The sequence below is a fragment of the Rahnella sp. CG8 genome, assembly GCF_023701875.1.
GTDB lineage: Bacteria > Pseudomonadota > Gammaproteobacteria > Enterobacterales > Enterobacteriaceae > Rahnella > Rahnella aceris.
In genome coordinates, this window is record NZ_JABAED010000031.1 from 1 (window position 1) to 50,334 (window position 50,334).

The 50,334-nt window shown below is 49.1% G+C and carries 50 protein-coding genes; 33 read left to right on the plus strand and 17 right to left on the minus strand.

Features of this window, described 5'->3' with window-relative positions; genetic code table 11:
- Nucleotides 1-115: 115 nt before the first annotated feature.
- The 3 genes from prc to msrC all read right to left on the minus strand — a co-directional run bounded on the left by prc (nucleotide 116) and on the right by msrC (nucleotide 3,490).
- Nucleotides 116-2,188 carry a carboxy terminal-processing peptidase gene (gene prc, locus HGO41_RS21640; protein ID WP_013576150.1) on the minus strand — a complete coding sequence of 691 codons (2,073 nt, stop codon included), beginning with the start codon at nucleotides 2,186-2,188 and terminating at the stop codon, nucleotides 116-118.
- A gap of 19 nt (nucleotides 2,189-2,207) precedes the next feature.
- Nucleotides 2,208-2,897 (minus strand): RNA chaperone ProQ, encoded by a 690-nt coding sequence (gene proQ / locus HGO41_RS21645; protein WP_013576151.1) that lies wholly within the window; start codon nucleotides 2,895-2,897, stop codon nucleotides 2,208-2,210.
- A gap of 95 nt (nucleotides 2,898-2,992) precedes the next feature.
- Nucleotides 2,993-3,490 (minus strand): free L-methionine (R)-S-oxide reductase MsrC, encoded by a 498-nt coding sequence (msrC, locus tag HGO41_RS21650; protein WP_013576152.1) that lies wholly within the window; start codon nucleotides 3,488-3,490, stop codon nucleotides 2,993-2,995.
- 257 nt (nucleotides 3,491-3,747) lie between these two features.
- Here msrC and yebS point away from each other — a divergent pair, with 257 nt between their 5' ends.
- The 5 genes from yebS to HGO41_RS21675 all read left to right on the plus strand — a co-directional run bounded on the left by yebS (nucleotide 3,748) and on the right by HGO41_RS21675 (nucleotide 11,729).
- A complete protein-coding gene (yebS, locus tag HGO41_RS21655) occupies nucleotides 3,748-4,995 on the plus strand; it encodes a membrane integrity lipid transport subunit YebS (RefSeq protein WP_153376250.1) in 1,248 nt (415 codons plus the stop codon).
- Nucleotides 4,964-7,594 (plus strand): PqiB family protein, encoded by a 2,631-nt coding sequence (locus tag HGO41_RS21660; protein ID WP_013576154.1) that lies wholly within the window; start codon nucleotides 4,964-4,966, stop codon nucleotides 7,592-7,594. The genes yebS and HGO41_RS21660 overlap by 32 nt, the downstream gene beginning before the upstream one ends.
- A gap of 84 nt (nucleotides 7,595-7,678) precedes the next feature.
- Nucleotides 7,679-9,196 (plus strand): 16S rRNA (cytosine(1407)-C(5))-methyltransferase RsmF, encoded by a 1,518-nt coding sequence (gene rsmF, locus HGO41_RS21665; RefSeq protein ID WP_285427267.1) that lies wholly within the window; start codon nucleotides 7,679-7,681, stop codon nucleotides 9,194-9,196.
- Nucleotides 9,197-9,567: 371 nt separating this feature from the next.
- Complete coding sequence (locus HGO41_RS21670; RefSeq protein ID WP_013576156.1) at nucleotides 9,568-11,289, plus strand: sensor domain-containing diguanylate cyclase; 1,722 nt, start codon at nucleotides 9,568-9,570, stop codon at nucleotides 11,287-11,289.
- Nucleotides 11,290-11,486: 197 nt separating this feature from the next.
- On the plus strand, nucleotides 11,487-11,729 hold the full coding sequence (locus tag HGO41_RS21675; RefSeq protein ID WP_013576157.1) for a YebV family protein: 243 nt from the start codon (nucleotides 11,487-11,489) through the stop codon (nucleotides 11,727-11,729).
- Nucleotides 11,730-11,772: 43 nt separating this feature from the next.
- Here the strand turns inward: HGO41_RS21675 and HGO41_RS21680 are convergent, their stop codons facing one another.
- The 4 genes from HGO41_RS21680 to HGO41_RS21695 form a co-directional block, all read right to left on the minus strand.
- Complete coding sequence (locus HGO41_RS21680) at nucleotides 11,773-12,423, minus strand: hypothetical protein (protein WP_250981397.1); 651 nt, start codon at nucleotides 12,421-12,423, stop codon at nucleotides 11,773-11,775.
- 98 nt (nucleotides 12,424-12,521) lie between these two features.
- Complete coding sequence (locus HGO41_RS21685) at nucleotides 12,522-12,914, minus strand: ASCH domain-containing protein (RefSeq protein WP_013576159.1); 393 nt, start codon at nucleotides 12,912-12,914, stop codon at nucleotides 12,522-12,524.
- A gap of 97 nt (nucleotides 12,915-13,011) precedes the next feature.
- Nucleotides 13,012-15,852, minus strand: coding sequence for a WG repeat-containing protein (locus HGO41_RS21690; RefSeq protein ID WP_250981398.1), 2,841 nt, complete (start codon nucleotides 15,850-15,852; stop codon nucleotides 13,012-13,014).
- A complete protein-coding gene (locus HGO41_RS21695; protein ID WP_250981399.1) occupies nucleotides 15,852-18,614 on the minus strand; it encodes a WG repeat-containing protein in 2,763 nt (920 codons plus the stop codon). The genes HGO41_RS21690 and HGO41_RS21695 overlap by 1 nt, the downstream gene beginning before the upstream one ends.
- Before the next feature lie 516 nt (nucleotides 18,615-19,130).
- Here HGO41_RS21695 and HGO41_RS21700 point away from each other — a divergent pair.
- Complete coding sequence (locus HGO41_RS21700) at nucleotides 19,131-19,388, plus strand: DUF1883 domain-containing protein (RefSeq protein WP_013576162.1); 258 nt, start codon at nucleotides 19,131-19,133, stop codon at nucleotides 19,386-19,388.
- Nucleotides 19,389-19,752: 364 nt separating this feature from the next.
- A complete protein-coding gene (locus HGO41_RS21705) occupies nucleotides 19,753-20,931 on the plus strand; it encodes a M20 aminoacylase family protein (RefSeq protein WP_015690175.1) in 1,179 nt (392 codons plus the stop codon).
- Here HGO41_RS21705 and HGO41_RS21710 read toward each other — a convergent pair.
- Nucleotides 20,928-21,626, minus strand: coding sequence for an extensin-like domain-containing protein (locus tag HGO41_RS21710; RefSeq protein ID WP_250981400.1), 699 nt, complete (start codon nucleotides 21,624-21,626; stop codon nucleotides 20,928-20,930). The two genes, HGO41_RS21705 and HGO41_RS21710, sit on opposite strands and share 4 nt — an antisense overlap.
- Before the next feature lie 342 nt (nucleotides 21,627-21,968).
- A complete protein-coding gene (locus tag HGO41_RS21715; RefSeq protein ID WP_013576165.1) occupies nucleotides 21,969-22,595 on the minus strand; it encodes a zinc-binding dehydrogenase in 627 nt (208 codons plus the stop codon).
- A gap of 599 nt (nucleotides 22,596-23,194) precedes the next feature.
- On the opposite strand from HGO41_RS21715, the gene HGO41_RS25875 reads away from it, so the two are divergent.
- From HGO41_RS25875 to HGO41_RS21730, 3 genes are all read left to right on the plus strand, one after another.
- Complete coding sequence (locus tag HGO41_RS25875) at nucleotides 23,195-24,850, plus strand: methyl-accepting chemotaxis protein (protein ID WP_250981401.1); 1,656 nt, start codon at nucleotides 23,195-23,197, stop codon at nucleotides 24,848-24,850.
- 379 nt (nucleotides 24,851-25,229) lie between these two features.
- On the plus strand, nucleotides 25,230-27,209 hold the full coding sequence (locus HGO41_RS21725) for an alkyl/aryl-sulfatase (protein WP_121020110.1): 1,980 nt from the start codon (nucleotides 25,230-25,232) through the stop codon (nucleotides 27,207-27,209).
- Nucleotides 27,210-27,267: 58 nt separating this feature from the next.
- Nucleotides 27,268-28,056 carry a hypothetical protein gene (locus HGO41_RS21730; RefSeq protein ID WP_131637951.1) on the plus strand — a complete coding sequence of 263 codons (789 nt, stop codon included), beginning with the start codon at nucleotides 27,268-27,270 and terminating at the stop codon, nucleotides 28,054-28,056.
- A 200-nt stretch (nucleotides 28,057-28,256) separates the two neighbouring features.
- Here the strand turns inward: HGO41_RS21730 and HGO41_RS21735 are convergent, their stop codons facing one another.
- Nucleotides 28,257-29,168 carry a cation diffusion facilitator family transporter gene (locus HGO41_RS21735; protein WP_112152160.1) on the minus strand — a complete coding sequence of 304 codons (912 nt, stop codon included), beginning with the start codon at nucleotides 29,166-29,168 and terminating at the stop codon, nucleotides 28,257-28,259.
- Between the two features lie 665 nt (nucleotides 29,169-29,833).
- On the opposite strand from HGO41_RS21735, the gene HGO41_RS21740 reads away from it, so the two are divergent.
- Entirely contained in the window at nucleotides 29,834-29,986 is a 153-nt protein-coding gene (locus HGO41_RS21740) for a tyrosine-type recombinase/integrase (protein ID WP_250981402.1), read from the plus strand.
- A gap of 208 nt (nucleotides 29,987-30,194) precedes the next feature.
- Here the strand turns inward: HGO41_RS21740 and HGO41_RS21745 are convergent, their stop codons facing one another.
- The 4 genes from HGO41_RS21745 to HGO41_RS21760 all read right to left on the minus strand — a co-directional run bounded on the left by HGO41_RS21745 (nucleotide 30,195) and on the right by HGO41_RS21760 (nucleotide 33,315).
- Nucleotides 30,195-30,752: a hypothetical protein gene (locus HGO41_RS21745; RefSeq protein WP_250981403.1), complete on the minus strand. Its 558-nt coding sequence runs from the start codon at nucleotides 30,750-30,752 to the stop codon at nucleotides 30,195-30,197.
- Between the two features lie 69 nt (nucleotides 30,753-30,821).
- Nucleotides 30,822-31,835: a GmrSD restriction endonuclease domain-containing protein gene (locus tag HGO41_RS21750; protein ID WP_250981404.1), complete on the minus strand. Its 1,014-nt coding sequence runs from the start codon at nucleotides 31,833-31,835 to the stop codon at nucleotides 30,822-30,824.
- Nucleotides 31,832-32,398, minus strand: a complete 567-nt coding sequence (locus HGO41_RS21755; protein ID WP_250981405.1) for a hypothetical protein — start codon at nucleotides 32,396-32,398, stop codon at nucleotides 31,832-31,834. Before HGO41_RS21755 ends, HGO41_RS21750 begins: the two co-directional genes overlap by 4 nt.
- Before the next feature lie 50 nt (nucleotides 32,399-32,448).
- Nucleotides 32,449-33,315, minus strand: a complete 867-nt coding sequence (locus HGO41_RS21760) for a phage repressor protein CI (RefSeq protein ID WP_250981406.1) — start codon at nucleotides 33,313-33,315, stop codon at nucleotides 32,449-32,451.
- Between the two features lie 117 nt (nucleotides 33,316-33,432).
- On the opposite strand from HGO41_RS21760, the gene HGO41_RS21765 reads away from it, so the two are divergent.
- From HGO41_RS21765 to HGO41_RS21815, 11 genes are all read left to right on the plus strand, one after another.
- Nucleotides 33,433-33,849, plus strand: a complete 417-nt coding sequence (locus tag HGO41_RS21765; RefSeq protein WP_250981407.1) for a hypothetical protein — start codon at nucleotides 33,433-33,435, stop codon at nucleotides 33,847-33,849.
- A 31-nt stretch (nucleotides 33,850-33,880) separates the two neighbouring features.
- Nucleotides 33,881-34,387, plus strand: a complete 507-nt coding sequence (locus HGO41_RS21770) for a phage regulatory CII family protein (protein ID WP_131694578.1) — start codon at nucleotides 33,881-33,883, stop codon at nucleotides 34,385-34,387.
- Between the two features lie 2 nt (nucleotides 34,388-34,389).
- On the plus strand, nucleotides 34,390-34,560 hold the full coding sequence (locus tag HGO41_RS21775) for a phage filamentation protein Fil family protein (RefSeq protein ID WP_217204708.1): 171 nt from the start codon (nucleotides 34,390-34,392) through the stop codon (nucleotides 34,558-34,560).
- 7 nt (nucleotides 34,561-34,567) lie between these two features.
- The gene (repB, locus tag HGO41_RS21780) at nucleotides 34,568-34,870 is read left to right on the plus strand and encodes a phage replication protein B (RefSeq protein WP_104922600.1); all 303 of its coding nucleotides are present in this window, start codon (nucleotides 34,568-34,570) and stop codon (nucleotides 34,868-34,870) included.
- 65 nt (nucleotides 34,871-34,935) lie between these two features.
- Nucleotides 34,936-35,214, plus strand: coding sequence for a DUF2732 family protein (locus HGO41_RS21785; protein ID WP_250981408.1), 279 nt, complete (start codon nucleotides 34,936-34,938; stop codon nucleotides 35,212-35,214).
- 2 nt (nucleotides 35,215-35,216) lie between these two features.
- Nucleotides 35,217-35,441: a TraR/DksA family transcriptional regulator gene (locus HGO41_RS21790; protein WP_250981409.1), complete on the plus strand. Its 225-nt coding sequence runs from the start codon at nucleotides 35,217-35,219 to the stop codon at nucleotides 35,439-35,441.
- A 79-nt stretch (nucleotides 35,442-35,520) separates the two neighbouring features.
- Entirely contained in the window at nucleotides 35,521-36,258 is a 738-nt protein-coding gene (locus HGO41_RS21795; protein ID WP_250981410.1) for a Dcm methylase, read from the plus strand.
- On the plus strand, nucleotides 36,258-38,507 hold the full coding sequence (locus tag HGO41_RS21800) for a replication endonuclease (protein ID WP_250981428.1): 2,250 nt from the start codon (nucleotides 36,258-36,260) through the stop codon (nucleotides 38,505-38,507). Before HGO41_RS21795 ends, HGO41_RS21800 begins: the two co-directional genes overlap by 1 nt.
- Nucleotides 38,508-38,648: 141 nt before the next feature.
- A complete protein-coding gene (locus HGO41_RS21805) occupies nucleotides 38,649-38,816 on the plus strand; it encodes a hypothetical protein (RefSeq protein ID WP_250981411.1) in 168 nt (55 codons plus the stop codon).
- 396 nt (nucleotides 38,817-39,212) lie between these two features.
- Complete coding sequence (locus HGO41_RS21810) at nucleotides 39,213-40,139, plus strand: HipA domain-containing protein (RefSeq protein WP_250981412.1); 927 nt, start codon at nucleotides 39,213-39,215, stop codon at nucleotides 40,137-40,139.
- The gene (locus tag HGO41_RS21815; RefSeq protein WP_250981413.1) at nucleotides 40,126-40,866 is read left to right on the plus strand and encodes an HIRAN domain-containing protein; all 741 of its coding nucleotides are present in this window, start codon (nucleotides 40,126-40,128) and stop codon (nucleotides 40,864-40,866) included. Before HGO41_RS21810 ends, HGO41_RS21815 begins: the two co-directional genes overlap by 14 nt.
- Before the next feature lie 39 nt (nucleotides 40,867-40,905).
- On the opposite strand, the gene HGO41_RS21820 is transcribed toward HGO41_RS21815, so the two are convergent.
- From HGO41_RS21820 to HGO41_RS25785, 3 genes are read right to left on the minus strand one after another with little or no spacing between them, the layout of a single operon-like run.
- The gene (locus HGO41_RS21820; RefSeq protein ID WP_250981414.1) at nucleotides 40,906-41,928 is read right to left on the minus strand and encodes a phage portal protein; all 1,023 of its coding nucleotides are present in this window, start codon (nucleotides 41,926-41,928) and stop codon (nucleotides 40,906-40,908) included.
- Nucleotides 41,929-43,692: a terminase ATPase subunit family protein gene (locus tag HGO41_RS21825; protein WP_250981415.1), complete on the minus strand. Its 1,764-nt coding sequence runs from the start codon at nucleotides 43,690-43,692 to the stop codon at nucleotides 41,929-41,931. It lies immediately after the preceding gene.
- On the minus strand, nucleotides 43,689-43,811 hold the full coding sequence (locus HGO41_RS25785; RefSeq protein WP_285427268.1) for a hypothetical protein: 123 nt from the start codon (nucleotides 43,809-43,811) through the stop codon (nucleotides 43,689-43,691). The genes HGO41_RS21825 and HGO41_RS25785 overlap by 4 nt, the downstream gene beginning before the upstream one ends.
- 23 nt (nucleotides 43,812-43,834) lie before the next feature.
- Between HGO41_RS25785 and HGO41_RS21830 the strand changes: the two genes are divergently transcribed.
- The 11 genes from HGO41_RS21830 (at nucleotide 43,835) to HGO41_RS21880 (ending at nucleotide 49,431) form a co-directional block, all read left to right on the plus strand.
- On the plus strand, nucleotides 43,835-44,683 hold the full coding sequence (locus HGO41_RS21830) for a GPO family capsid scaffolding protein (RefSeq protein ID WP_250981416.1): 849 nt from the start codon (nucleotides 43,835-43,837) through the stop codon (nucleotides 44,681-44,683).
- Between the two features lie 35 nt (nucleotides 44,684-44,718).
- Entirely contained in the window at nucleotides 44,719-45,858 is a 1,140-nt protein-coding gene (locus tag HGO41_RS21835; protein ID WP_250981417.1) for a phage major capsid protein, P2 family, read from the plus strand.
- A 3-nt stretch (nucleotides 45,859-45,861) separates the two neighbouring features.
- The gene (gpM, locus tag HGO41_RS21840; protein WP_250981418.1) at nucleotides 45,862-46,518 is read left to right on the plus strand and encodes a phage terminase small subunit; all 657 of its coding nucleotides are present in this window, start codon (nucleotides 45,862-45,864) and stop codon (nucleotides 46,516-46,518) included.
- Nucleotides 46,519-46,613: 95 nt separating this feature from the next.
- Nucleotides 46,614-47,084: a head completion/stabilization protein gene (locus HGO41_RS21845; RefSeq protein WP_250981419.1), complete on the plus strand. Its 471-nt coding sequence runs from the start codon at nucleotides 46,614-46,616 to the stop codon at nucleotides 47,082-47,084.
- Complete coding sequence (locus HGO41_RS21850; RefSeq protein WP_250981420.1) at nucleotides 47,084-47,287, plus strand: tail protein X; 204 nt, start codon at nucleotides 47,084-47,086, stop codon at nucleotides 47,285-47,287. The genes HGO41_RS21845 and HGO41_RS21850 overlap by 1 nt, the downstream gene beginning before the upstream one ends.
- Before the next feature lie 5 nt (nucleotides 47,288-47,292).
- Nucleotides 47,293-47,502 carry a phage holin gene (locus HGO41_RS21855; protein WP_250981421.1) on the plus strand — a complete coding sequence of 70 codons (210 nt, stop codon included), beginning with the start codon at nucleotides 47,293-47,295 and terminating at the stop codon, nucleotides 47,500-47,502.
- Nucleotides 47,483-47,992, plus strand: coding sequence for a lysozyme (locus tag HGO41_RS21860; RefSeq protein WP_250981422.1), 510 nt, complete (start codon nucleotides 47,483-47,485; stop codon nucleotides 47,990-47,992). The genes HGO41_RS21855 and HGO41_RS21860 overlap by 20 nt, the downstream gene beginning before the upstream one ends.
- The gene (lysB, locus tag HGO41_RS21865; RefSeq protein ID WP_250981423.1) at nucleotides 47,992-48,417 is read left to right on the plus strand and encodes an Rz-like lysis system protein LysB; all 426 of its coding nucleotides are present in this window, start codon (nucleotides 47,992-47,994) and stop codon (nucleotides 48,415-48,417) included. The genes HGO41_RS21860 and lysB overlap by 1 nt, the downstream gene beginning before the upstream one ends.
- Nucleotides 48,311-48,550 (plus strand): Rz1-like lysis system protein LysC, encoded by a 240-nt coding sequence (gene lysC / locus HGO41_RS21870; protein WP_250981424.1) that lies wholly within the window; start codon nucleotides 48,311-48,313, stop codon nucleotides 48,548-48,550. Before lysB ends, lysC begins: the two co-directional genes overlap by 107 nt.
- A complete protein-coding gene (locus HGO41_RS21875; protein WP_250981425.1) occupies nucleotides 48,513-48,980 on the plus strand; it encodes a phage tail protein in 468 nt (155 codons plus the stop codon). The genes lysC and HGO41_RS21875 overlap by 38 nt, the downstream gene beginning before the upstream one ends.
- Nucleotides 48,973-49,431 (plus strand): phage virion morphogenesis protein, encoded by a 459-nt coding sequence (locus HGO41_RS21880; RefSeq protein ID WP_250981426.1) that lies wholly within the window; start codon nucleotides 48,973-48,975, stop codon nucleotides 49,429-49,431. Before HGO41_RS21875 ends, HGO41_RS21880 begins: the two co-directional genes overlap by 8 nt.
- Nucleotides 49,432-50,334 lie beyond the last annotated feature (903 nt).

Here is a 50,334-nt window from a genome sequence, read left to right on the forward strand (position 1 = left end):
GCATGATGATCCCCTTCAGAAAGAAAAACACCCTGTCAGCGTACCGCTCACAGGGTGGGGGTGACCATCTTATTAAGCGCACCGGAGTGCGCTTTTAGTCAGTCTGTCACAAGAATTATTTTGCCGGGGCCTGATCAACCTGAGACTTTTCCAGCTTACCGAGATCGACAGCAATATGGTCGGCTTCATCAAGGTAAGGATCCGGAGCAACATAATCTTTCGGCAGATCGTCGAGAGATTTCAGCGGCTTCTTGCCTTCACGCTTGAAGCGTTCATTCAGGCGATTAAGACGCAGTGCATCATCCTCTTTATCTTCTTTATCACGCTGGGCGTAATTCAGAGAGGCAATGTTACGTTTGTCTTTCAGCGCCTTGTAACGCGCGATATCTTGCTGGATGTACTGGAACTCAGGATTTTGCGCAATACGGGCTTCATGCATTTTCAGCAATTCAGGCAGGAACGGTTTCATGTCGCCTAATTTGGTGTAGGTTGCCGCATTAATACTATCCCACGGAAGTGCGTTATCTTCGAACTTCTCGCCGGTTTCAATCGATTCAATACCGGTTGGCATCAGGATATCCGGGGTAACCCCTTTACGCTGAGTACTGCCGCCATTGATGCGATAGAACTTCTGGATAGTGTATTGCACAGAACCGAGCGCAGGCCATTCAGGGCGCAGCATCTGGTCGTAAATACGGTTCAGTGAACGATACTGCTGAACCGTACCTTTACCGAAGGTCGGCTCACCGACAATCAACGCACGGCCATAATCCTGCATAGCGGCGGCGAAGATTTCTGATGCCGAAGCACTGAAGCGGTCAACCAGAACCACCAGCGGGCCTTTGTAGTAAACGACGCCATCAGTATCACTGTCCTGACGGATGCGACCATTATTATCGCGTACCTGAACCACCGGACCACTTGGGATAAACAGACCGGACAGCGAAACCGCTTCCGTCAGCGCCCCCCCTCCGTTGGTGCGCAGATCGATAACCAGGCTGTTAACGTTCTGCTTAGCCATTTTCTGCAACTGCACTTTGACGTCATCTGTCAGGCCAACATAGAAGCCAGGAATGTCCATCACAGCGACTTTTTGAGCGCCAACATTTTTGATGGTCATTTTGACGGCGCGATCTTCGAGACGAATCTTCTCGCGGGTCAGCGTAATCACATGGTTCTTGGCATTTTTACCCGCTGGCAAGATCTGCAAACGGACTTTGCTGCCTTTTGGCCCTTTGATTAACGCAACCACATCGTCGAGACGCCATCCGATCACATCAACGATCGGAGTCTGTTTTCCTGCCTGAACCTGACCGACACCCACAATACGGTCACCCACTGCAATGGCTTTACTTTTGGCCGCCGGGCCGCCAGCAACCATCGAATTGATGACTGTATAATCGTCGTCACCTTGCAAGACCGCACCAATACCTTCCAGAGACAGGCTCATTTCAGTATTAAATTGTTCAGTGCTGCGAGGCGATAAATAGTTGGTGTGCGGATCAATTTCGTGCGCGAAGGCATTCATGACCAGTTGGAAGACATCTTCGCTGTTGCTTTGCGTCAGACGCTTCATCGCAAAATGATAACGCTTAGACAATACATCGCGAATTTCCTGATCGTTCTTGCCGGTCAGTTTGAGGTTCAGCTCGTCATATTTGACTTTCGCATCCCACAATTTGTCCAGCTCAGCGCGGTCTTTCGGCCACGGTGATTTACTGCGATCAAGTTCAATGGTGTCGTTGCCCGTAAAATCCATCGGGCGCTCAAGCACTTTTAACGCATAGTCATAACGTTCAAAGCGGCGTTTCTGAGCCAGATTGAATAAGGCATAGGGGGTAGTTAACTGACCGGATTTCAGTTCCTCACCCAAGGTGGCACGTTTATCAGTAAATTGTGCGACATCGGAAGCCATTAATACGTTATGGCCATAATCGAGCATGTTGAGGTAACGGTCGAAGATTTTCGCTGAGAAATCTGCATTAAGGTCGAACTGACGATAATGTGAACGGGTAAAACGAGCAGTCACACGCTCGCTCACCGTTGCATCCTGCGGATCCTGCGTTAAATTAGGAAGTTGAGCGAGAGTCACCGGTGTACTCTCGTTCGCAGCAAAGCTGGTGTTCACCAGCCCGGCTCCTGCCATTAACAGACCCGCAATAACGCTTAATCTGACAAATTTGTTCATGCCTGAGTTGGCCTCCGTATCAGAACTGCAAATGTTCTGCGCGTACAATCATCGCCAGACCCGAAGAGAGTTGAACGCGAACACCGTCTTTGGCAATTTCCAATACGGTTGCATCCATCGCACTCTGACCTGCTCTGACTTTGATTTCCTGGCCAATTTGCAGTTTTGAAATGTCTGTTACTGGCACATGACGCGGTTCACGTTTTTCCTCACGCGGTGGGCGAGGTGTACGGGGTTTGCGATTTTCCTGGCCAGCCACAGCTGCGGGCGCATTTTCACGACGCGGCGCAGGTTTTTTAGCGGCCGGACGTGGACGACGTGGCTCAGCGGTTTCACCGGCTTCACGACGTTTAGCCTGTTGTTCCGCACGTTGTGCCTGAACACGGGCTTTCGCTTCTTCCAACTGTTTACGGGCATGTTCTACGTGCTGTTCTTCAAGAACGCCACATGAATTACCATCAAGATCAACACGTTCTGCACCGACTTTAACGCCGTACAGATAACGCCAGCTTGAGGTATACAGGCGCAGAGCAGAGCGTAACTGAGTTTTGCTCAGATTCTCTTCACCTTGCACGCGCGCGACCAAATCCGCAAAGATACCGATCTTTAATGGGCGTGCTTCGCCTTCGGCGGTAAAACAGAGCGGGAACCGCTCAGCCAAAAAGGCGATGACTTCTTTACTACTGTTCAACTTAGGTTGATTTTCCATGAAATTTCCTGATTACAACGGGTTTGCCAACCGGCGCAGGCATGAACAGGCGTCATTATAATGACGCCATTATTAAATGCCACGTTATCCGACGATCAACTTACGATCAGATTGACATATTTTTCAGCATCGCAGCTTTCGAGATGCTGGCAAAGCCCGCTGACTAACTCTGTCAGCCCCAGTTCATCCGCTTCATCGAAGCGTTGATAAACGGTGCTATCAATGTCTAATACGCCGATCACTGTGCCATTAACGGCCACTGGCAGAACAATTTCGGCATTACTTGCTGCATCACAGGCGATATGCCCGGGGAAGGCATGAACATCGCCCACACGCTGTACAGCATTTTCCGCTACTGCGGTACCGCAGACGCCTTTTCCTACCGGAATACGCACGCAGGCAATTTTACCCTGGAATGGCCCCAGCACGAGTGTTGTGCCGTCCAGCAGATAAAAACCTACCCAGTTGACGCCATCAAGACGTTCAAAAAGTAAGGCACTTGCGTTCGACAGAGTAGCAATAAAATTGTTTTCTCCGGCGATCAACGCGTTCAAATCACGTTTTAATTCCGTGTAGAATGCTTCTTTATTCATGTAGTAACCAATAATGACCTAAGGGCACTGAGCCGTTCTGTTGTGCTTAACCCCTATAAAATAAGCATTAAATGCCCATGTGAACAAGGTTAATCCTGTGTGACATCAAAAAGACTCGCCTACAATAACTGTTTGCCGACCGCATAATACGTTATTTTGTCAAAAAAACCTGGCTGATCTTGGCCTGATGGCCTCGTCTGCCCCCCAACGGGGATGCGTAATTGTAACAACAGGTATTCTTTACTATTCCAGGTACTATGAAAATAAACACAATATCAGTCCAGTTACCGCATGTTCGCTACCAGCGGTGCCATGAATGCGATTACCTTTTCTCGCTTCCGGCGCTGAAACGGACGCAAACTGCACATTGCCCGCGCTGTAACGCCAAAGTGGAAAAAGGCAAAGTTTGCTCCCTTCCCCGGCTGATCACTATGGCCATCAGCATTTTGCTGCTGATGCCTTTCGCTTATACCGAACCACTGATCAGCATCCGTCTGCTTGGCACGCGTATCGACGCCAGCCTGCTTGAAGGCATCTGGCAGATGTCGCGTCAGGGCGATCCGGTCACGGCAAGTATGGTCGCGTTTTGCACCATCGGTGCGCCGCTGACACTCGCTGTTTCAATTCTTTATCTGCATTTTGGCAGCAAGCTGGGGATGAATCTCAAACCTGTATTGCTGATGCTTGACCGCCTGAAAGACTGGGTGATGTTGGATATTTATTTGATTGGCATGGCGGTCGCCAGCATCAAGGTCAAAGAATATGCGGATATCAATGCCGGAGTTGCACTGGCCGCGTATCTGATGATGACTGTGATGGTCACAATGACGATGATTAATCTTAATATTGAGCAGCTGTGGGAGGAGTTTTATCCGCAGCGCAGGCCAAAGGGCGTACCGTCTTCACTGCGTTTGTGCATCGCCTGTAAATTTACCGGATTACCGGATGAACGCGGGCGCTGTCCACGCTGTCATGTTCCCATGCAACAACGCTACAAACACAGTCTGCAAAAAACCTGGGCGGCGTTGATTGCGGCCATGATGTTTTTAATCCCGGCCAATTTGCTGCCGATTTCCATCATTTACGCCAACGGGCAGCAACTGAAGGACACTATTTTCTCCGGTGTCGTTTCGCTTGCCACTTCAGGGAATATCCCGATTGCCGCAATTGTGTTTATTGCCAGCGTACTGGTGCCTTTTACTAAAGTGATTGTGATGCTGACACTGTTACTCAGCATCCATTTTAAAGCGATTCAGGGACTGAAAACGCGCATCCGTTTACTGCGACTGGTCACCTGGATAGGACGCTGGTCGATGCTGGATTTGTTTGTTATTTCATTAATGATGTCGCTGGTAAACCGTGACCAGCTTTTGTCTTTTACTATGGGTCCGGCCGCCTTTTACTTTGGCTCTGCCGTAATTCTGACCATTCTTGCCGTTGAATGGCTTGATAGCCGCTTGATTTGGGATGCACATGCAACAGGAAACGCCGAATACACCGACTGAAGCACGGATAAAACACAGGCGCCGGATTTCGCCTTTCTGGCTTCTGCCGTTTATTGCTTTACTGATCGCCGGATGGCTGATTTACAGCAACTATCAGGAGCGTGGAAATACTGTCACGATCGATTTCCAGTCAGCAGCGGGTATCGTTGCGGGCCGTACTCCTGTGCGTTATCAGGGGGTTGAGGTTGGGACAGTAGAGTCCATCAGTCTGACCAAAGATCTGCGTACCATTCAGGTAAAAGTCAGTATCAAAAGCGATTTGTCTGACGCCCTGCGCGAAGGCACACAGTTCTGGCTGGTGACGCCAAAAGCCTCACTGGCCGGGGTTTCCGGCCTTGATGCGCTGGTGGGCGGTAACTATATCGGTATGATGCCCGGACCCGGCAAAGAGAAAGATCATTTCGTCGCGCTCGATACCCAGCCTAAATTCCGCCTGAATACCGGTGAGCTGATGATTCACCTGCATTCAAAAGATCTGGGCTCACTGAGCACCGGCTCCCTGGTGTATTACCGCAAAATCCCTATCGGGAAAGTTTACGATTACGACATTGAAAGTGGTAATGACGGCGTCACGATTGATTTGCTGATCGACAAGCGTTTTGCCGGTCTGGTGAAAGACAACACGCGCTTCTGGAACGTATCCGGTTTTAAAGGCGACTTCAGCCTGAGTGGCGCGAAAGTGCAAATGGAAAGTCTGGCCGCGCTGGTTAACGGAGCCATTTCAATGGATTCGCCAAATGATGGTAATCCGGCCAAAGCAGACCAGTCTTACGTGCTGTATCCGGATCTGGCGCAGAGCCAGCGTGGGGTTGAAATCAATCTCGATTTGCCGAACGGCAACGGCTTGTCAGAAGGACAGACACCGCTGATGTATCAGGGGTTGCAGGTCGGTACCCTGACCAAAGTCACTTTGCAACCCGACAATAAAGTTACCGGTAAACTCACTGTCGACCCTTCGGTAATCGACATGATGCGTACCGGGACGCGTATCGAAATGAACAGCCCGAAAATTAGTTTGAACAACGCTAACATCAGTCAGTTACTGACGGGTAATACGCTGGAACTGATCCCGGGCGATGGGGAAGCGCAAAAGCATTTCGTGGTGCTTGACAGTAACCAGCGCCTGCTTCAGAACCCCGGTACCGTCAAGATTCAGCTGATTGCGCCGCAAAGCTATGGAATTGATGCGGGGCAGCCGATCAAGCTTTACGGTATCAACGTCGGCTCGGTGATTGACCGCACGCTGACTGATGAAGGCATCCTGTTTAATGCCGCGATCAAGCCGGAATATAAAAATCTGCTGCACAAAGACAGCAAGTTTGTGGTCAACAGCCGCGTGGATGTGAAGCTGGGTATTGATGGCATGGAAGTGTTGGGTGCCAGCGCACAGGAATGGGTCGATGGGGGTATCCGCCTCATTCCTGGCAGTAAAGGTGAACCCGTTCAGAAATACCCGCTTTACAGCAACGCGGAAAAAGCCGCTGAAGGTATTCAGGGAGATCAGCCAGGTGCCACACTGACATTGACGGCGAAAACCCTGCCAGATATTCAGGCAGGATCAGTGGTGCTTTACCGTAAATTCCAGGTCGGGCAGATTGTGAATGTTCGCCCGAAAGCGAACGAGTTTGAAGTGGATGTATATATTCAGCCGCAATACCGCAATCTTCTGTCTGAGAAAAGCATTTTCTGGGCTGAAGGTGGTGCCAAAGTGCAGCTCAATGGCAGCGGTCTGACCGTTCAGGCCTCGCCGCTGGATCGTGCGCTGAAAGGCGCCATCAGCTTTGATAATCTTGAAGGTGTCTCCACCAGTAAAGGCGTGAAACGGGTTCTGTATGATTCAGAAACCGCGGCCCGCGCTGTCGGCAGCCAGATAACGCTGAACACTTATGATGCCAGTAAGCTTTCTGCTGGCATGCCAATACGCTATCTGGGCATCACAATTGGTCAGGTCGAATCACTGAAGCTCGATCCGCAGCTCAATCAGGTTTCGGCCAAAGCCGTGTTATATCCGGAATTTGTGAACGACTTCGCCCGTCGCGGTTCGCGCTTCTCGATTGTTTCTCCGGAAATTTCAGCCGGTGGTGTCAGTAATCTGGAAACCCTGCTCCAGCCTTATATCAACGTTGAAGCAGGCAAAGGCGTTCCGGCGCGTAATTTCGACCTGCAGGAATCTACCATTACCGATTCCCGCTACACCGACGGTCTTGGCATTGTTGTTGACGCAGCAGAAGTCGGTTCATTGCAAATCGGCACGCCAGTGTTGTTCCGTGGCATTGAAGTAGGTACGGTCTCGGGCTTCTACCTTGGCGCGATGGCCGACCGGGTAAACGTGACGTTGAGGATCAGTAAGAAATACCAGTATCTGGTGCGCGAAAACTCGGTGTTCTGGCTGGCATCCGGTTATGACCTTCAATTCGGTCTGACCGGCGGCGTGTTCAAAAGCGGCACATTCCAGCAGTTTATCCGTGGCGGTATCGCTTTTGCGACCCCACCGACAACGCCGCTGGCGCCGAAAGCCAGCAATGGCAACCATTTCCTGCTCAATCCGGAAGCGCCAAAAGACTGGCAGAAATGGGGAACGGCAATCCCCAAAAATTAACCAATATGATTTTCATCAAGGCCACCTTCGGGTGGCCTTTTCGTTTCCTGGTTACGACTGAAGCCCCTCCCTGCGCAGGTAAATATGCTAAACTCCGCGGCTGAAAACTTATTCAGTTCTGGAACCGCACTCTTGTCAAAGCTCACCACTGCCAGCAGTTTTGCTGATAAATTACCCGCCGCTTTTCTGGAAGCCACTCGTGCAATCATGCCTGCCAGCCTGAGCATGGAGGATTTTATCGCTGCCTGTCAGCGCCCTCTTCGCCCCAGCCTGCGGGTCAACACCCTCAAAATCAGCGTGGAAGATTTCCTTACACTGGCCGGCAGTTATCAGTGGGATTTAGAGCCTGTGCCGTGGTGCACCGAAGGTTTCTGGATCAACCGCCATGCCCTGGATGAATCGCGTTTAGGCAATGCGTTGTCTCATCTTGCGGGGTTGTTTTATATTCAGGAAGCCAGCTCAATGCTGCCGGTCACTGCGTTATTTGCTGATGGCACTCAGCCGACGCTGGTGATGGATGTCGCCGCCGCACCGGGTTCAAAAACCACGCAGATTGCGGCGCTGATGGAAAATCAGGGCGGCATCGTTGCCAATGAATATTCCGCAAGCCGGGTAAAAGTTCTGCACGCCAATATCAGCCGCTGCGGTGTCAGCAATACAGCGCTCACCCACTTTGACGGGCGCGTATTTGGCGCCGCATTGCCGGAAACTTTCGATGCTGTTCTGCTGGATGCCCCCTGCTCGGGCGAAGGCGTTATCCGTAAAGATCCTGATGCCATGAGCAACTGGTCTGAAAACAGCGTGTCAGAAATTGCCGCCACGCAGCGTGAACTGATCGACAGCGCTTTTCATGCGCTGAAACCAGGCGGTGTACTGGTTTATTCAACCTGCACCCTTAATGCGCAGGAAAACCAGCAGGTCTGCCAGTGGCTGCTCGAGACTTATGCTGATGCGGTGGAAAGTGAATCGCTGGCAGACTTATTCCCGGGTGCGCGGAAAGCGGTGACGCAGGAAGGCTATCTGCACGTATTCCCTCAGGTTTATGACAGTGAAGGTTTCTTCGTCGCGCGTTTTCGCAAAACGGACTCCGTACCGCGCTTGCCTGTTCCGGGATACAAAGTCGGTCGTTTCCCTTTCTCTCCGCTTTCCCGTCAGGACAGCGCAGAAATTATCAAAGCTGCCGGTCAGTCCGGACTGTTATGGCACGAAAAACAATATACGTTGTGGCAACGCGACAAAGAGATCTGGATATTCCCGGCAGTTCTGGAACCGCTGTTTGGGAAAGTACGCTTTTCGCGTATTGGTATCAGGCTGGCTGAACGCTTTCCGAAAGGCTTCCGCTGGCAACACGAAGCCGTGGTGGCATTCAGCGATACTGAAACTAAAAACCGTTTTGAAATTGACGACGAACTGGCGCAAAGCTGGTTCCGGGGCGTCGATATTTATCCGCAAACTGCCCCACCGGCAGATGAATGTCTGGTGACATGGCTCGGCCAGCCGTTGGGATTAGCGAAACGAATCGGAAGCCGGATTAAAAATAGTTTGCCGCGTGAGCTGGTCAGGGATGGCGCGGTTCGTCCGCAGACCTTATCGAACGATTAATTAATTTAAACTTTTTGCAAACTTCTGTGCCATAAGATCATCGTGATGGCGCAGAATATTCTACCTAATCATTATCTTTAACGATTAAAAACTCATCCTGACAAGCATTTTGGCGAATTCTGTACAACGTCGTGTTTAGGTGAAATAGGGGTGACAAAGTGTATGGAACCCTTACTTAGGCAACATTTTATGCCGAATATAGTAGATAATTATTTATATTATCAAGAAAGATTTATTGAATTATAAGTAGGAATAATCCTACCGTGACATGTATTATTGCCATCAAGATAACATTGCTAGTGATATATCATTTTCAGATATAAATCTTAATGCCTGATGTTGAGTAAAGACCTGCCAGTCGGAGAAGTGTCATGTCGGATGAAATGAAACTCGAATCAGCAGATGGGCTGCTATTACAGCAAATGGCCAGCCTGCGGGATATCATCGATAACAATTCTGACTGGATCTGGGAAGTCGATACGCAGGGGCGTTATGTTTTCTCTTCCAATAAATGCATCGAGTTTCTCGGTGTTCCACCTGAAAAAGTATTAGGCAAAACGCCTTTTGACTTCATGCCACCTGATGAAGCCAAACGGGTTGGCGAGCAGTTTGCTGCTATCGTCGAACGACGCGCGCCATTCGGCGGTTTGCTGAACCGTAATATTCGCCCTGACGGGACGGAAGTCATTCTTGAAACCAGCGGTGTTCCGCTGTTTGACAACGAAGGTAATTTCCGGGGTTATCGGGGGATCGATCGTAACCTGACCAGCCTTGATCAGGCTCCGGGTCAGCGCCTCTTCCAGCTTGAAACCATTTATTCCAATGCGCCGGTCGGCCTGTGTTTTATCGACCTGCAAATGCGCTACGTCACCGTAAACGATGCCATGGCGAATATTATCGGTTTACAACCTTACGAAGCGATTGGTCGTAAAGTCGGCGTGTTTCTGCCCGGTCTTTCTCCGTTGCTCAATAATGCACTTGAACTTGCGAAGCGGAATGAAACCACGCCGGACCGCGAATTTTCCGTTCCCGGTAAGAATCAGGTTTTCTTTGTACGTATCAAAGCCGCCTGTGATACGCAGAATCAGCTTAATGGCCTTTCCGTCGCGATGACCGACATTACCAGCCTCAAACGTATGGAAAGAGCACTGCGTGAAAGCCAGGAGCATTACCGCAATATGGTTGAGCTGAACCCGCAAATCCCGTGGACAGCCGATCCGCGCGGTCTGCTCAACGACGTCAGCTCGCGCTTCCAGCGGATTACCGGCATGACGCGACAGGATATTCTGGCAGATAAGTGGATCCAGAGTATGCATGTGGAAGACCGTCGTGCTGCCGTACAAACCTGGGAACATTGCCTGAAGACCGGCGCCCCCCTGGATATTGAAGTTCGTTTCTGCCACGTAGACCGCGGCTGGAACTGGATGCGTATTCGTGCCGCAGCGAGCTATGCCGCTGACGGCTCCATTCAGCGCTGGTATGGCACCGCCGAAGATGTGCATGAACGTAAGTTGCTGGAACTGAAACTGGTCAAAGCTAACCGCCGTCTGGAAATTCAGGCGCGCACGGACTCGCTGACCAAATTGCCGAACCGCCGTGAATTTAAAAAAGTGCTCAGCCATGAATATATGCGTGCCAAGCGTAACCGCACGCCACTGACCGTGGTGATGATCGACATCGATTACTTCAAACATTTTAACGATCACTACGGCCATCTTTCCGGTGACGCCTGTCTGCGTCTGGTCGCCCGTACATTACGAAAATCACTCAAACGCAGCACCGATGTCGTGACACGTTTTGGCGGCGAAGAATTTGCTGCGATTCTGCCGGATACGGATTTGAAAGGGGCGTGGATTGTGGCGCAGCATATTATGGAATCCATTGAAGTGCTGGGCATCAAACACAGCTTCAGTGAATTTAATCGCGTCACCATTAGCCAGGGGATTGCGACCTATATGCCAGATCAGGATCCGGACATTGAGGATCAGTCGGATATTGTGAGTGCCGCTGATGAAGCGTTGTACCTCTCAAAAAACAACGGTCGCAATCAGATTAATGCCATGCCCGTCTCGGTAAGATTCAATAAACTTTAATCCTCTGTACAGTCAGTCGTGCGCTATCTGCCGCGCGGCTGGTTCACCTTCCCCTCATCTTTTTTTTACCTGTTTTATGCAGCAGTAAAATTCAGGTGGCACTTTTTGTGCTGTCGTCTATCCTCATATAAGGGCGACCAACTGGTCATACCTGATGTTGTTGAAATTACTCGCGTCACTCTGGCAAGGGGTACCTGATGGGAAAATCGAGCATAAGAATTGGTAGCTACGAAATTGACGATGCGCATCTCTCAACGCCTGAAGCAAAAGGCGGCGATAAAGTGCACATCCCGTGCAAATCAGATCCTGATTTGTGTATGCAACTTGATGCCTGGGATGATCACACCAGTGTCCCGGCAGTGGTCGATGGTCGTCACTCTGTGTTGTACAAGGAGAAGTATGACGAACAGAAAGATGAGTGGATAATGCGACTGGAGTGATACAGCATGGCGAACGGGATGATGTTCGCCATGCCGCTTGCGTTCACTCAGCGTTTTCAACCAACGAAATACCCCGTCCGGCAAAAAAGCGGGCGAAGACTTTCACCGGTAACGTGACATCCTGTTGTGTGGAAATATCATGACCGGAAGGATTATGAAAGGTCACAAACTCCCTGTCGGCACGCGTCACCAGCACCAGATGCCCGCCTTTACGCGGCGGAACAGTCTCCGGAATACGAACCGACGGATGCACCGAGGCAATGAAGAACCGGTGATCTACCATTTGCGCAGCAATATCCTCTGCAGCAATTCCCACTTTAACTACTGCGGTCATCCCCAACTCCTGGCGAACATACTCAACAAAAGGTGCATAAATCAACCCCTTAATGTTGTCGCCATCACGAACATACGCGCCATATGGCAGACTGCGCTGAGTCAGATTAAGAACAGGCACCACTTTTCCGGAAACCGCCGCCAGCACCATTTTCAGGCAACACATCCCACAAACATGGTTTGCCCACTCAATAAATTCCTGCTGGGTTGATGCGCCAGACTGGGCCCATAGTTTGATATCAGTCAGTTCGAGTTCACCGGCAATAATTCCGGCAGCACAGTCAGGGTCTTCCCACTGGCTGAAATAAGGTATTCCTGAAAGGGTTGTAAAAGCGCGTTGATTTACTGAATTCACTGACATGACATATTCCTGAACGGCAGATCGACAACATCAGGTTGATCATATCGCTGGCTGGCGAGATTTAAGGCCTGATTTTCCTTATCAGGCCCCTCAGATATTTAGAACTTTTCTATCATCCGGAACTTCATCAGTAACAATGGCATAGTGGGTTCAAACATCTCGTACTCTTCGAAGAAACGCTGATGCTCAGCGCGCCAGTAAGCCAGCGTGCGGTCACCTTCACCTTCTTCCCAGGCATGTTGCTCTGTCACCTGATCAAAAGGAACTTGTTTCACTTCGGTCAGTTGTACGGCACACACCGGATTATTGCGACCATCGACCACCACAAAGATTTCGCCAGGTTCTGGTTCCGGGTCATCATCCAGGTTTGAACAGGTGGCGGTTTTTGTGCCTGCAATAACACGTTTAGCCAGTTCGTCTGCTGACGACTCGGTATCACCAAACGACCAGCGCTCTGCATCCCTGTATTTAAGTGGGATCTGCGGAATCATAATTTATCCTTTCAATTGAGATAGTTCACTACTATGACAGTTAAACATTAGCACAAAAAAACCCGCCGTAGCGGGTTTTAAAAGCCAGAAATGCGTTCTACGGTTTGCAGTTATCCGGCATCGCTACCGGCCACTGTCTTGCGCTGCCAGCGCCGTATAAAACGGCAATGCCGCATTCCTTATCGATCCTTGCAAGCGGTTTACCCGTTTTATCAATCATCATTGACATCGCAGGCGTTGAAACGACGGCAACGCCGCTGTCAAACGGTGAGACGGCACTGAATAGCGGTGCAATGGCAAAGTTACCCTGTACATCGACAAACCCGTAATTATTGTTCGTTTTGGCGAATGCCAGGCCATCCACAGGCAAACCTAAGTCGGCATAAGCAATGCCCTCAGCTTGTTTCCCCTGGCCGTTTATCCAGGTTTTCATGCCGTCTGCGCGTGTCAGTACAGCATGATCATTCACCATCAGGCTGGCATTCCCCTGTACCGTCAGTACTAATTTACCGGTGTTGTCGACATAACGGGTCGCTGGCGTACCATCCTGCGGGTCGTTAGAGACAGACCACGTGCTGGCTGACGGCATTGTCCACCTGCCCTCAGGCATAGCCGCAACCCGCACACCTTCATCATCGATCAGCTCATACCCTGCCGGCGTCGAACGCAAAGCACGGCCCTGCACAAAAGCAGAACTTTGGGCTTCCGCTACGGGCTGAATTTGCCATTCTCCTTGCGCAGAAAGATAACCTTCCTGCGGCTTACGGGATAATTTTACCCAATCGCCCAGCGCGCTAATACGGGTTTGCTGTTCGTGCAGTTCAATGTTGCCTTGGGGATCCAAAAGCCAGGACTGCCCTGCGACAGAGGTGGCAAGAATGCGTCCATCACTGAACTGAGTGACTGATAACCCCGCCGTTGCTGCGACTCTCGCTTTCGCATCATTGCCAATGATTTCAGCAATCACACTGGATTCGGCTTGGTCAGGAGCGGCCGGTTGCGTCAGCAGCCAGAGCGCAGAATTAATACGTTTTGCTTTAGCATACTTCGCTTCAACAATGATTTTACCCTGACCGTCCACAATGCCCCATAAGCCTCCCGGCGCTCTGAACGCCGCCAGACCATCGGCGTAGTCACCCACATCCTGATAAGAGGGCTGAACAACCGTTTTCTGTGTGTTGACATCAAAGATGCCCCACAGCGCGCCTTCGGCAGCGGTTTCGCGAAAACGGAACCAGCCGTTACCCACAGACTCAATCTCGAATACGTTGGGCAAATCATAATGCTTACCCGCGTGATCCAGTGCGGTCAGCTTGCCGTCCAGATAATCAAGCGCGTAGCCATGAACAAAGGGCGAAATATTGTCTTCGGTCAGCGGGATAACAATTTTCCCCTGAGCATCGACAACACCGGTTCCCTCAGCCGTTCTGACAATAAACTGTTCGATATTACCGTCTGCGTCAGCAGATTGAATATCCTGCCATTTGCTGTCGAGCTGAAGTGAACCATCCGGGCGCAGGAAACCGGCACCGTTTTTACCGCTTCCGGATTCAGGACGAATCAGTGCGAGTGGCGATTGTGCAGAAGTAACATCATTTCTGACATAGAGAGGTTCAATCCGGCTGCCATCAAGGGCGCTGCTATTCTTCTGATTCAGTAACGCCTTTCCTGATGCATCAACAATATTGACGACATCACCCTGGTCGTTGCGCAGCCATAAACGGTGGTTGATCACTTCTGCGCTGGTAATTTGCGCCAGCCAGCCCACATTCTGTGAGCCTCCGATGATGCCGCCAGAAGGTGCAACAATCGCGTTAACCTTTTTCGGGTCACCTTTGGTAGTGATCAGATATTCACCCGTACTGTGCTCCCAGGGCTCACTGCCCGCAGGCAACAAAAGAGGTTGTTTACGTCCCGGTACATACAATGTAAGAGCGTCTTTGGTGACGGGATTCAACACGTAATCACCGGAGACACGAAGCGAAGAGGCCTCGGCTTCGCTAAAGGTGGCGATAACCACTGCGGAATTATCAAGTAATTTGATCCCTTCAGGGGTTTTTGCCAGCCAGAAAGCGCCAGTTTCTTCACTGACCGACAAGTACTTCTGTTCGTCCGGCACACCGTCGGTGCGAATTAAGGTAATTCCTTCCGCATTTTTCGCCAGGGCAACAGAAGAGTTTTGCGGATCAAGGGTGATTGCGCTGTATTGCGGCAGAACGCGCCAGGTAAGATTGCCATCAATGATGCCGTAACCTTTGCTGGCATCAAAAGCGATAAAGAGATCTTTCGGGCCAAACGGTTCAACCACTTCCATTTTGTCGGTAGCCACATGACGGACACCATCAGGGGAAAGCAGAACGCTGTTAAACGTCAGACTCAGGCGGGCCGGAATGCCGTCACTCAGAGTGGCGTCATCCACTAATTCATCCAGCGCTTTACCGACCTGGGCACCTTTGTGGTCAATAATTTGTGGTTTACCTCCCGCCGTCACCACGGCCAACCCGGATTCGGTAAAGGGCTGGACGCGATCAAAGGCCGGCGGAATCATCCAGTTTCCTGTCAGATCGATGAATCCCCACTTGCCCTGTTGCATGGCAGCGGCGGCACCAAAATGATAGTCACCGACTTTTTCAAAAACAGGTTTAATGACCAGTTGCCCCTGATTGTCTAAAAAGCCCCAACGCTCGCCATTTGCATCTGCAGCAGGCAAAAGCACTGCTGCACGGCCTTCATGGACATCACGGATACATAAATTCTGAACCACAGGCAATGCATTATGCCTTTGTGCATCCGCCTGCGCCGCAGATAACGGCGCAAAGCAACTGTCGGGCTCTGCCGCGATTGCAGCGGATGTCAGCGTCAATAAGGCCAGTGTACTGCTGGTATTCAGAGCACAACGGAGTGCATTTCTTAGCCTTGAAGGTTTGCTGACAATCATTAATTACCTCCGGTACCGCATGCAGGAGCCTTGGCTGGCCAGAGATAAGCCCCCTTAGCATCCACAATGACACGCTGATTACAGCGCACCTGAATTTTCGCCTGAACAGCGCCATCACCGTTTAGCAAACTGACCACACCTTTACCCCCTGCCCAGGCATGTTTCTCGCTGAAATCATTTGCCCAATCGAACTTAGGCAAAATAGCGAAACGCCCTGTGGTATTGATGTAACCTAGCAAATTGCCATAGGTCGATTTCTTCATGGCGGTAGCAAAATTATTGCTCATTGCACCAACCTGATCAAAGTAAGAACCGATCAGTTTCTTGCCTTGCTGATCAACAAAACCATACAGGCCCTTGCTATCACGCAGAGGGATGACGCCAGAATTGGCTTTATCCGCCTGCAGGCTGTCGAGTCCGGCGAAGCGCTGAATCTCATTGCCGTCGTTGTCATACAACACAGTTTCGCCTGTAAGATCGTCATTCATGACCAACCGCGCCATCGAGTTCAATGCCTGGGCCTGTTCAAAACCGTCTAACGGAACCGCGCCATGATCATTAATCAATGTGACGCGGCCATCACTGACCGCGCGGCTCAGATTAAGAGGCGGGATGAAATTGAATTCAGCGGTATAAAGTGGTGGGACTTGCCAGTCGCCCTGACTGTTAATCGCCCCAAAATGAGGGGAAAAACTGAGCATAACCCAGTCGCCATCAACAGAACTTGAAGATGCAGTAATTGCCTTGCTGACAGGGAAACGCCCTGCGCTGTCGAGCAATGCAACACCACCTTCGGAAGGTTGAACCAGCCAGTGGTTGCGGCCCACAGGCTGCGGCCTTGAGAGCAAATCTGTGGCTAAAGCCTGACCGTTTTCAGCGCTGTAGAGGCTGTAATGGCTGGCAAGCGCACCACGCTCACCGGGCTGATCGTTATCAGAAAGCGTAAAAGCACCCTGCCCGATATACTGGAATTTACCGCTACGGCCCGCATCAGGCGCAATCGCCCAAGTGCCGTCGGTTCTGATCACGCCCCAGCCCGTATCTGTCTGCGCCAGGGCATAACCGTCATTGAAGGAATCAATCTGGATAAACTGAGGTGCAGCTTTATTGCTTTTACTCGCGATGTCCCATAAACCCCAGCGTTGGGCATCTTTTTCGCCCCCGGTATAAAACAGCAGTCCGGATGACAAACGCTGAGCGCTTTGCTGAATATTTGCCGGAACGTCTATCGCGTTACCGCTGCGATCAATAAGGTGCTTAACGTCTGTATTGCCAGCGTTGTCAGTGGCCCAGGTATAGTCGCCGTTAAACGGGGTGATTTGCGTAAAGACTGGCTGGATAACCCATTTCCCTGCCGCATCGATCGCGCCAACTTTTTTGTTTTCAGTATGGATGATCAACGGAGCCTGAGAAGCCTCTCCTTCAATCGATGCCCACTGAGGATCGGAAAGCACATTCCCCTGGGAGGTGAGGATTGCCGGAGGTTTTGTCGCATCAACAGGCGTCAGAACTGCCCATGGCAGGCTTTGTGCCGTATCTGTGGTTGCTTGCGCCAAAGCATTGATGTCATCGATCATCGGCGTCGTGGCCAATGGTCTTAACTGATAGTCTTTCAGCGCTGTCAGCGTGGCGTCATTAAGAAGTGCTACGCCGTTATTGTCATAGATCTGCGCGACCTGAGGCGTTTTCCCCTCAGTTTGCATCACCCAAAGACGGTTGCCCTGTTGCAGAACTTGCGGCTTATTCACTTTCAGCGAAGCAACCTGATTATCAGCACCGATAATCACAATGCCTTTACTGCCCGTTCCCAGCGTAGCTTTACCCCAGGCGAGGATGTTTTCAGATTGATCTGCAGGAATATCCTGCACTTTTTCCAGCTTACTGTTGAGCAACTGTTTGCTGCTATCCGCAGCTGTAACCAGCCAGCTACCTGAAGCCAGCGGACGTACAGATTTATATTGCTCTTTATTTAACGAAACACCCTGCCGGTCAACGAACATCCAGACGTTTTTGGTTTTCACCGCAACGACATCACCACTAAATTGCGGCTCGTCGCGGGTTTTCAGGATCATCGGGTCAATCGCCCAGTCACCATTTTCGTCGAGATATCCCCAGTAACCGTCTTGCGCAGAATCACGCTTTTTAGCTGGAATAAGCCCGGACTGAGGCAAATCCAGTGCAATGACATCATCAGGCAGAGAAAGGGAACGATTTGTGGAGGCATTCCACAAGGCAGGCGAAACTTGCGTTTGCACACTTGCCAATGCCTGACCGCGCACAAATCCCTGGTTGTCGAGAGAAACGGCAAACGGCAGCGTTTTTATCACTGCACCTTTGCGATCAATCAGTACCAGACGGTTATCGGTCACGACCAGCGCGGTGCCTTGTGCATTGAAATCGGTTGCCCGCGTAAATTTAGGTTCAATAACCCAGTGGCCTTTCTTATCGATATAGCCGAATTTATCGCCTTTTTTCGCAGCAGCCAGGTCGTTCACAAAACCCCGGGCTTCACTGAAATCAGGCTTGATCACCATATGCCCGGTGGTATCCACGTACCCCCACAACGGTTCGCGGGATAACCCGACCTGCACAGGGGAAAGCCCTTGCTGGAAAGGCAACTGGCAATCCTTGGCCGTTTTTGCATTGCTACACGCCCGTAACAGTGCGTCATCCGCATGTACCGGCAGGCTAAAAAAAGCATTCAGAACCAGGGATAACGCACTGAAGTTTCTGACATATTTGAATTTTTCGGAGCAATTCATCCGATGCCCTTATAACTGGATAAAATTAGAAAGTGTAGCGCCCGCATTTTTTTCATCACCCGCAGAATGGGCGCGTGAGACGGTAAAAAAACCGATAATAATCAATTTAAAGCGAACGCACATGCCATACGTCTATAGGGTGTCAGCTTGTGAAAGAAAAAGCAGCTATTTTATTACTCTGTAACGAATGAATACATATTATCAATTCCCGGAAAGAGACGCCCTGTGTGTTACCGCTCACCTGCATTACTCACCCGCCGATAACCTGACAGCAACATTCCAACCTCCTTACTAGAAATTAGATCATTTTCATTTACATGTGTTTGAGTGGCTAACAATTAATCTTCGGAAGATTATTACAACTCTTGATTAAGGTCATTATTTCCCCCTCTTTTGTCTGGTTTTATAGATTCCAGAGCGTTGTGTGACCAATATCACTCCCGGTCCGGGTGGCGTCAAACCTGGCAGTGTTCGGTTACAGCGTATTTCAGGTGTTTTATCTTATTGGGGGAAGTCATGCCTATCGTTCGAGCCAGATTGAGTCTGTTTGGTGGCGACACCGTCGTCATACGTTGTTCAGAAAAATGTCACATTCATCTGATGTGTGAAAATGATGTTGAGCGAAAAGGACGTCACTCAGGTTTCGGCGATATTTTGACGGTTAATGATCAAAATACGGCTTATGTGGGGATCCCTTATAAAGGTATCTGGAATGTTCTTATCGATTCCCAGTGTGACTCACTGGAGCACTCAATAAGTTATATGCCCGCCTGAAACCCGCTATTACCTCCTCGATTCTGCTGCTTTATCTGAGACCTTTATCAGGCGGATGGAAAACCATTTGCCTGATATTTCATGAATTACCAGTCAGCCCGGTCTGCATCACAACGGTACAGTTAACCGCTGACACCATCCAGCTGCAAAATGTTGAATTGCGTAACGTCGCGGAAAAAACTTTAGTCTGTCACATCAATTACATACCGTTATTGAATTGAACATTCCATAATTTTCAAAAGTCCTTTTTTTGCCTGATTTATGTATTGCCAGTCCGGATTTCACATTGCATTCTGTCAAAGGTAATGACATGGCACCGGTCATATTGGCCGGATTTCTTTCAGGCAAAAAACAGATCCTTATAATGAATAATAAATCACTTTGCACCATCGCTGACGTAGCGGATCTCGTTCCGCAATTGCGCCAGGTTCGCCAACACCTGCACCAACACCCTGAACTTTCCAATGAAGAATCTGCAACCGCAGCACTGGTCGCTGAAAAACTCGAATCTCTAGGCTATCAGGTGACCACCGCCGTGGGCGGATACGGCGTCGTCGGCTCAATGAAGCATGGAAACGGGTCACGTAGCATTGGCATCCGCGCAGATATGGATGCCCTGCCCATCACCGAACGAACAGACTTGAGCTACTCCAGCCAGTTTCCTGGAAAAATGCATGCCTGCGGCCACGACGGCCATACGACGATGTTGCTGGGTGCCGCTGAACAGCTTGCACGCAGCAAAAACTTTTCCGGCACCGTGCATCTTATTTTCCAGCCCGCTGAAGAAATTGGGTTTAACAGCGGTGCGGAGCGCATGCTGGCCGAACAGTTGTTTGAACGATTCCCCTGTGATGCCGTCTACGGGCTGCATAATCATCCCGGCTATCCGGTCGGCAAAATGATGTTCCGTTCTGGCCCGTTTATGGCAGCCTGCGACACGGTCAACATCACTATTCATGGTAAAGGCGGACATGCAGCCCGCCCGCATATGACCGTAGATCCTATACTGGTTGCCAGCAGTCTGGTCATCGCCCTGCAGTCTGTTATTTCGCGCAATATCGACCCTAATGACACAGCGGTTGTCACCATCGGTTCATTACATTCAGGGCATGCGGCGAATGTCATCCCTGAAACTGCACGCCTTGAAATGAGTGTTCGCTCCTTCGATCCCGAAGTCCGCAAAACGCTAGAGCAACGTATCCGCACTCTGGCGGAGAATCACGCTGCCGGTTACGGCGCCCGCGCTGAAATTGAATATGTTCCCGGATATCCGGTGCTGGTGAATCACGATCAGGAAACAGCATTTGCTGTGGAAGTGGCAAAAGAACTGCTGGGTGAAGAAAACGTGGTCGATAATCTTCCGCCTATTTCTGGCAGTGAAGACTTTGCGTATTTCCTGCAGCAGAAGCCCGGCTGCTTCCTGCGTCTGGGTAACGGAGACAGCGCGGTGCTGCATAATCCGGCCTACAACTTTAATGATGAAAGCCTGAGCTTTGGCACCGCCTACTGGACGCGTCTGGTGGAGCGCTATTTAGTCGATTAACGGCAAAAACCGAACCAGCGCATGCCGAGGTGGAAGTGATTGGCATGCGCTGCGTTGTATTCCGGCCCGATGGAATTGCCAAAATACGCGCAGCTCTCTGAAAATAATGTCCGCACATACTCCCCTTCTGCGCCGGGCTGAGGCCATTGTTTCAGCACCGTAAGATGGCGCCCGTCAGCCAGTGAGAAACCGGCAATATCCAGCGCTTGCGCCGTAGCGTGTTCGCTTAGCCGGGCGTCGGGCTTGTTATAGACGTTCCTGCAGGCATAACTGCCCAGATGATCAATACGCACCAGCGGCGAACCTAATTCCCGAGTGGCCAGCGGTTTCGCCACCTGCGCGACAAACATTGCGCTGCTCAGTGCAAGGCGACAGCTCGCCAGATAACTCGAACTCAATGAAACATCACCAAATCCGCGAACGCGCACAGAATGAGTCAGCGGACATTTCCCGCCCATATTTCCGGCGCTGTTAAACTCAATCATCCCCTCTTGCTGAGCCCGTTCAAGCACAGCCAGACATTCCTGAGGATTGTTATCCAGCTTCCTTAATTTGTAGCGGGTGATCAGATTCGGCGGGTCATTAATAGTTATCGGTGTGAAAGGATTATATTCAGAAGGCACATGACGGCTTATCCACGGGCCACTGAACCAGGCGATGCCAATAATCACAATGAAGCTAACCCAATATCGCATAGTGTTCCTTTAGCACCACTTAGGTTTAGCAGTACATTGTTTTTCACGCGGAATATTTTGAGTATAGCGCCTGAGTAAATAGTGATCTGACGGGGTTACAAGTCGGGAAATAAACTTACTTAGCTTTGACATAAATAGACATTGAGTTTGTTACTTTTATATCCGAAGACGATGTTTCTTCTCCTGTGTCCACTGTGAACTGTCCTTCATAGTGTGTAAGACCCTCGCATTACCCCTTTCAGCCCGCCCCGAGCGGGCTTTTTTTTATCGGCTATCTCGCGCGTAAGTCATGAGTGACGCAGCAAAAGATGCTAAGTCGCGCCACCCGACACCCTGAAAACCTTACTTATGCGTAAAGTCGATCACCATTCTGCCTTTAATTTTGCCTTGTTCCATTTCCTGGAAGATCGCATTGATATCGCCCAGCGGACGCTTTGTAACTTTCGGCACCACTTTACCTTCAGCGGCAAACTGGAAAGCCTCAGCCAGATCTTCACGGGTACCAACCAGTGAACCGACGACCTGAATGCCGTCAAGCACCAGACGAGGAATATTCAGGCTCATGGATTCCGGCGGTAAACCCACGGCGACAATACGACCGCCAGCGCGCATCGCATCCACTGCGGAGTTAAAAGCGGATTTCGCCGTTGCTGTTACCACCGCAGCATGAGCGCCACCGACTTTCTCCTGAATAATTTTTGCTGCATCGTCTTTCCGCATATTAATGGTCAGGTCAGCACCCATGTCGGCGGCAAACTCCAGTTGCTGATCATTAACATCAATACCGATCCCTTCATGCCCGAGGATGACACCGGTTTTGTCACCGAAATCACCGTTTTTGACATGCAAATCCGTATGACATACACCACAGCACTCCATTTCCAAAAGTGCCTCACCATGTTCCAGGTCACGCAGAGTCTTCTCCACGACGTCCACAGAGTGGTCTTTATTCACAACAGCAGCTTTCATTTTCCTTTCCTTATCGTTGTGGCGGAACCTCAAAGTTACAACGCTATTTATCTGGCTGCAAATGAGAATGAAACGCTTTAACTATCAAGTTTAAAACGTTGGCGGAAAGTTTCATTTCCATTGTTGATGAGGAATATGACGGCAGATACTCAGGCAATATGGGACAGAGTTTTTACTTTAATCATGAAAAATCAATTAGTTAAAAAATCCAGCAGTACAACGAAGGTGCCATATTCCCCCGCTGATTCACGTACTCTACGTTCAGTCATAATTTAATGTGTATTAATTTTATCCACACAATTAACGGTCGGTAATTCTGCTACCCATTTAAATCTGACTGAAACACTTAAAGGACTGGTAATTAGGATGCATATTAGTATTTCCCTATCATTAAGTAATATCTATACTTTTCAACACGAAAGACTCTCCAAATACTTTTCACTTTTATAAATCAAAAAACAGCTCAAGATATAAATTTTGATGCCGATAGTGAGATCAATGAAATATAAAAAAGCTGGCTCAGCTGTTTTATAAATTATAAAAAAAATCCGAAGCCTGTTGAGGGCGAATTTATCGTTTAAATACATGAGGATTCTAAAGTGAGATTTATAAGAGATATTAAAATACGAACAGTATTAATAACCATTCTCATCACTTTTTCACTTTTATGGGCCGGAGTATCAGGTTTCGCTTTATACTCACTTAATCAGTTAAAAAGTGAACTGAACTTCACCAATGTTCAACAGCAAAACGGTGACATCATCAATGGTGCCAATGCACAGTATTACCGTGCAGTAACAGCACTGGAACGCGCTATAGCTGGGTTAGAAAAAAACAATAACGGCATTTATGATATTGAAATAAAAGCCACGTTGATTGAATTAGAAAGTCTTAAAAAAGGGTTAGATCAATTTAAAAATATTGATCATGGGAATTTAGACTCCAACACCGTGGACGATATCTATAACAGTTCCTTTACTCTTTTCAACAGTGCTGTATTCCCCATGTATGAATCAGCAGCAGTGAAAAATACAAGTCTGTTCGCGTCTTTAAAAAATGATAAATATCTTCCGCTTAGACGTAACTTTAGTGCAGCCATAGAAAAATATAATGACAAAATTACCTCTCTTAACGCTGAAGCGAATCACAGAATTACCCAGTGGGTTGCATGGTGCCAATATATACTTATAGGTGCTATGGCCCTCAGCGTTGTCATTATGCTTTTGAGCGATCGTTATCTGGCAAACTTTCTTGTTAAACCATTAAACAAAGTGAAAGCTCACCTTGAATCATTGGCAACCGGCATACTTGATAGCAAAATTGCTTTCCAGGGTAAAAACTGCGTTGGACAATTAATACCTTATATCAACAAGATGCAGGATAACTGGGCAAAAACAGTATACGACATCCGAAACAGCGCCGATTCAATTTATAAAGGCTCCAGTGAAATCTCCACCGGGAATACCGACCTTTCCTCCAGGACGGAAGAACAGGCATCTGCACTTGAAGAGACAGCCGCAAGCATGGAACAACTGAGTTCAACCGTTCGACATAATGCAGATAATGCGAGTCAGGCCAGCACACTGGCAGAACAGGCAACTCAGGAGGCAAACCAAGGCGGTGTTATTGTGAACGACGTCATATCTACCATGGTAAAAATTAACGCCAGCTCGCATAAAATCGTAGAAATAATCAGTGTTATTAATGGTATAGCCTTCCAGACCAACATTCTTGCTCTTAATGCCGCTGTTGAAGCAGCACGAGCCGGAGAGCAAGGTCGGGGATTCGCCGTCGTTGCAAGCGAAGTAAGAAATCTGGCGCAGCGCAGTGGACAGGCCGCAAAAGAGATTGGTGTGCTCATTAATGAATCGGTTGAGAACATTCAGTCCGGGTCAGAACAAGTGACCCAGGCCGGGGGAGCCATGGAGAAAATCGTCAGCTCTGTCAGCCGTGTAAATGACATCATGAGCGAGATAGCGGCTGCATCGACTGAACAAAGCAAAGGAATAAACCAAATTGGTATAGCAGTCGTGCAAATGGATAGTGTTACGCAGCAAAATGCCGCACTGGTGCAGGAATCAGCCGCCGCCGCCGCCTCACTTGAAGAGCAGGCACGTCAGCTCACAGAAATTGTCTCGGTGTTTAAAATCGAAGGCAGGGCTCCCCTTTCTTCAGCGAGTCTTCTTCCCAAAAATAAAATACAAAAAAATAGCAGAGTCTTAACCACAGAAGATAGCGGCTGGACGAAGTTCTGATATTCCAGCCCTTCCCGGCATGAATGGGAAGGGCTGGTTCGTCATTCTTGTGGGGCAATGTGACGGCGTTGAATCGGGAAGTTTTACTGTCAGACCTGTCCCCCGGGAGGACAGAGAGCGATGACCGGAAACAGAAATAAAAACTGAATTAAATGAAATTAAAAATAGTCACAGCTTATATTTGACTTAAAAAAGCACTTGAATCCAATAAGTTGTGTGTTTTTCTATGTTCAAACATTGCGCAATGTAACATCGCGATTATCCTTAAAATGAGTCATGAAAAGATTAATCCACAGTCGTTATACCCCGGGTGAGGTATATCGCATGCGGATTAATGAATATGCCCACCTGGTGGGGTGATTATTTTTAAGGATAAGCAATGAAGCTTAAATTGATAGTCAAAAGCCTTGCTCTGGCAGGGTTACTTTCATCAACCAGCCTCACACCGCTATTTGCCCAGGAAGCGCCAAAGGATGCTACGGCGGCGACCAAACAGGTCAATGACGCACTTTATAATCAGCTTCCTTTCTCCGACAACACCGACTTTACCAACGCACATAAAGGATTCATTGCTGCAATACCAGCAGAGGTGATCAAAGGTTCCCAGGGGAATATTGTCTGGGATCCTCAGAAATATGCCTTCATCAAAGAAGGCGATAAGGCTCCTGAAAGCGTCAACCCAAGCCTTTGGCGACAGTCACAATTAATTAATATCAGCGGTCTCTTTGAAGTTACCGACGGGGTTTATCAGATCCGCAATATTGATCTTTCAAACATGACAATTATCGAGGGTAAAGAAGGGATTACGGTGGTTGACCCGCTGGTATCGGCAGAAACCGCGAAAGTGGGTATGGATTTGTACTATAAAAATCGCGGGCAAAAACCTGTCGTCGCAGTGATTTATACCCATAGCCATGTTGATCATTATGGCGGCGTCCGTGGTGTCGTCGACGAAGCTGATGTGAAATCCGGTAAGGTAAAAATTTATGCGCCTGCCGGATTTATGGATGAAGCGGTCTCCGAGAATATCATGGCGGGTAATGTCATGAGCCGCCGAGCCAGTTACATGTACGGTAACCTGCTGAAACCGGATGCGAAAGGCCAGGTGGGTGCGGGTCTGGGTACCACGACATCGGCGGGAACAGTAACGTTAATTGCTCCAACCAACTACATCACCAAGACAGGACAGAAAGAGACGATTGATGGCCTGACTTACGATTTCATGATGGCACCAGGCTCTGAAGCACCGTCTGAAATGCTGTGGTATATCGAAGAGAAAAAACTCATCGAAGCAGCAGAAGATGTTACTCATACCCTGCACAACACATACTCGTTACGTGGCGCAAAAATTCGCGACCCCCTCGCCTGGTCAAAATACATTAACGATGCCATTAACCGCTGGGGTGATAAAGCAGAAATCATCATGGCACAGCACCACTGGCCGACGTGGGGTAAAGATAACGTTGTCAGCCTGATGAAAAGTCAGCGCGATATGTATCGCTATATCAATGATCAGACGTTGCGCCTGGCAAATACCGGCCTGACACGTGATGAAATAGCCGCAAACTTTAAACTCCCGGACGGTCTGGCTAAAACCTGGGCAAGTCGTGGTTATTACGGTTCTGTCAGCCACGATGTAAAAGCGACCTATGTGCTTTATCTCGGCTGGTTTGACGGCAACCCGGCAACATTAGATGAACTGCCACCTGAGGAGGCGGCGAAAAAGTTTGTCGATTATATGGGGGGTGCCGATAACATCCTGAAAAAGGCCAAAGAGGATTACGATCAAGGGAATTACCGGTGGGTAGCACAGGTGGTGAGTAAAGTTGTCTTTGCTGACCCGAAAAATGAGGCTGCGCGTAACCTCGAAGCTGATGCACTGGAACAACTGGGCTATCAGGCCGAATCAGGACCATGGCGTAATTTCTATCTCACTGGCGCGCAGGAATTACGTAATGGCGTGCAGAAACTGCCAACGCCGAATACGGCAAGCGCGGATACGGTAAAAGCCATGTCGCCTGAAATGTTCTTCGACTATCTGGGTGTGCATATCAATGGCGAGAAAGCGGCGAATGCAAAAGCGGTGTTTAACGTTGATCTGGGCAGTGACGGCGGCAAGTACAAGCTGGAACTGGAAAACGGTGTGCTCAATCATACAGCCGATGCAGAAGCGAAAGACGCCGATGCCACTATTGTCCTGAACCGTGACACCCTCAACAAAATTATCCTCAAGGAAGTCACACTGAAACAAGCTGAAGATAAAGGCGATGTGAAGGTGACCGGCAACGGTGCGAAGCTGGATGAAATGCTGGGTTATATGGATAAATTTGAGTTCTGGTTCAATATCGTCACGCCATAAATAAAACCCCTGCGGTGTTTCTACCACAGCCGCAGGGGAATTCAATTCAGGTGATCTTATGCGTCGGATATTCACACTATTACCCTTACTTTTCCCCTTCGTTTCGGGTTATGTCCTGGCGGCCGAAGAACATACGCCGGACGCTGCGCAGGCGAATAACCCGCTGGCCAATATGACTGCATTCAATATGCAGAATTATTATATCGGCGACGTCAGCGGAACCGATAAAGATGCCAACCAGTTCTGGTTCCGTTATGCCCAGCCATTTTCGCTGGGTGAAAGTCACTGGCTACTGCGCGGCTCTTTACCTGTAAACACATACCCTTCACCTCCGTCTGGCGGCCATAAAACCGGCACAGGTGATCTTAATCTTTTCGCGTCATGGTTGATTGATACCGGCAATCCTGCTGTCAGCTTTGGCTTTGGACCGCAAATCACTGCCCCTACTGCAAGCGATGATTCATTGGGCACAGAGAAATGGTCAGCGGGTTTGGTCAACGTGTTATTTGATGCGAGTTCACCAAAATTTCAATACGGCTACCTTGCGTCATGGCAGCACAGTTTCGCCGGAAAAGACGATCGCAACGATGTTCATCTCGGGACATTCCAGCCATTTCTCTTTTACCAGTTAGGGGGCGGGACTTATCTTCGCGCAGCACCTATATGGGTTTATAACTTCCAGAATGACAGTTATAGCGTCCCCATGGGGCTTGGGATTGGGCAGGTCATCAGGCAGGAAAAAACCGTCTACAACTTCTTTATCGAACCACAAGGCTCAGTAGCAGATCACGGACCTGGTCAGCCCAGATGGCAGATTTTTGCCGGGCTGAACCTGCAGTTTCTCTAGTTTACTCCGTTCGCTGAAACATAAGGGGAATGGCTGCCATGCTTACGCGGGTGCAACGTTCCCCTTTCTTATTATGGTAACAGGAAGGGGTTTAATGGGTTGTTTTAAAGGTAGGTTATTGATTTAAAGAATGATCAAAAAAACAACCAAACACTCATTCAATTTATTAAAATCAATAAGTTTAATAAACAGGGAGTGCGTCAGTCGAGCGCCTGGTCATTCATTGACGCCGGATCTTCCAAGGGTTCTACGTGAGTGGTGATATGGATAAAAGGCAGTGCTGTGCGGATATCATTCTCTATACGCTCAGCCCAGTCGTGACCATGTTGAACAGTCCATAGCCCAGGAACGAGGATGTGCAGTGTCATAAACGCGCGTCCGCCCGCCTGGCGTGTGCGCAGCGCATGGAAACCGAGCCCCTGCTCACGGTATCCCGCCAGCAGCGACTCGATTTTTTCGAGTTCTTCAACGGGTAGCGAGACGTCCATCAGACCCGCAGCTGAACGGCTCATGAGCTGATAACCGGTCCACACGATGTTGGCCGCGACCAGCAATGCAATAACCGGATCGACCCATAACCAGCCGGTCAGATAGACCAGTCCGACGCCCAAAATGACCCCGACCGACGTCCAGACATCGGTCAGCAGGTGGTGAGCATCTGCCTCAAGCGTGATTGAATTGTGCTGCTTGCCAGCCCTTAACAATATTCGTGCCGTCACAAAATTAAGAACGGATGCAACCACAGAAACCAGTAGTCCGACACCAACCGCGTCGAGTGGCTGCGGGGCCAACATACGATCAACGGCGGTATAGGCAATACTGGCTGCCGCCAATAGGATCAAGAACCCCTCAAAAGCGCTCGAAAAATATTCGGCTTTACCGTGTCCATATGCGTGCTTATCGTCGGCCGGAAGTGCAGCCAGGGTCAGCATCCAGAGCGCCATCAGGGCTCCCGCGAGGTTGACCACGGATTCGATGGCATCAGACAGCAGACCGACCGAACCGGTCATTTTCCACGCCACACCTTTTAGTCCGATGGTGGCAATCGCAGTGGCAATGGACAGCCAGGCGTAGCGCGTAAGTGATGGCGTCAATGCTTTGTTTTTACTCATTATTTCACCCTGTAATGGACGGCAAACTACATTATTGCCACACCAAAAATTAATCACTTAAGTCAGATGTACCATTTTTATATGCTTCAATTAAAAGATGCAAAACTCCCATCGCACCATGTGTATAAAAATAGACCTCAGTGAAATTAGAAAACCACATATAATAAGCCCAAATCCTGAAATAATGTGCATCCAGGTTATAACCCCTTCAAGACTATGTTCAGCAATTGCTTCGGTCTCTGTCAGATTAGCGTTAATAATTTCCGACATTATTAAAAATGCCACCATGGTGTGAAGAATACGAAAAAAACTAGCATATTCATGGGGTAACATACTCCAGACTCGCAATTTCATTAATGAGCTCTTAGCATATTTACCCATAGTCTGAATCATACAAAAGAATTATTAGCATAACCTTAATTCTGAAAATTTCAGCAGACATTAGTTCAGTTCATGATACTGATATCCATGAAATAGGAATGATAACTATTATTATGATTTATTCTCTTCTTGTTACTCAGCAGATCCCCTATATATAATTTTAGTTTGCAGAATAATAATACTGAGTTCATTCTCAGTTCTGCCAGCAGAAAAACCAGATGGCAGCCCGGCACGCTTCGAGCGGATAGCATTACCCAAGCATTCTGGCGCGCGGTAAAAAAACGGTGTATCACGGAGCGAAAGCCCGCAGTCTTGCTTCCCGGCTTTACGAGCGGGAATACGGCGCGGAATTTGCTCAGAAACTATTGGGGCATAAATCGATGAAAATGACGAACGTTTATCCTGATAGCCGCAGTACCGAATGGACGGAGATATAGACAGGATTTAGAATTTAGGATTTAGGATTTAGGATTTAGGATTTAGGATTTAGGATTTAGGATTTAGGATTTAGGATTTAGGATTTAGGGAGATGATAAAATTATCTTTATAAATCAAATAGTAAAAAAAAAGACCGAATACGACTACAAATCAATTAAATCAGTTGCTTATCACCACAATTGGCGATTATGTGGCGATAAATATGCATCAACCATTGAACCATTGTTCAAAATGAATTGGGAAACGAGCATTGAAACCATCGATTCTCGTTGTGACCGTTTGGAAATCATGATTTGTTCTTAGCTCGATATGATGCAAATCACGATTGATATGTCCTGATATCGCTACAAAAAAGACTGCAACATCTTTGACATACAGTAATTCATAGGACTCTTTATAAAGAGTCACTATAAAATCGTGGCTGTCTACGGCAGGGCTCCACCTGAATTGAACCTTAACTTCTTTCATAAATCCTAACTTGCACATAATAAAATTAGGGTGTTCTAGAGTTTTTGTAACTGTCAAACTTTTAACGACTGTTGCAACCGAACTAGGATTGAAAAGTACTAACTTTAAAATATACTCATCACCTACTTGTTTACATTCAACGAACTCAAAATTTGTCTCTCCAACTCTTGAGTTATTACGATTCATTAAATAACTTAACTTTTGAAGTTTACTATTTCTGAAGTGAACAATTAGCGTAGCTATAGAAATAATGAAGCTAAACACTAGTAATATATCTTTTATTGTTTGCAAGGTCATATTCAAACCACTCAAATCCTCAACACATATGAAAATACGGTAGTTAAACAACCACTACCGTAATTCAAATCAATCACCGATAAGTACTGAGTGAATGATCTTCCCTCTACTTATACGATTGCTACGGTCATTACTCGCTTGTAATGCAGCTTTATAATATACTTGAGGTTCATCTTCTGTTCCTTTATATGTGTTTGAAGATACCTCTTCAACTTTTTCATAAAAAGCATCTAAAGAATTTCTGCATTTAGAATTATCTAAATCCACACCCTCATATATCATCAGACGATGAACCTCAACAAATAAAGTATAAAAGTCAGCTTTTTTCATTGCACGACTACTGGCAGTAAAGTTCATCGAGTCAATGAAGCTCAAAACCATGGTGATATTCGTATTTAGCAGGTCTTTGCCATCGAACTCTTCATTATATTTTTCCAGATATACTTCTATCTCTTTGTCTCTATTAAAGTATGTAGACATTATTGTGGTAACAAGCCCTAAACAATATCTTACATCGTTCATCCTTTTTATATCTGATGAAGTAAAAATCCTATAGTCATAGAAAAACTTATGTTCAGATAGTTTTTCACTGAATTTTTTAAACTCACCATCATACCTAGCATTGTCTATCTCCATTGCATTTAAACCATAGCTAGTTGAGTTTATTTTTTTAAAAATATCCTTAATTACTTCAATTGACATAGCACCTAGATCTCGAACAACCACACTATATTCAAGAAACTCAATTTGTTTGTTTTCTGGCAAATTTTCATAATTTTGTATATCTGCTGGTAACCTTAGGTCAGGATCGCCTTTAAAGTATTGGTATAGTGTTGTTACTCTCTGTTGGCCATCTACTAATACTTCTGCACCCTCACCTGTCTTAGGATCAACTCTACCTGCTGCAATATAAATTTCAGGAAAAGGATAACCCGAAATAACCGTTCTTATGAACTCAACTTTATCTTTATTCGTCCAAACAAGACGCCTTTGAAAGTCAGGCTGAGGGATCAATGCCCCTGATCCAATTGCCGTTAGCAAAACCCTTAAACGTCTATTTGAAGCTGAAGTATTCATTGTCATGATCGAATCTCCGAGATACATTGTTCCAGACAAACTTGTTGATATTTTTCCAAAAAAAATGAATTGTAATAAATACCCGCAGCAATTTTAAAATCCCCATATCTCCGAGAATTTGTCATCTCTGAAAAGAAATCCCACCAATCCCCTGAGAATGCAAAATTACTACTTGGCGGAAATTTGTCAGGGCGAATCCAGCCAGCAGCAAGATATCGAAAAAAATTATTTTTACTTGGCCAATCAGCACCACTATACTTATATTCAATTGCTGACTTCCAGATTTTTTCGAATAAAAATGGTGAAACAATTGCAACATCGATATCAGACTCTTCACCAAATGGAACAAATCTTTTATTAGGTTTAATGCTAAATCCTAACTTACATGAACCGACAATGACCACATTGTCAAAGTTAATACCAAATTTATCGCATATGTTACTTTTCAGCGCATAACTTTGGCTAGAGTCTATCATCTGGCAGTCTGAATGAAGTATAAATCGCCTGAAAGTATCGGTGGCTGTGTTTTCCAAAAGAAATGACTTAAAATCATCGATGTAAGCACTCATCGCCTTCTCCTCTTCGCTGCCTCCTCGAAAGAGTACAACGCATAAAGTAATCATTCCAATATTATTGTTCTTTTTACTTCCCCAATATATTTCACATCATCAAGCTGGCATTTAAAACCAGCTTTCCCATTCACGACATTAATCATATTTCCGGGTATTCTTGATATAGTATATATATCATGGGCGCCATCAACATTTAATAGCCATTTCCCGTTTCCAATTATTTTCTCGCCGAAATCTACAATCCATGAATTATTATCTTTCTCGACATAACACAAAGATTTATTTCCATTTGTTACTAAGGAGGCATCTGCAATCCAAGTTCCATCTTCAATTAAAATGGATGATGAAATCGTAAATTTTTTCAAAACAACATAAGGTTGAGAAGGATATGTATTGCCTTTCAAGAGATGATTTGAATCTGCCTCACCTGTTGAGAGCCATGCAAGTGAAACCCCGGTTTCCAAGGCGCATGCAATCACTACATCACCAGGAAAAAACTCTCTGCGCACCCATGTACTTATGGTTCCTGTCGAGATTCCAAGATATTCACTAAGCTCTTTCTGAGTTTTGAAACCGTAAGCTTCCAAGATGCGTTGCAGAACAGGTTTTCCACCTGATTGCAGCATTTTCGCAATCAGAGGCTGCCCCTTAAGTGTTGAATGTCCTAGCGACTCCCGGGAAATAAATTTATTTGCATTTGCAAACACACCAGTCACTAACCATTGAACATCCGCTCCTGTGTCAAGCGCACACTGCACCAATACATTACCTGGAACCTGCCCACGCTGAAGCCAACTAGCAACATTGCTCTTCGCAATGCCGAGCTTATCACTCAGTTCTTTTTGCATCGTAAACCCATATGCCGAAAGGATTCTTTCCAGCACATCAGCCGCTACAGCATTTTCTAGACGCATTTTTTTTACCAATAAATCGCTAAAAGAGATTTACAGTTCAAATAAAGCGTTCTAAAGTGACAACACACCACATGTTACACAGTAGAACTCAAACTGCTCAAAGGGAGATTTTGCTTTATGTCTGATCAGAATGCAATTCAAGCGACCATTGATAAGAAAGCCGTTTCTAAGGAACTATTAAACTCGGTTGTTTCCCAGTTGCTACCGGCCTTGGAGTCAGCCCTGTCTGCAACTATTGTGAACTCCATAAGTTTGCAACTGACTACGCTCGCCAATTCCCCAACAATCTCTAAGAAAGATTTTGCTGCAATTAATGGTATCAGCTCCGCAGTCCTCGAAAAGTGGATCGCGAATGGAGTCGTCCTTCTTGCACCAACTCCTTCAACTACAATCACCCAGCAACGCAAAAACCGAAAAACAGGTCAAATGCAAACTGTCGTTATGGAACGTCATGGCAATGCCCTGATCAATCTTGAGGCCTGGCGTGAAAAAAACCGTCAGCAAGCCATCAAGTGCCGCTACATAAATCGTTGAGTCAGATTATTCAAACTAGCAGGGACTAACAATGTTTGATTATCGCGTTTCCAAACACGCTCACTTTGACGATGCATGTAAGGCATTTGTGAATCGTCATAACCTTACCGAACTTGCCGCGCTGATGGGCACTAAACCCCAAATCCTGCGCAATAAGTTCAACCCTGAACAACCTCATAAGCTTACCTGTGAGGAAGTTCTTTTAATCACTGATTTGACTGAGGATGCAGCCCTTCTCGATGGCATGCTTGCACAGATAAATTGCCTGCCGTCAGTACCGGTCAATGAAATTGCTACTTCTAATCTTTCAACCTACGCACTACAGGCAACTGCCGCCGTAGGTTCTATTGCAGCTGATGCAGTGAAAGGTGGTGCGGTCAGTTCTCAGCGTCGAATGTCATTACTCGAAGGTGTTAATGCCGGTATTCGCCATCTGTCACTGATCGGTTTAGTTGTTCAAGGCCGAGTACAGGCATCCCCTGCGCTGGCATCCGCAGTTGGTGCTATTGCAAGCGTCACGACAAATGGGCTGATGTGAATATGGCTGTTTCTATTGCTCCATTTTTAAAACAGCAGAGTCCATCTCGCCACTTTAGCCACGGTTGCATCGAGTTACCAGGTGGAAAGCGTTGGAACCCTTCAATGTCACAAACCACTGCCCCGCAGGCCGTGAGAAATTCAAAACCGCTTATAAAGCGTCTGTTTAGTTGAGGTGATTATGTCTTTAGTGAATGAAGAACATATTCAAATAGGTAAAAAACATCTTTCCCGAATTAAAGAGATGTTTGATTTCAGAAAGAATGTAGCGCAGGAAACATTTGATACTCAGCCGCTGCATATGCGTAGAACAATCTGTTTTCATGCTGGCTTATCTCGTCGCCATCTTGAGATGAAGTTTGCTGAATTAACACCGACGGAAAGGCATCAAGTAGTTGCGGCGCTAAATTCTTTGCTTGGTTTAACTGAATCACTGCCGAAATTTATCAGTGATGATGATTGCAAGATAAATATTAAACACTAACCCGTATTCAAACTAATTGGCGTCAACTCGCCGGGCACTCGTTTGCCCAAAAACAGGAGTTCTGCATGAAAAATATGATTGATAACCCCCGTCAGAATATTGTTGGTTTGCCAGTTATGGGCATTGATTTAGCTTCACCAGAACGCGATTACACCTCAGTTCTGGATTTGTCGTTGATGCTCGACACAGCTCGTAATGAAGAACGCGCTAATCGAGCGGTGGTGTTTGCTGGCCGCCTGGAAGCGATTGCCAGTTTCATTCTCAAACGTGAAATGACAGGAATTGAGGCTGCTGAAGCACTCCGCATTGAAGCTAACCGAATCCAAAGTGAAGCGGAGGCGTAACAATGGCTGATGTAATCGACACCGCTCAGGAGCGCGCTGATCTCATTCTTTCCGCACAAATCCAAGCCGCCCGCGCAACTGTTGCGGGCATTTCCGCAATGTTCTGCATCGACTGCGACCGCCCGATACCGGAGCAACGCCGTGCAGCTCTGCCGGGGGTTGAGCTTTGTGTTTACTGCAAAGAACTGGCTGAGTTGAACGCCAAACATTACCGGAGAAAGCAATGATCTATTTCTCAATAGTTCTTCTTCTCCTTGGCGTGAACGCAGCCCGCTATTTCTTCTCTGATTTTAAAGGTGGTCTGTAATGGATTCAGCATGCGGTTTAGTCGATGGACGCACTTCACCTAAAGCTATTTTCCTCTACGACTACACCGGCCTTATGGCTCAGCCGTGGCTCGATGCAGGCTATGAATGTTGGTGTTTTGACGGGCAGCATGATGCGGGTATCACCCGGGATGGTAACCACGTAAAGGTCGGCATGTGGTTCTCCGCTGATAAAAAATTTCAACAGGCGCGTGAAATAGCTGAAATGGTGGGTTCCGGCGTCGCGATGGTTTTCGGTTTTCCGGAATGTACTGATCTGACTGTAGCCGGTGCGCGTCATTTTGAATCAAAACGTAAAGCCAACCCTTTATTTCAGATTGAAGCTGCTGAGCTGGCTGATTTAGTCCGTCTGGTTGGATTAATGGTGAATTCCCGCTGGGCATTTGAAAATCCGGTGGGTGTGCTTTCAAGTATTTACCGCAAACCTGATTTCACTTTCCATCCCTGCGACTTCGGCGGATATCTGCCATCTGACGATCAGCATCCGGTTTATCCGGACGTTTACCCGGGTCAGGATGCCTACAACAAAGGGACATGCATCTGGTCCGGTAATGGCTTTAAAAAACCGAAACTGAAACGCGTCCCCCCGCTGCATAAAGACAATCCAGGCTGGCGGTTTTGCGGTGGCAAATCGACTGCCACCAAAAATAAACGCAGTGCCACGCCTCGTGGTTTTGCGGTTGCTGTATTTCAGGCTAACCACCCGATTTCAGAATGATGCTGGCAAGCCGCTTCACCCCTCAGATTATAACGCCCGAATTCTGGGCGTTTCCCTGGAACAAACCACGCCAGGCTGTTTCTGGCTTTGAAAGACCGCTTACCCGTGATGAATACGATCAGGGGCAAGCTGTTTTAATCAGAGTAAAAAACCTCTCTACCGACCTGCGAGAAATTTTCACAGGTCGTCATGCGTATCTGCTGAAAACTCAGGGTATTCACGCCGCCAATAAATATCTGGTTTATACCCTTGGTCGCAGCATCCTTCCCCGCGTCGGGGCGGTCAATGCCGCTCACGCAATGAATATTAAAGCCTCCATGAAATTCATGTCTGAGGCAGATACCTATCACAGCCTGCCGAGTATGAGCGATAAACCGCTGCGCCGGTTCGCTCAGGACATCGCCGGACAACTGAAAGAAATCTATGAAGAACGTTGCGATCAGTTGCTTGCTCAGTACAACGGGGATAATTCGATTCTTTTTGAGCGTGATACCCAGTGCGAGCTTTACAGTGAAATCGCTGGTATGGGACAGGCTTTCAATATCACGCCGATGTATTGGGCAAAATTTTGCAAAGGCAAACTGGATGCCGTTTCCGCTATCGCTGCCATGTCGCGTCTGGTTAATCCGGACTGGTGGTTACGCCAGCTAAAAGGTCAGCGCACCCGCTGGCGTGAATCTTTACTGATCGCCATCGGCAAAGTGAACCGCGACGCTTCCCCATATGCTAGTAAGCAGGCTATCCGTGAAGTGCGTGCGCGCCGTCTGTCGAATCTCGACTACCTGAAAAGCTGCGAACTGGAGAACATCGAAACCGGGGAACGTTTCAGTCTGATAGACAAAGTGATGGCGAGTATTTCAAACCCTGAGATCCGCCGCATGGAGTTAATGAGCACGATCGCCGGCACAGAAAAGTATGCCGCCGCAAATGGCGACGTCGGGATGTTTCTGACCATCACCACGCCTTCCAAATTTCACCCGACCCGCATGGTTGGCAAGGGCGATAAAAAGCGCGTTCAGCGCAATCACGCCTGGGACAAAGAGGCCTATACCCCGAAAGATGCGCAGCGTTATCTGTGCGGAATTTGGAGCAAAATGCGCACCGCGTTCAAAGACAGTGGCCTGTCCGTTTACGGGATGCGGGTGGTGGAACCTCACCACGACGCGACGCCGCACTGGCACATGATGCTATTCACCAAGCCCGCCATGCGTCACCGGGTGATCGATATCATGCGCAAATACGCCATGAAGGAAGACGGTGACGAACGCGGTGCAGCTAAAAACCGCTTTGACTGTAAGCACCTGAATCGCGGCGGCGCGGCGGGCTATATCGCCAAATACATCGCAAAGAACATCGACGGTTACGCACTGGAAGGCGAGCGTGACCACGAAACCGGCGAGTTGCTGACAGACTCCGCTGCCGCTGTTACTGCTTGGGCTGCTACCTGGCGTATCCCGCAGTTTCATCCTATCGGCCTGCCTACGATGGGTTCATACCGTGAGTGCCGCCGCATCCGTTCCATCAGTCTGACTGAAACCTTTGACGAAGAAGTGGAAGCTGTCCGCGCTGCTGCTGATGCCGGTGATTTTATGGCGTACATGTCAGCCCAGGGCGGCGCTAATGTGCCTCGCGACGATCAGACTGTGCGTGTCGCCCGCCGCGTGGCTGATGAGCTGAACGCATACGATGAGGAAGTCAAAAAGGTTGTGGGCATTTTTGCGCCTCACCTCGGCGACTCCCACGTTTATGAAACCCGCACAACACAATGGCGGATCGTTTCTTCCGCCGTTGACGTTGAGGTTTTGACCTCAAAAAGCGCCCACGGCGCGCCTCGGAGTCCTGTCAATAACTGTGGGTTAGGTGAAAAGAAACAAGCCGCAAATAGGCGTGATAGCCAGGTTGGGAAAGCGCCTACAGCGTCTAATTCTGACAACCTGCGAGTCATTGACTGGACAGACACTGCCGCCGTGAGGGCGATTGTGGCGCGTATACGTGAAGAAACGCCGAAGGTGAGTAAATCACAACGAAGCTTTGACCCGACTAAAGGCCGTGATGTTGCCCCATCAGCAAGATTGACGTCTGAAGAACGGGCGCGATTGCCACAGATTGAACAGGAATTGCTTAAAAACGATATCAAAGCTCAAAGATGGGAGCTGGAAGCATTAACCCGGGGAGCCAAAATCAGTTTTGGTGATGTTGTGATCCATCATCCCCCTCTTATGGAATGGCAGGAATTTTATGACGACTAGGACTGTTTAAACATTAATCTAAGCTATTGGTTAAAAACTAACATTCAGTTTTTATTGGAATTTGTTAAGAAATGGTAATATTATACTGTATAAATAAACAGTGCATTGGAGTGAGTAATGGAATCCTCTCATGAGCTAAAGATGGCTTTGATAAAAATCCGGCTTATGGCTGACATCGCACAGTCAGGCCAGTGCAGAAATGACGAGTACGCATTGGTGATGGAAATGATCTCTGACATGGCCGATAGCGTTCTGGATGAAGAAGACACGCCGTCAGTGCCATTCTCTGTTTACAACGATGAAGAATAGCCAGGAACGCGGGCGATCTCACTTTGATAGCTCTGCATGCAGTGAGTGCATGATTTTGCATTGTGATCGCCCTGCTCTTTTCTCCCCGCGACACCAGTGCTGACATGGATCACAGTGGATCACGCAACTGCATCAAAAGCGACCTATAAAGCGGGCAGGCGTGGCGGGGATAGCATTGCGCGCTGGCGGTAAACACTCGAATGAGTTGTTAGAACGGATTTAAAATTCAGCTCCGGATGTTGGTTCTCCCTTACAACTAGAAGTTTTCATAAATCGCACATTATAACTGTATAAAAAAACAGTGCTCTGATATGTTAATCAACTAATGGGTTTTTTCTTGTTTGTCCGGTAGAATGTTGTCCCCTTTCCTATAGGTTCAGCATTCAGGGACGAGAAATGCCCTTTGAATTTATTCAATTAACTCCAGTGGCAAGTGACATCGAACAGCTTGGAACCAAAGAAAAATTTTGGTTCCACTATGTTGATAAGGAAGCTAACCCGTGGTTGTTTAAGTACTCACGGGCAGAAACTGGGGAGCATTGGTCAGAAAAATGTGCCGCTGAGATCTGCCATCTGTTGGGCATACCGCACGCTGAGTATGAAATAGCCCAAACAAATGGTCGATTTGGCGTCATTACCCCAAGCATGATTTCCGGAGAGTTTCGAATGGTCATGGGTAATGAGGTACTGCATAGTTCTTCCACCGACTATCCTGAACCTTTTCAACAGGAAGGAAAGCCGGTGAGGGTCAGGGAGCATACTGTTCCCCGAGTGATTGCTTGTTTAGACCGGCATACAATTCTGCCCCCAAAATCTAGCTATGACCTGAAAGGCTTAAACGCTGCAGATGTTTTCTGTGGTTACTTGATGCTAGATGCACTAATAAGTAACCAAGATCGCCACCATGAAAATTGGGCGATCATGCTCGATAATGAAACTGGTGAGCAATTTTTATGTCCTACGTATGATCACGCTGCGAGTTTAGGAAGGGAGATGCTTGACAGTGAGAGAGATGAGCGACTCAACACTAAAGATCAGAATCGACAGATTCCATGCTTTGTACGTAAAGCCCGCTCAGAACTTTTCAAGACGAAAACTGATAAAAAACCACTTTCGACTGTTGAGGCATTCAGGCAGGCTGTGGAAGGTAGAGATGCTGCGCAACGGCACTGGATTGCGAAGCTGCAAAGTTTGACAGAAGAAGCCATAACCCAGGTTTTTAAAGACGTTCCAGATGAATGCATTTCAGAAAGTGCACGCAGGTTCGCGACCTTGATGGTTATGGAAAACAGAAAAAGGCTAATTGAAAATGACTACAGTTAACTCAGTTTATGTTGCATGGCAGGCGCCAGATACTCACGACTGGCATGTCGTTGGTAATTTGCAAGAGCGTAAATCGGGTTATGTTTTCAAATACACAAAGGGCGCGCTCTGTTCGCCTAAATTTACCAAATTCAGTGGGATGAATGACGTCAGTCAGACTTATGTCTCAGAAGATCTCTTTCCACTTTTTAAGAACCGGTTGCTATCACCTAAAAGACCTGAATACCCACGATTCATTTCTTGGTTGGGGCTTGACGATGAGAACGCTAAACCCCTCGAGATTTTAGGGCGAACAGGGGGATTACGTAGTACTGATAATCTTCAGATTTTTAAGCGCATTGAAGTCGGCAATGATGGCAGTTTTGAGCATTTCTTTTTCCTTCACGGCTTAAGCTACTTAAGTGAGGCGTCTAACAAGCGAGTCTCTGAACTGAAACCTGGCGAGGATTTAAGGCTATGCTTGGATATCCAAAACGCTTACGACTGTGAAGCTGTCGTTATTCGAGCCGATAAACCTGCGGAAATCGTGGGCTATTGTCCTCGTTATTTCGCTAAATTTATCAAAAATATGTTGATCGAAAACCCACAGTCAGTTTCTCTTAAGGTTGAAAAAATCAGCGATGATGCGCCTCATAACTACAGATTGCTATGCAAAATGACAGGCAAAGTATCTGCCACTCAGCAGGAAATTTTGAATATTCATAATGAATTTGAAATGGTTGAGTAAAAATTTAAATGGTTCACATTAAGGTGAACCATTTAACTATTAGTCTGATGATAATTTATAAGTTTTAAAGCCAATAACCTTTTCCCCACGCCAGTCATTAAATTCCTTCATTCGTTCCTGCAACGGCGTTAGCTCGTTACGGACAAACACGCTTGCCGCCTTTTCTACATCCCCAAACCCTCCGGCATTGTCAGGAATGATTCCCATCATCTGAGGTGGCACACGGTGCGCGCTTAACAGGTCATCACGACTCGATTTCTTGATATTGAAGAAATCATCCTTGGTGGCGACTTCACTCAGTGGCAGGATCTGAATACCGTCTTTCTTGCCGTTCGGCGCGTACATGAACAGGTTGCGGAAGTTTCCCAGGCCTTTGGTATCCCGCATCGCCTTACGCATTGAATCAATATCGCTGCTGCTCTGGGCGGCGTCGGTCATATACAGGATGTAACCTGCGTGCGCGCCGTTCTGGTAATACTTGCGGCGAAACAACGTCGCTGCTTCGTTTAGCCAGGCAGAGTTAAGTGCGCTCAGGTATTCCGGCAGGCCGTAAATCTCCTGGTTAATGTCCGGTTCGATCAGGTGGAAGATGCTGCCTGCTGCGAACTGATGCGGTTCTTTCCAGCCCTGCACAAACCAGTACGTCCCCTCTTCCACTCCGCGACGCACATATCTAGCCGGTACGGCCTCAAATCGCAGTGGTTCGCCGAGCTGGTTGCGGATCAGTTCCAGGTACGCGTTCCCGAATACCAGATAATCCAGCGCGAATTTGCTGAACTCCTGCTGGCTCAGTAGCGGATGCGGGATAAACGTCGAGGCCAAAATATTCCGCTTCACGTAAATCGGAGAGCTGTGATGAACGGCGGCGCGCAGGCTGCGGGCAAGGCCATCGAAACTGACCGGTGGCTCATACCAGCGGCCATTACCCGTGCATTCGATGTAATCCAGAATTTCGCGGCGGTCTAACACCGGCGTAGGGTCACCGAAGCTGAATACCTCCGCGCCCTGCTGGCTTTCAGTGGTCGTGGTCTGTGTGGTTTTAAAGTATTTGCGCTTGCTCATTTAGTAGAACTCCAGAATGTTCGGGCTTTGTCCGCCATTGGCGGCGGTAAGTGGTTCGTTTAACAGGGCGTGCATGATTGCCCACGCCACGTCGGCGTGGCTGGCTTCTTCACTGCGGCTGGCTTCGTAGGTTGAACGGTTGCCGCTGGCGGTCATCGTTTTGCGGATCGCCATAAACGACGCAGTGATGTCTGTGTGTCCGGTGTCGTATTCCAGGCGGCCGGAGCTGATGGTGTCTTTTGCTTTAAGTACCAGCGCGGTTTTCACCTCGGGGCTGTAACGGATCTCACGCGCCGCCGGAAAGAACTGCTGAACAAGCTGGAACACCCCCTGCCCGATACCAGTCGCATCGATACCGATGTACTCCACGGCATAACGATTGGTAAGTTCCTCGATGCTTCTGGCCTGGGCGGCAAAGTCCATGCCTTTCCACTGATGACGCTCGAGCACACGGAACTTGCCGCCGGAAACAACTGGCGGGGCAATCACTGCACAGCCTGCGCTGTCGCCGGTGTGCGACGGGTCGTAACCAATCCAGACAGGACGATAAGCAAACGGCCGCTTCACGTACGGGTCAAAGTCTTCCCACTCGTCCAGACTGTCCACCATGCAGCCCTGCAACTCGGCAAATGGAAACACCGATGCCTGATCATCCACGAACTCACACATCAGAAGGTTTTCATATTCAGCGGGGCTGTATTCCAGTTGCAGCTGTTCCAGGTCGAACAGGTTACATCCACCTGACAGCGCATCTTCCACCGTTACGATCTGCCGCCACTGGCCGTCATCGCACAGCACGCCTTTTGACAAGTGCGCATGCGTGAGATCCAGATCAATCCTGTCGGCTTTATTGCGGCGCCCTTTGTTGAATAGTTCCCCCGACCAGAATGGATAGGCGCTGTGTGCCAGACTGGATGGCGTGGAGAAATAGGTGCTTCGCCATTTTTTATGCAGCGACATACCGGAAGCCACTTTGCGCAGCTCCTGAAACTTGGGGATCCAGAAATATTCGTCCAAATAGAGATTGCCGGTATAGCTCTGCGCAGTGCGGACGTTGGTACCGAGGAAAATCAGCCGTGCGCCGTTCGGCAGCACAATCGGGTCGCCTTTTAAATCGACGTCCACCAGTCTTGCAAAGTCGATGATGTAGTTTTTAAAGACGTGCGCCTGCGACTTACTGGCTGACAGGAAAATCTGATTACGGCCGGTAGTCAGCGCGTCAATCAACGCTTCCCGGGCAAAGTAGAAGGTTGCACCAATCTGGCGGGACTTGAGGATGTTGCGGATACGGTGCTGAAGCCCTGCCTGATACCAGCCGCGCTGATACTCGAACGACGTTTCAATGAAGATATCGCCGAGCTTTTCGATGGCCTCATCACTGAAAACATTCTTATCGGGTGCCTTTCGTTCGCCCTTATTGCGGTTAGCGACGTTCGGGTTTAAATCTGCCTCGCTGCCCGTTTGGTTGTAACGATTAACCCTTGCCAGGCGTTCAATCTGTCGGCCTAACAGGTCGATCTCTTTGTAGTCCTTCCCCTCCTTTACATCTTTCATGACGAGCTGGATCAGCCGCGCTTCCATGCTGGTTTCCACGCGAGAAATGGGCGCAATGGCCTCCCACTGATCGCGAGTTTTCCAGCTCTGCACGGTCGGCGTTTTTTGGCTCAGCATCTCCCCGATTTGCCGCACAGAAAAACCCTGCCAGTAAAGCAGTGCCGCCTGTCGGCGCGGGTCGCTGATGATGGTGGAGTTTGAAATATTCATGCCGCCACGTTACCGGCCAGACAGCCGTTTTTCGCGCTGCCCACGTTGTGCCATCGGGCAACAACCCGCATCGGCTGGCGGCCTGCGGTGACTCTCTGGAAACTAACTCCCGTTTTCAACACTCATTACAGGAGTCAGTTACATGGCAAAGAAAGTATCGAAATGGTTCCGCATCGGAGTCGAAGGCGACACCTGCGATGGCCGTGAAATTGATGCTAACGACATCAAACAAATGGCGGAGACGTACAGCGCGAAAGCCTACGGTGCCCGCGTCAATCTCGAGCACATCAAGGGCGTATTACCGACCAGCGATTTTCGCCGTTATGGCGACGTGATCCAGCTTAAAGCCGAACAAATTAATGACGCGGCTGAACCGCTGCTGCATGACAAATGGGCGCTGTACGCAATGATCAGCCCGACCGCGGATTTAACGCAGATGGTCGGCGACGGGCAGAAGGTTTACACCTCGATGGAGATCAAACGTAACTTCGCCAACTCAAATAAATCCTACCTGGTCGGTCTGGCCGTCACCGATGACCCCGCAAGCCTCGGCACTGAAATGCTGGAGTTCAGCCGCAAAGCCAAACAGAACCCCCTCGCCGGTCGTAAATCCGATCCTGACAGCCTCTTCACCGTCGCCACCGAAGCACTGATTGAGTTCGAAGACGCGCCGGAATCTGCCCCTTCTCTTTTCGCACTGGTTAAACAAAAGCTTTCACGTAAACAGGCGTCTGACGATGCCCGCCTGGCCGATGTTCACGAAGCCGTAAGCGAGGTCGCTCAATACGCTCAGACCGGACTGGATAAGCATGAAAACAGCCTGACCGACCTGCTGAGCCGCGTCGATACCCTGGAAAAATCCACCGCTGCCGAACATGACGCCCTCACTGAATTGAAAGGCAAGTTAGCGCAGACACCAGCGCAGAAATTCGGCCAGCGTCCGCAAGCCACCGGCGGCGCAGGCGTAGACGAGACGGTCACCGACTGCTGATCCGACACCTTTAACTCATTCTCAGGAAACACCTCATGAAAAAAGAAACGCGCTTTAAATTTAATGCGTTCCTGTCTCAGCTCGCCAAACTCAACAACGTTGACGTCGGCACGCTGGACAAGAAATTTAACGTCGAGCCGTCCGTCACTCAGACGCTGATGACCCGATTGCAGGAGTCCTCAGAGTTCCTGACCCGTATCAACATCATTCCGGTGGACGAAATGATGGGCGCGAAAGTGGGCGTCGGCGTAACCGGCACGATTGCCAGTACCACCAACACTGACGCCGGTGACGAGCGTGAAACGGCTGATTTCACCAAGCTGGATCAGGAAGGCTACCACTGCACCAAAACCAACTACGACTTCCACTGGATGTACAGCAAGCTGGATTTGTGGGCGCGATACAACGATTTTCAGACCCGCCTGCGTGACGCCATTATCAAGCGTCAGGCGCTGGATCGTATCCTGGTCGGCTTTAACGGTGTTTCCCGCGCACCGACGTCTAACCGCGTTCAGAATCCGCTGTTGCAGGATGTCGGTGTGGGCTGGCTGCAAAAATACCGCCTGAATGCCCCGTCCAAAGTGATGGGCATGATTGTCGCCGAAGACGGTACCGTCACCAATGAGGCGGTCAAAGTCGGTGGCGAAGGTGAATACAAAAACCTCGACGCCCTGGTCTTTGATGCGGTGAATGAACTGATCGACCCAATCTATCAGGACGACACCGAACTGGTGGTTATCTGCGGCCGCAAGCTGCTGGCGGATAAGTATTTCCCGCTCATCAACAAACAGCAGCCAAACACTGAGGCGATGGCCGCCGACCTGATTGTCAGCCAGAAACGCATCGGCAATTTGCCCGCCGTTCGTGTACCGGGCTTCCCTGCTAACGCCATGCTGATCACTCGCATGGATAACCTGTCCATTTATTGGCAGGACGGCACGCACCGCCGCCACGTTGAGGAAGTACCAAAGCGTGACCGTATCGAAAACTACGAATCCATTAACGAGGATTACGTGGTGGAAGATTACGGCTGCGGCTGTCTGATCGAGAACATCGAAGTGGCCGCCGGAGAAGAGGACACAGCTGAAAAAGCTGAACTCAGCAAATTCACCTCGGCGATCGTTGATGCCATCAAAACTGCATCCGGTACCACTGCACCGGCAGCTCAGGAGTAAGCCATGACCAGCCCTGCCCGACGTCATTTGTTGCGGCAGTCAGCTATCGAAGCCGCGCAGCAGGATACCAGCCTGCTGGGTCATGCCACCGGCTATGAACTGCTGCTGCAAAAGCTTAATGCTCACCAGAAAGCTCTGAAGAAAGCCTATTCCGCTGAGAAAAAGGCAGAACTCAAACGCAAGATGCTGCCCGAATATGCGCCTTGGGTGGCGGGCGTTCTCGCCGAGGGGAAAGGCGCACAGGACGCCATCCTGATGACCATCATGATTTGGCGTATTGATGCCGGTGATTATGCCGGTGCGCTGGAAATCGCCCGCTATGCGCTGCATTACAAGCTGGCGATGCCGTTCGGCAAACGCCCTGCCGGTTATGCGCTGGCGGAGGAAATCGCCGACATGAGCACCCGCGCTCATGCTGCCGGTGAGCAGGTCAGTCTCGATGTACTCATGACCACGATGGAACTGACGGAAAGCCAGGACATGCCGGATCAGGTACGCGCCAAGCTGCACAAAATTACCGGTTACCTGTATCGCGACGCGGAGAAATTGCCGCTCGCCTTGCAACACCTGAAACGCGCCTTCCAGCTGAACAGCAACTGCGGCGTTAAAAAGGATATTGAGCGGTTGGAATCAGCCATCAAAAAGGCTGCCAGCAGCTAAACAGAACGCGCCCCGCGCCGGACGGCACGCCAGCCGCGACAGGTCTGTGACCTCGTTCAACGCTGGCGTCCACCGTCCCCTATTCAGAGGTCACTATGTCTCTTGTTGTACCTGCACCAAAGCCGGACGCCGCGACGGAACCCGCGATCAAAAACACGCACTTCTGGCCGGATATCAATCCGGTGGAGTTACGCGACACGCTGCGCCTGGAAGGAACGGTGACCACCAAACGACTGCGAGCCGTCATTAAGTACGCGCTGACCGAAGTTAACGCCGAGCTTTACAGCTACCGCGTCGCACAGGTGGCTCAGGGATACAAAACCCTCTCTGATGTCCCGGCAGACCAGATTGATGACGAAAGTATCAAAGTCTGCGCCTACCTGCGGGCAGTTTCATCCATTACGGCAGCCATTCTTGCGGAACGATATCCGAACAGTGATACCACCGATGCTGGCAGTAAAAAGGCGGAGATTGTCGAAAGTACGGTTGATGAACTGTGGCGTGATGGCCGCAATGCGATCAGCGATGTCGCTGGCGTGTCTCACTGCATCATCGGGCTGCTCTGATGAAAGTCATTGCCGAACAGGGCGACACCGTAGATTCGCTGTGCTGGCGGTACTACGGGCGTACGGGATCGGTGGTTGAACACGTTTACGCGGCTAACGTTGGCTTAGCCGCACAGGGGGCAATTTTGCCCCATGGCTACGCGGTGGAGCTGCCGGACATAAGCCTGCCCGCAGTCAGTGAAACCGTCTCACTTTGGGACTGATGACCATGGAGCGCATCACCTCGTTTATCTGTTATTGCGTCGCTGCCTTTCTTGCCTGGCTCGGCGCTATGTCACCGCAGGATATCGCCTTTCTGGTGGGGGCAGGCGTCGGCGTCGCGACCTTCTTGGTGAACTGGTACTACCGGCGCAAAACCTACCGCCTGCTGAAAGAAATGGGCATCAGTGGAGAAATCAATGCAGCCATCAATCGTTAGACGCTGCGCCGTCGCTGCCGTCCTGGCAATTGCCGCGCTGCTGCCACAAACGCCCACGTTGAAAACGTCCGCCGCCGGTCTGGCACTGATTGCCGATTTTGAGGGCTGCCGCCTGTCCGCCTATCAGTGCAGCGCGGGCGTCTGGACAAACGGCATCGGGCACACCGCAGGCGTGAAGCCGCAAACGCAAATCAGCGAACGGCAGGCCGCCGTTAACCTGGTGGAAGACGTGATGCGGGTGGAGAAAGGCATTGCGCGCTGTATGCCGGTTGCCATGCCGCAGCCGGTGTATGACGCCGTGGTGTCCTTTGCCTTTAACGTCGGCGTGACAGCGGCGTGTCAATCCACGTTAGGGTTTTTCATCAATAAAGGTCGATGGCGTGACGCCTGCGAGCAGTTGCCGCGCTGGGTGTTTGTGAAGGGCGAGCGCGTCACCGGCCTGGAGCGCCGCCGCGCGAATGAGCTGGCCTACTGCCTTCGGGGTGTCTGATGCGCATTGTGATTGTTTTATTGCTGGCAGCCTGCGCGCTGGCGGGGCTGCAAACCTGGCGTATCGGCGGCCTGCATGATGAAGCTGACCAGGCGCAGCGCATTATCGGCACGCTGTCCGCCGGTATTGAAAGCCGAGACAACGCCATTAACCACCTGAGCGATGAGGCACTGATGCGCGAACGCCAGGAACAAAGCCTGCGCACACAGCTCTCACAAGCGGGACAGTTAACGCGGGATCGTGAAATTCACCTTCAAAGGTTACTCAATGAAAATCAGGAAATACGCGACTGGTATGCAGCTAGTCTGCCTGACGGTATTGGCCGGATGCACCAACGCCCCGCCTTTGCCCGCGCCGCAGATTATTTACGTTGGCTGTCCGGCGGTAACGAGCTGCCCGATACCGGCAAGCTCACCGGCCACTAACGGCGATTTAAGCAGTGACGTCAGAAACCTGGAGACCGCGCTGGTAGCCTGCGGCCTCCAGGTGGAAGCGGTCAAACAATGCCAGGAGGAACATCGTGTTAAAACCCGCACAGCTGCGAAAAGCCCTAACTGACGCCGTGCCGGTGCTGCAAACCAGCCCCGACACCCTGCGGATGTTTGTGGATAACGGGCGCATCGTTTCCACGTTAGCCAGCTCGCTGTCGTTTGAGTACCAGTATCAGACCGAGCTGCTGATCACCAACTTTACCCAGGACTGCGATCTGATCATTGTGCCCATTCTGGCCTGGTTGCGCGAGAACCAGCCGGACATCATGGCGACACCTGAAAAGCAGCAGACCGGCTTTAAATTCAAGGCAGATATGCTCGATGATGGCTCCTACGATATCGCGATTGATGTGCAGCTCACCGAGCGCGTGATCGTGAAACAGATTGATGCCGGTCTGTACGTGGAGCATTTTCCGGAACCACCACTGCCGGAGCCAGTTGAAAGGCCGCGTGAACTGTACCTGCACGGCGAGTTAGTGAGTCAGTGGCATGAGTGAGCTGTCAGCGTTTGATACCCGCCTGGCGGGACTGATTGCGGCGCTGTCACCGCAAAGCCGTAAGGCGATGGCGGCAACCATTGCGAAGCGTCTGCGCAAACATCAGCAGCAGCGTATTAAGCAGCAGGTTACACCTGACGGTCAGCCGTTCACGCCCCGCCGTCCGCAGCCGTTGCGGGCAAAGAAAGGCCGCATTAAGCGGGAAATGTTCGCCAAACTGCGCACGGCAAAATACATGAAGGCCAAAGGCACCGCTGACGACGCCGTGGTGGAATTCACCGGCCAGGTTCAGCGCATGGCGAAGGTGCATCAGTACGGGCTGCGGGATCGTCCGTCTGTCCGTGCAAAAGAAATGCAGTATCCGGCGCGCCCTCTGTTAGGGCTGGATGCGGAAGATATGAAGATTGTGGAAGATGAATTGCTCATGCGTATTAGCCCAGACTTGAGCTGACACAACTGCGGCACAGAGCCAAACCAAATCTGAAAGGCAGCACTATGCCAAAAACGGACGTTGCTAATATCGAACTACGATAACGTATTGGGATGACGCCAACGTAACTGGTCATAGTATGATAAGAAGCCCTCTCAAGGAGGGCTGTTATCTGATATAAGTTGCTTTGGTCTCACGCAGTGTGCTTTATCGCACGCGCAACATATTGAAGCGTCTCATCAGAATAGTTTTTGGTATTTACCTGTAAGAATGATGCACCTGCAACACTTCCTAGAAGGTTTGGCTCAAGGTAATACATGTGATTTTCAGGACTTATCACTCCGTCTTCAACAAGCTGAGACAAAAGCATTCGTCCGTCCTCGCCTCGTAACATACGAGCATGATTAATTTTATCTTGAAGCCTTGCCAAGCGACCTTTACTGTGAGACCTAAACGCCATAACGATTCTCCGAAACACTCTTAATGCATCAGCAACCCGATCGTCGGAATTAGCATTTACAAGCTTGTTTGAAAACGCAGACCATGGAAAACTCTCTGATGATGGCCAGTTCACATAAAGCTCAGCTCCAGGGCGAACCAAAGGGGGACTAATAGTTTGAGTACTTTCGAATCGATTGGCTTCAAGAATAACGCTTGTGTTTCCCTCGTCTTTTTTGACTGACTTAACAATTAACTTTTCGCTGTTTATGCGAAGGCAGTCACAAGAGACACTAATAGGCGAGAAAAGTTCAAGCTGTTCGCTAGAAACGAACTCAACATCAGAAGATTCAGTATTGATGAAAACGTTTCCTACTTTAGTTCCGAGAACTATTGTGACCTGCTCCCAGTTGATTAGTACACCCCGATGTTAGTAATGTCTTCATAAGCCACATGAGGACATCCCCATGAAGAAGCGTTTTTCCG

Bases quoted from the DNA above. Each gene is read 5' to 3' on its own strand.
- HGO41_RS21725 (WP_121020110.1), top strand. From the start codon at position 25,230: ATGAAGCTTAAATTGATAGTCAAAAGCCTTGCTCTGGCAGGGTTACTT.
- HGO41_RS21800 (WP_250981428.1), top strand. From the start codon at position 36,258: ATGCTGGCAAGCCGCTTCACCCCTCAGATTATAACGCCCGAATTCTGG.
- HGO41_RS21765 (WP_250981407.1), top strand. From the start codon at position 33,433: ATGTCTGATCAGAATGCAATTCAAGCGACCATTGATAAGAAAGCCGTT.
- HGO41_RS21860 (WP_250981422.1), top strand. From the start codon at position 47,483: ATGCAGCCATCAATCGTTAGACGCTGCGCCGTCGCTGCCGTCCTGGCA.
- rsmF (WP_285427267.1), top strand. From the start codon at position 7,679: ATGCTAAACTCCGCGGCTGAAAACTTATTCAGTTCTGGAACCGCACTC.
- HGO41_RS21715 (WP_013576165.1), bottom strand. From the start codon at position 22,595: ATGAAAGCTGCTGTTGTGAATAAAGACCACTCTGTGGACGTCGTGGAG.
- HGO41_RS21680 (WP_250981397.1), bottom strand. From the start codon at position 12,423: ATGTCAGTGAATTCAGTAAATCAACGCGCTTTTACAACCCTTTCAGGA.
- HGO41_RS21855 (WP_250981421.1), top strand. From the start codon at position 47,293: ATGGAGCGCATCACCTCGTTTATCTGTTATTGCGTCGCTGCCTTTCTT.
- HGO41_RS21845 (WP_250981419.1), top strand. From the start codon at position 46,614: ATGTCTCTTGTTGTACCTGCACCAAAGCCGGACGCCGCGACGGAACCC.
- lysB (WP_250981423.1), top strand. From the start codon at position 47,992: ATGCGCATTGTGATTGTTTTATTGCTGGCAGCCTGCGCGCTGGCGGGG.
- HGO41_RS21750 (WP_250981404.1), bottom strand. From the start codon at position 31,835: ATGACAATGAATACTTCAGCTTCAAATAGACGTTTAAGGGTTTTGCTA.
- HGO41_RS21745 (WP_250981403.1), bottom strand. From the start codon at position 30,752: ATGACCTTGCAAACAATAAAAGATATATTACTAGTGTTTAGCTTCATT.
- HGO41_RS21735 (WP_112152160.1), bottom strand. From the start codon at position 29,168: ATGAGTAAAAACAAAGCATTGACGCCATCACTTACGCGCTACGCCTGG.
- HGO41_RS21760 (WP_250981406.1), bottom strand. From the start codon at position 33,315: ATGCGTCTAGAAAATGCTGTAGCGGCTGATGTGCTGGAAAGAATCCTT.
- HGO41_RS21880 (WP_250981426.1), top strand. From the start codon at position 48,973: ATGAGTGAGCTGTCAGCGTTTGATACCCGCCTGGCGGGACTGATTGCG.
- HGO41_RS21730 (WP_131637951.1), top strand. From the start codon at position 27,268: ATGCGTCGGATATTCACACTATTACCCTTACTTTTCCCCTTCGTTTCG.
- HGO41_RS21670 (WP_013576156.1), top strand. From the start codon at position 9,568: ATGTCGGATGAAATGAAACTCGAATCAGCAGATGGGCTGCTATTACAG.
- HGO41_RS21785 (WP_250981408.1), top strand. From the start codon at position 34,936: ATGAAAAATATGATTGATAACCCCCGTCAGAATATTGTTGGTTTGCCA.
- HGO41_RS21795 (WP_250981410.1), top strand. From the start codon at position 35,521: ATGGATTCAGCATGCGGTTTAGTCGATGGACGCACTTCACCTAAAGCT.
- HGO41_RS21805 (WP_250981411.1), top strand. From the start codon at position 38,649: ATGGCTTTGATAAAAATCCGGCTTATGGCTGACATCGCACAGTCAGGC.
- HGO41_RS21810 (WP_250981412.1), top strand. From the start codon at position 39,213: ATGCCCTTTGAATTTATTCAATTAACTCCAGTGGCAAGTGACATCGAA.
- prc (WP_013576150.1), bottom strand. From the start codon at position 2,188: ATGAACAAATTTGTCAGATTAAGCGTTATTGCGGGTCTGTTAATGGCA.
- HGO41_RS21690 (WP_250981398.1), bottom strand. From the start codon at position 15,852: ATGATTGTCAGCAAACCTTCAAGGCTAAGAAATGCACTCCGTTGTGCT.
- HGO41_RS21850 (WP_250981420.1), top strand. From the start codon at position 47,084: ATGAAAGTCATTGCCGAACAGGGCGACACCGTAGATTCGCTGTGCTGG.
- HGO41_RS21775 (WP_217204708.1), top strand. From the start codon at position 34,390: ATGGCTGTTTCTATTGCTCCATTTTTAAAACAGCAGAGTCCATCTCGC.
- gpM (WP_250981418.1), top strand. From the start codon at position 45,862: ATGACCAGCCCTGCCCGACGTCATTTGTTGCGGCAGTCAGCTATCGAA.
- HGO41_RS21825 (WP_250981415.1), bottom strand. From the start codon at position 43,692: ATGAATATTTCAAACTCCACCATCATCAGCGACCCGCGCCGACAGGCG.
- HGO41_RS21685 (WP_013576159.1), bottom strand. From the start codon at position 12,914: ATGATTCCGCAGATCCCACTTAAATACAGGGATGCAGAGCGCTGGTCG.
- repB (WP_104922600.1), top strand. From the start codon at position 34,568: ATGTCTTTAGTGAATGAAGAACATATTCAAATAGGTAAAAAACATCTT.
- HGO41_RS21815 (WP_250981413.1), top strand. From the start codon at position 40,126: ATGACTACAGTTAACTCAGTTTATGTTGCATGGCAGGCGCCAGATACT.
- yebS (WP_153376250.1), top strand. From the start codon at position 3,748: ATGAAAATAAACACAATATCAGTCCAGTTACCGCATGTTCGCTACCAG.
- HGO41_RS21705 (WP_015690175.1), top strand. From the start codon at position 19,753: ATGAATAATAAATCACTTTGCACCATCGCTGACGTAGCGGATCTCGTT.
- HGO41_RS21700 (WP_013576162.1), top strand. From the start codon at position 19,131: ATGCCTATCGTTCGAGCCAGATTGAGTCTGTTTGGTGGCGACACCGTC.
- HGO41_RS21675 (WP_013576157.1), top strand. From the start codon at position 11,487: ATGGGAAAATCGAGCATAAGAATTGGTAGCTACGAAATTGACGATGCG.
- proQ (WP_013576151.1), bottom strand. From the start codon at position 2,897: ATGGAAAATCAACCTAAGTTGAACAGTAGTAAAGAAGTCATCGCCTTT.
- HGO41_RS21660 (WP_013576154.1), top strand. From the start codon at position 4,964: ATGCAACAGGAAACGCCGAATACACCGACTGAAGCACGGATAAAACAC.
- HGO41_RS21820 (WP_250981414.1), bottom strand. From the start codon at position 41,928: ATGAGCAAGCGCAAATACTTTAAAACCACACAGACCACGACCACTGAA.
- HGO41_RS21770 (WP_131694578.1), top strand. From the start codon at position 33,881: ATGTTTGATTATCGCGTTTCCAAACACGCTCACTTTGACGATGCATGT.
- HGO41_RS21710 (WP_250981400.1), bottom strand. From the start codon at position 21,626: ATGCGATATTGGGTTAGCTTCATTGTGATTATTGGCATCGCCTGGTTC.
- msrC (WP_013576152.1), bottom strand. From the start codon at position 3,490: ATGAATAAAGAAGCATTCTACACGGAATTAAAACGTGATTTGAACGCG.
- HGO41_RS21835 (WP_250981417.1), top strand. From the start codon at position 44,719: ATGAAAAAAGAAACGCGCTTTAAATTTAATGCGTTCCTGTCTCAGCTC.
- HGO41_RS21755 (WP_250981405.1), bottom strand. From the start codon at position 32,398: ATGAGTGCTTACATCGATGATTTTAAGTCATTTCTTTTGGAAAACACA.
- HGO41_RS21830 (WP_250981416.1), top strand. From the start codon at position 43,835: ATGGCAAAGAAAGTATCGAAATGGTTCCGCATCGGAGTCGAAGGCGAC.
- HGO41_RS21790 (WP_250981409.1), top strand. From the start codon at position 35,217: ATGGCTGATGTAATCGACACCGCTCAGGAGCGCGCTGATCTCATTCTT.
- HGO41_RS21695 (WP_250981399.1), bottom strand. From the start codon at position 18,614: ATGAATTGCTCCGAAAAATTCAAATATGTCAGAAACTTCAGTGCGTTA.